The 55,062-nt window shown below is 73.9% G+C and carries 56 protein-coding genes and 1 pseudogene (1 of these 57 only partly in view); 33 read left to right on the top strand and 24 right to left on the bottom strand.

Translation table 11 applies throughout. The annotated features are described in order from the left end of the window. Positions 1-1,818 carry the 5' portion of an acyl-CoA dehydrogenase gene (locus tag ACZ60W_RS07915; RefSeq protein WP_469754501.1) on the bottom strand. The gene continues 378 nt to the left of window position 1, outside the view, so only the first 1,818 of its 2,196 coding nucleotides appear in the window; it begins with the start codon at positions 1,816-1,818; its stop codon lies beyond the left edge, outside the window. Positions 1,819-1,962: 144 nt separating this feature from the next. On the opposite strand from ACZ60W_RS07915, the gene ACZ60W_RS07910 reads away from it, so the two are divergent. The 3 genes from ACZ60W_RS07910 (at position 1,963) to ACZ60W_RS07900 (ending at position 3,860) form a co-directional block, all read left to right on the top strand. Next, entirely contained in the window at positions 1,963-2,844 is an 882-nt protein-coding gene (locus ACZ60W_RS07910; RefSeq protein ID WP_469754500.1) for an NmrA/HSCARG family protein, read from the top strand. Positions 2,845-2,926: 82 nt separating this feature from the next. Beyond that, a complete protein-coding gene (locus ACZ60W_RS07905; protein ID WP_469754499.1) occupies positions 2,927-3,352 on the top strand; it encodes a MarR family winged helix-turn-helix transcriptional regulator in 426 nt (141 codons plus the stop codon). Positions 3,353-3,449: 97 nt separating this feature from the next. Beyond that, the gene (locus tag ACZ60W_RS07900) at positions 3,450-3,860 is read left to right on the top strand and encodes a DUF4259 domain-containing protein (protein WP_469754498.1); all 411 of its coding nucleotides are present in this window, start codon (positions 3,450-3,452) and stop codon (positions 3,858-3,860) included. A 148-nt stretch (positions 3,861-4,008) separates the two neighbouring features. Here the strand turns inward: ACZ60W_RS07900 and ACZ60W_RS07895 are convergent, their stop codons facing one another. Continuing rightward, entirely contained in the window at positions 4,009-4,389 is a 381-nt protein-coding gene (locus ACZ60W_RS07895) for a hypothetical protein (protein ID WP_469754497.1), read from the bottom strand. Beyond that, a complete protein-coding gene (locus ACZ60W_RS07890; RefSeq protein ID WP_469754496.1) occupies positions 4,386-4,835 on the bottom strand; it encodes a hypothetical protein in 450 nt (149 codons plus the stop codon). The genes ACZ60W_RS07895 and ACZ60W_RS07890 overlap by 4 nt, the downstream gene beginning before the upstream one ends. A gap of 331 nt (positions 4,836-5,166) precedes the next feature. Here ACZ60W_RS07890 and ACZ60W_RS07885 point away from each other — a divergent pair, with 331 nt between their 5' ends. Next, positions 5,167-5,799, top strand: coding sequence for a class I SAM-dependent methyltransferase (locus tag ACZ60W_RS07885; protein ID WP_469754495.1), 633 nt, complete (start codon positions 5,167-5,169; stop codon positions 5,797-5,799). Positions 5,800-5,849: 50 nt separating this feature from the next. Here ACZ60W_RS07885 and ACZ60W_RS07880 read toward each other — a convergent pair whose 3' ends face one another. Beyond that, positions 5,850-7,691: a hypothetical protein gene (locus ACZ60W_RS07880; RefSeq protein WP_469754494.1), complete on the bottom strand. Its 1,842-nt coding sequence runs from the start codon at positions 7,689-7,691 to the stop codon at positions 5,850-5,852. Positions 7,692-7,919: 228 nt separating this feature from the next. On the opposite strand from ACZ60W_RS07880, the gene ACZ60W_RS07875 reads away from it, so the two are divergent. The 3 genes from ACZ60W_RS07875 to ACZ60W_RS07865 all read left to right on the top strand — a co-directional run bounded on the left by ACZ60W_RS07875 (position 7,920) and on the right by ACZ60W_RS07865 (position 10,897). Further along, positions 7,920-8,807 (top strand): N-acetylmuramoyl-L-alanine amidase, encoded by an 888-nt coding sequence (locus ACZ60W_RS07875; RefSeq protein WP_469754493.1) that lies wholly within the window; start codon positions 7,920-7,922, stop codon positions 8,805-8,807. Positions 8,808-8,915: 108 nt separating this feature from the next. Further along, complete coding sequence (locus ACZ60W_RS07870; protein ID WP_469754492.1) at positions 8,916-9,776, top strand: hypothetical protein; 861 nt, start codon at positions 8,916-8,918, stop codon at positions 9,774-9,776. Positions 9,777-9,886: 110 nt separating this feature from the next. Then, on the top strand, positions 9,887-10,897 hold the full coding sequence (locus ACZ60W_RS07865; protein WP_469754491.1) for an LLM class F420-dependent oxidoreductase: 1,011 nt from the start codon (positions 9,887-9,889) through the stop codon (positions 10,895-10,897). A 2-nt stretch (positions 10,898-10,899) separates the two neighbouring features. Here the strand turns inward: ACZ60W_RS07865 and ACZ60W_RS07860 are convergent, their stop codons facing one another. After that, positions 10,900-11,448, bottom strand: coding sequence for a hypothetical protein (locus ACZ60W_RS07860; RefSeq protein WP_469754490.1), 549 nt, complete (start codon positions 11,446-11,448; stop codon positions 10,900-10,902). Positions 11,449-11,710: 262 nt separating this feature from the next. On the opposite strand from ACZ60W_RS07860, the gene ACZ60W_RS07855 reads away from it, so the two are divergent. After that, a complete protein-coding gene (locus ACZ60W_RS07855) occupies positions 11,711-12,550 on the top strand; it encodes a helix-turn-helix domain-containing protein (RefSeq protein ID WP_469754489.1) in 840 nt (279 codons plus the stop codon). 247 nt (positions 12,551-12,797) lie between these two features. Here the strand turns inward: ACZ60W_RS07855 and ACZ60W_RS07850 are convergent, their stop codons facing one another. From ACZ60W_RS07850 to ACZ60W_RS07835, 4 genes are all read right to left on the bottom strand, one after another. Continuing rightward, entirely contained in the window at positions 12,798-13,649 is an 852-nt protein-coding gene (locus tag ACZ60W_RS07850; RefSeq protein ID WP_469754488.1) for a DUF2690 domain-containing protein, read from the bottom strand. A gap of 90 nt (positions 13,650-13,739) precedes the next feature. Then, positions 13,740-14,831, bottom strand: a complete 1,092-nt coding sequence (locus ACZ60W_RS07845) for a prenyltransferase (RefSeq protein WP_469754487.1) — start codon at positions 14,829-14,831, stop codon at positions 13,740-13,742. Next, positions 14,828-15,574, bottom strand: coding sequence for a class I SAM-dependent methyltransferase (locus tag ACZ60W_RS07840; RefSeq protein ID WP_469754486.1), 747 nt, complete (start codon positions 15,572-15,574; stop codon positions 14,828-14,830). The genes ACZ60W_RS07845 and ACZ60W_RS07840 overlap by 4 nt, the downstream gene beginning before the upstream one ends. Before the next feature lie 148 nt (positions 15,575-15,722). Next, positions 15,723-17,042 carry a glycosyltransferase family 4 protein gene (locus ACZ60W_RS07835; protein WP_469754485.1) on the bottom strand — a complete coding sequence of 440 codons (1,320 nt, stop codon included), beginning with the start codon at positions 17,040-17,042 and terminating at the stop codon, positions 15,723-15,725. A gap of 227 nt (positions 17,043-17,269) precedes the next feature. On the opposite strand from ACZ60W_RS07835, the gene ACZ60W_RS07830 reads away from it, so the two are divergent. After that, positions 17,270-17,896, top strand: coding sequence for a TetR family transcriptional regulator (locus ACZ60W_RS07830; RefSeq protein ID WP_469754484.1), 627 nt, complete (start codon positions 17,270-17,272; stop codon positions 17,894-17,896). A gap of 152 nt (positions 17,897-18,048) precedes the next feature. On the opposite strand, the gene ACZ60W_RS07825 is transcribed toward ACZ60W_RS07830, so the two are convergent. From ACZ60W_RS07825 to ACZ60W_RS07810, 4 genes are all read right to left on the bottom strand, one after another. Then, the gene (locus ACZ60W_RS07825) at positions 18,049-18,594 is read right to left on the bottom strand and encodes a hypothetical protein (protein ID WP_469754483.1); all 546 of its coding nucleotides are present in this window, start codon (positions 18,592-18,594) and stop codon (positions 18,049-18,051) included. Between the two features lie 99 nt (positions 18,595-18,693). Then, positions 18,694-19,293, bottom strand: coding sequence for a hypothetical protein (locus ACZ60W_RS07820; RefSeq protein ID WP_469754482.1), 600 nt, complete (start codon positions 19,291-19,293; stop codon positions 18,694-18,696). A gap of 69 nt (positions 19,294-19,362) precedes the next feature. Further along, positions 19,363-19,596, bottom strand: coding sequence for a ferredoxin (locus ACZ60W_RS07815; RefSeq protein ID WP_469754481.1), 234 nt, complete (start codon positions 19,594-19,596; stop codon positions 19,363-19,365). Next, positions 19,596-21,056, bottom strand: a complete 1,461-nt coding sequence (locus ACZ60W_RS07810) for an aldehyde dehydrogenase (RefSeq protein WP_469754480.1) — start codon at positions 21,054-21,056, stop codon at positions 19,596-19,598. The genes ACZ60W_RS07815 and ACZ60W_RS07810 overlap by 1 nt, the downstream gene beginning before the upstream one ends. A gap of 126 nt (positions 21,057-21,182) precedes the next feature. Here ACZ60W_RS07810 and ACZ60W_RS07805 point away from each other — a divergent pair, with 126 nt between their 5' ends. The 7 genes from ACZ60W_RS07805 (at position 21,183) to ACZ60W_RS07775 (ending at position 28,997) form a co-directional block, all read left to right on the top strand. After that, a complete protein-coding gene (locus ACZ60W_RS07805; protein ID WP_469754479.1) occupies positions 21,183-22,220 on the top strand; it encodes an MBL fold metallo-hydrolase in 1,038 nt (345 codons plus the stop codon). 280 nt (positions 22,221-22,500) lie between these two features. Continuing rightward, positions 22,501-23,748 carry a prenyltransferase/squalene oxidase repeat-containing protein gene (locus tag ACZ60W_RS07800; RefSeq protein WP_469754478.1) on the top strand — a complete coding sequence of 416 codons (1,248 nt, stop codon included), beginning with the start codon at positions 22,501-22,503 and terminating at the stop codon, positions 23,746-23,748. Continuing rightward, positions 23,745-24,425: an SCO2322 family protein gene (locus tag ACZ60W_RS07795; protein ID WP_469754477.1), complete on the top strand. Its 681-nt coding sequence runs from the start codon at positions 23,745-23,747 to the stop codon at positions 24,423-24,425. Before ACZ60W_RS07800 ends, ACZ60W_RS07795 begins: the two co-directional genes overlap by 4 nt. A gap of 116 nt (positions 24,426-24,541) precedes the next feature. Beyond that, positions 24,542-25,597 (top strand): energy-coupling factor transporter transmembrane component T, encoded by a 1,056-nt coding sequence (locus tag ACZ60W_RS07790; protein ID WP_469754614.1) that lies wholly within the window; start codon positions 24,542-24,544, stop codon positions 25,595-25,597. Further along, positions 25,594-27,381, top strand: a complete 1,788-nt coding sequence (locus tag ACZ60W_RS07785) for an ABC transporter ATP-binding protein (protein WP_469754476.1) — start codon at positions 25,594-25,596, stop codon at positions 27,379-27,381. The genes ACZ60W_RS07790 and ACZ60W_RS07785 overlap by 4 nt, the downstream gene beginning before the upstream one ends. Next, positions 27,378-28,307: an ECF transporter S component gene (locus ACZ60W_RS07780; RefSeq protein WP_469754475.1), complete on the top strand. Its 930-nt coding sequence runs from the start codon at positions 27,378-27,380 to the stop codon at positions 28,305-28,307. Before ACZ60W_RS07785 ends, ACZ60W_RS07780 begins: the two co-directional genes overlap by 4 nt. Before the next feature lie 288 nt (positions 28,308-28,595). Continuing rightward, the gene (locus tag ACZ60W_RS07775; RefSeq protein ID WP_469754474.1) at positions 28,596-28,997 is read left to right on the top strand and encodes an aggregation-promoting factor C-terminal-like domain-containing protein; all 402 of its coding nucleotides are present in this window, start codon (positions 28,596-28,598) and stop codon (positions 28,995-28,997) included. 119 nt (positions 28,998-29,116) lie between these two features. On the opposite strand, the gene ACZ60W_RS07770 is transcribed toward ACZ60W_RS07775, so the two are convergent. Continuing rightward, complete coding sequence (locus ACZ60W_RS07770) at positions 29,117-30,286, bottom strand: steroid 3-ketoacyl-CoA thiolase (RefSeq protein WP_469754473.1); 1,170 nt, start codon at positions 30,284-30,286, stop codon at positions 29,117-29,119. A 227-nt stretch (positions 30,287-30,513) separates the two neighbouring features. Here ACZ60W_RS07770 and ACZ60W_RS07765 point away from each other — a divergent pair, with 227 nt between their 5' ends. The 5 genes from ACZ60W_RS07765 to ACZ60W_RS07745 all read left to right on the top strand — a co-directional run bounded on the left by ACZ60W_RS07765 (position 30,514) and on the right by ACZ60W_RS07745 (position 34,688). Further along, a complete protein-coding gene (locus tag ACZ60W_RS07765) occupies positions 30,514-31,761 on the top strand; it encodes a cytochrome P450 (protein ID WP_469754472.1) in 1,248 nt (415 codons plus the stop codon). 43 nt (positions 31,762-31,804) lie between these two features. After that, positions 31,805-32,902: a DUF2330 domain-containing protein gene (locus ACZ60W_RS07760; protein ID WP_469754471.1), complete on the top strand. Its 1,098-nt coding sequence runs from the start codon at positions 31,805-31,807 to the stop codon at positions 32,900-32,902. Between the two features lie 40 nt (positions 32,903-32,942). Further along, the gene (locus ACZ60W_RS07755; protein ID WP_469754470.1) at positions 32,943-33,611 is read left to right on the top strand and encodes an O-methyltransferase; all 669 of its coding nucleotides are present in this window, start codon (positions 32,943-32,945) and stop codon (positions 33,609-33,611) included. A 199-nt stretch (positions 33,612-33,810) separates the two neighbouring features. After that, a complete protein-coding gene (locus tag ACZ60W_RS07750; protein WP_469754469.1) occupies positions 33,811-34,134 on the top strand; it encodes an antibiotic biosynthesis monooxygenase family protein in 324 nt (107 codons plus the stop codon). A 65-nt stretch (positions 34,135-34,199) separates the two neighbouring features. Continuing rightward, the gene (locus ACZ60W_RS07745) at positions 34,200-34,688 is read left to right on the top strand and encodes a GNAT family N-acetyltransferase (protein ID WP_469754468.1); all 489 of its coding nucleotides are present in this window, start codon (positions 34,200-34,202) and stop codon (positions 34,686-34,688) included. A 15-nt stretch (positions 34,689-34,703) separates the two neighbouring features. On the opposite strand, the gene ACZ60W_RS07740 is transcribed toward ACZ60W_RS07745, so the two are convergent. Next, positions 34,704-36,767 (bottom strand): MDR family MFS transporter, encoded by a 2,064-nt coding sequence (locus ACZ60W_RS07740; protein ID WP_469754613.1) that lies wholly within the window; start codon positions 36,765-36,767, stop codon positions 34,704-34,706. A 147-nt stretch (positions 36,768-36,914) separates the two neighbouring features. Here ACZ60W_RS07740 and ACZ60W_RS07735 point away from each other — a divergent pair, with 147 nt between their 5' ends. Together ACZ60W_RS07735 and ACZ60W_RS07730 are read left to right on the top strand one after the other, a co-directional pair. After that, positions 36,915-38,255 carry a peptidoglycan-binding domain-containing protein gene (locus ACZ60W_RS07735; protein WP_469754467.1) on the top strand — a complete coding sequence of 447 codons (1,341 nt, stop codon included), beginning with the start codon at positions 36,915-36,917 and terminating at the stop codon, positions 38,253-38,255. Positions 38,256-38,399: 144 nt separating this feature from the next. Next, on the top strand, positions 38,400-39,068 hold the full coding sequence (locus ACZ60W_RS07730) for an HAD-IA family hydrolase (protein WP_469754466.1): 669 nt from the start codon (positions 38,400-38,402) through the stop codon (positions 39,066-39,068). A gap of 404 nt (positions 39,069-39,472) precedes the next feature. On the opposite strand, the gene ACZ60W_RS07725 is transcribed toward ACZ60W_RS07730, so the two are convergent. Further along, positions 39,473-40,249 carry an ABC transporter permease gene (locus tag ACZ60W_RS07725; protein ID WP_469754465.1) on the bottom strand — a complete coding sequence of 259 codons (777 nt, stop codon included), beginning with the start codon at positions 40,247-40,249 and terminating at the stop codon, positions 39,473-39,475. Positions 40,250-40,448: 199 nt separating this feature from the next. On the opposite strand from ACZ60W_RS07725, the gene ACZ60W_RS07720 reads away from it, so the two are divergent. From ACZ60W_RS07720 to ACZ60W_RS07710, 3 genes are all read left to right on the top strand, one after another. Then, positions 40,449-41,099, top strand: a complete 651-nt coding sequence (locus ACZ60W_RS07720) for an HNH endonuclease family protein (RefSeq protein ID WP_469754464.1) — start codon at positions 40,449-40,451, stop codon at positions 41,097-41,099. 234 nt (positions 41,100-41,333) lie between these two features. After that, on the top strand, positions 41,334-41,822 hold the full coding sequence (locus tag ACZ60W_RS07715; protein ID WP_469754463.1) for a DoxX family protein: 489 nt from the start codon (positions 41,334-41,336) through the stop codon (positions 41,820-41,822). A gap of 435 nt (positions 41,823-42,257) precedes the next feature. After that, positions 42,258-42,881 (top strand): DedA family protein, encoded by a 624-nt coding sequence (locus ACZ60W_RS07710; RefSeq protein ID WP_469754612.1) that lies wholly within the window; start codon positions 42,258-42,260, stop codon positions 42,879-42,881. Here the strand turns inward: ACZ60W_RS07710 and ACZ60W_RS07705 are convergent. After that, positions 42,841-43,101 carry a DUF2277 domain-containing protein gene (locus ACZ60W_RS07705; protein ID WP_469754462.1) on the bottom strand — a complete coding sequence of 87 codons (261 nt, stop codon included), beginning with the start codon at positions 43,099-43,101 and terminating at the stop codon, positions 42,841-42,843. The two genes, ACZ60W_RS07710 and ACZ60W_RS07705, sit on opposite strands and share 41 nt — an antisense overlap. Positions 43,102-43,145: 44 nt before the next feature. After that, positions 43,146-43,370, bottom strand: a complete 225-nt coding sequence (locus ACZ60W_RS07700; protein ID WP_469754461.1) for a hypothetical protein — start codon at positions 43,368-43,370, stop codon at positions 43,146-43,148. Positions 43,371-43,558: 188 nt separating this feature from the next. Here ACZ60W_RS07700 and ACZ60W_RS07695 point away from each other — a divergent pair, with 188 nt between their 5' ends. Continuing rightward, positions 43,559-44,317: a GntR family transcriptional regulator gene (locus ACZ60W_RS07695; protein WP_469754460.1), complete on the top strand. Its 759-nt coding sequence runs from the start codon at positions 43,559-43,561 to the stop codon at positions 44,315-44,317. Positions 44,318-44,567: 250 nt separating this feature from the next. On the opposite strand, the gene ACZ60W_RS07690 is transcribed toward ACZ60W_RS07695, so the two are convergent. Further along, on the bottom strand, positions 44,568-45,413 hold the full coding sequence (locus ACZ60W_RS07690) for an MBL fold metallo-hydrolase (protein ID WP_469754459.1): 846 nt from the start codon (positions 45,411-45,413) through the stop codon (positions 44,568-44,570). Positions 45,414-45,518: 105 nt separating this feature from the next. On the opposite strand from ACZ60W_RS07690, the gene ACZ60W_RS07685 reads away from it, so the two are divergent. Then, on the top strand, positions 45,519-45,968 hold the full coding sequence (locus tag ACZ60W_RS07685; protein ID WP_469754458.1) for a lamin tail domain-containing protein: 450 nt from the start codon (positions 45,519-45,521) through the stop codon (positions 45,966-45,968). A gap of 178 nt (positions 45,969-46,146) precedes the next feature. Here ACZ60W_RS07685 and ACZ60W_RS07680 read toward each other — a convergent pair whose 3' ends face one another. Next, positions 46,147-46,719 (bottom strand): DUF4231 domain-containing protein, encoded by a 573-nt coding sequence (locus ACZ60W_RS07680; RefSeq protein WP_469754457.1) that lies wholly within the window; start codon positions 46,717-46,719, stop codon positions 46,147-46,149. Between the two features lie 619 nt (positions 46,720-47,338). Here ACZ60W_RS07680 and ACZ60W_RS07675 point away from each other — a divergent pair. Next, a complete protein-coding gene (locus ACZ60W_RS07675) occupies positions 47,339-49,993 on the top strand; it encodes an FAD/NAD(P)-binding protein (protein ID WP_469754611.1) in 2,655 nt (884 codons plus the stop codon). A gap of 214 nt (positions 49,994-50,207) precedes the next feature. Here ACZ60W_RS07675 and ACZ60W_RS07670 read toward each other — a convergent pair whose 3' ends face one another. The 4 genes from ACZ60W_RS07670 to ACZ60W_RS07655 all read right to left on the bottom strand — a co-directional run bounded on the left by ACZ60W_RS07670 (position 50,208) and on the right by ACZ60W_RS07655 (position 52,673). Then, a complete protein-coding gene (locus tag ACZ60W_RS07670; protein ID WP_469754456.1) occupies positions 50,208-50,846 on the bottom strand; it encodes a hypothetical protein in 639 nt (212 codons plus the stop codon). Positions 50,847-51,081: 235 nt separating this feature from the next. Further along, entirely contained in the window at positions 51,082-51,330 is a 249-nt protein-coding gene (locus ACZ60W_RS07665) for a hypothetical protein (protein ID WP_469754455.1), read from the bottom strand. A gap of 44 nt (positions 51,331-51,374) precedes the next feature. Further along, the gene (locus tag ACZ60W_RS07660; RefSeq protein WP_469754454.1) at positions 51,375-51,884 is read right to left on the bottom strand and encodes a hypothetical protein; all 510 of its coding nucleotides are present in this window, start codon (positions 51,882-51,884) and stop codon (positions 51,375-51,377) included. Between the two features lie 33 nt (positions 51,885-51,917). Further along, positions 51,918-52,673 (bottom strand): GntR family transcriptional regulator, encoded by a 756-nt coding sequence (locus ACZ60W_RS07655; RefSeq protein ID WP_469754453.1) that lies wholly within the window; start codon positions 52,671-52,673, stop codon positions 51,918-51,920. Between the two features lie 78 nt (positions 52,674-52,751). Between ACZ60W_RS07655 and ACZ60W_RS07650 the strand changes: the two are divergent. From ACZ60W_RS07650 to ACZ60W_RS07635, 4 genes and pseudogenes are all read left to right on the top strand, one after another. Then, a pseudogene (locus ACZ60W_RS07650) lies at positions 52,752-53,029 on the top strand (hypothetical protein). A gap of 472 nt (positions 53,030-53,501) precedes the next feature. Continuing rightward, positions 53,502-53,765 (top strand): hypothetical protein, encoded by a 264-nt coding sequence (locus ACZ60W_RS07645; RefSeq protein ID WP_469754452.1) that lies wholly within the window; start codon positions 53,502-53,504, stop codon positions 53,763-53,765. Next, positions 53,722-54,429, top strand: a complete 708-nt coding sequence (locus ACZ60W_RS07640) for a GntR family transcriptional regulator (protein WP_469754451.1) — start codon at positions 53,722-53,724, stop codon at positions 54,427-54,429. The genes ACZ60W_RS07645 and ACZ60W_RS07640 overlap by 44 nt, the downstream gene beginning before the upstream one ends. Then, the gene (locus ACZ60W_RS07635) at positions 54,426-54,773 is read left to right on the top strand and encodes a hypothetical protein (RefSeq protein WP_469754450.1); all 348 of its coding nucleotides are present in this window, start codon (positions 54,426-54,428) and stop codon (positions 54,771-54,773) included. Before ACZ60W_RS07640 ends, ACZ60W_RS07635 begins: the two co-directional genes overlap by 4 nt. Positions 54,774-55,062 lie beyond the last annotated feature (289 nt).

Below are 55,062 nucleotides of genomic sequence, written 5' to 3'. Positions count from 1 at the left end.
GACCTGGTCGGCCATGTGGACGCGCTCGTTGCCGAGGGTGTTGCGGGCGACGCGCCAGCCGTCGTCCACCGCGCCGACGACGGCGTCGGCGGGGAGGATCACGTCGTCGAACCACACCTCGTTGAAGAGGGAGTCCCCGGTGATCTCCTTCAGCGGCCGTACGTCGATCCCGGGCGTGTTCCGCATGTCGACGAGGAAGTAGGTGAGGCCCCGGTGCTTGGGGGCGGCCGGGTCGGTGCGCGCGAGCAGGATGCCGTGATGGGCCCACTGGGCGGCGCTCGTCCAGACCTTCTGGCCGTTGATCCGCCACCGGCCGTCCTCCGTGCGTTCGGCGCGGGTCCGCAGGGAGGCGAGGTCGGAACCGGCGCCGGGCTCGGAGAAGAGCTGGCACCAGAGGCGTTCGCCGCGCAGCGTCGGGCCGAGGTGCTCGGCCTGCTGCTCGGGGGTGCCGTGGGCGAGCAGCGAGGGCACGACCCAGGTGGCGATCCCCAGGCCGGCGACGGTGATCCCGGCCTCGTCCAGCTCCCGCTGCACGGCGAGCTGCTGGAGGGGTCCGGCGCCGAGCCCGTACGGCTCCGGGAGGTGCGGGGCGGCGTAACCGGTGGGCGCGAGAGCGCGCCGGGCCGCGGCCGGGTCGAGTCCGGCGGCGGGGGCGACGGCCTCGCGGGCGGACTTCCGGTAGGCGTCGGCCTCGGGCGGCAGGTCGAGGCGCAGCCCCCGCCGGACCCCGGCGGCGGCGTGCCGCAGGGCGGTGAGGCGGTGCCCGTCGGCGGTGCCGAGGAGCTGGCGGGCCACGAGGGCGCGCCGCAGCAGCAGGTGGGCGTCGTGCTCCCAGGTGAAGCCGGTGCCGCCGAGGATCTGGATGCAGTCCTTCGCGCAGGTGAAGGCGGCGTCCAGGGCGGTCGCGGCGGCGAGCGAGGCGGTGAGCGGGAGGGCCTCGTCGTGTCCGGCGGCGGCGCGGGCGGCGTCCCAGGTGAGCGCGCGGGCCTGTTCGAGCCGGACGAGCATGTCGGCGCAGAGGTGCTTGACGCCCTGGAACTGCCCGATGGGCCGCCCGAACTGTTCGCGGGTGCGGGCGTGTTCGGCGGCCGTCTCGACGGCGCGGGCGGCGGTGCCGCAGGCGTCGGCGGCGAAGAGGACCGCGGCGAGGTCGTGGACGAGGGCGGTGGCGGACGCGGCGCCGTCGGAGGCGCCGCCGAGGGAGAGTTCGCGCGCGGCGGGGACGTGGACGGCGCGGGCGGTGACCTCGGCGGTGGGCCGGGTCGGGTCGGCGCTCTCGTGGGGACGCACGGCGAGCCGGTCGGTGTCCACGGCCAGCCAGACGCCGCCGTCGGCGGTGGCCGCCCGCAGGAGGAGCAGGTCGGCCTGGGCGGCGCCGAGGACGGGCGGCGCGGTGCCGTCGAGGAGGTGGCCGCCCGCCGTGCGCACGGCGGTGAGGGTGCCGGTCCCGCCGAGGGCGACGGCCGCGACGCGTTCCCCGCGGGCGAGGTCTCCGGCCGGCTCCCCGTGGCCGGCGCGGTGCAGGATCTCGGCGGCGAGCACGCAGGGCAGGTACGGCCCGGGCAGCAGCGCCCGCGCCGCCTCCTCGACGACCACGGCCAGGTCCCCGAGCGAGCCGCCCCCTCCGCCGCGCTCCTCCGGGAGGTGCGGCCCGAGGAGTCCCTGCGCGGCGACGGCGTCCCAGTACGCGGGTCGGCCGGTGGCGGTGCCGGGGACGTCGAGGTGCTTGCGTACCGCCTCGGGCGGTACGGCGCGGGCGAGCAGGCCCCGGACCGATCGGGCGAGCTCCCGCTCTTCGTGCGTGATGGCGATGCCCATGCCGCGCAGACTAGAACACGTTCCAATCTGACGGAAGGTCAGAAACGAGACGAGAAAAATCTGCATGACGCAGGGGAATGGGCGGTAGAGTCTCCTGTGTGGCGCAGAGAGTGCGCTGCGCAGTCACCACGAACGGGGAATCCCATGCTCACCGTCGCCGTCACCGGGGCCACCGGAGCCCAGGGCGGGGCCACCGCCCGCAGCCTGCTCGCCGCGGGCCACCGCGTGCGCGCCCTCACCCGCCGCACCGGCTCCCCCGCCGCCGACGCCCTGCGCACCCTCGGCGCCGAGGTGCGGTACGCGGACTTCGACGACCGCCCCTCGCTGGACTCCGCCCTCGCGGGCGCCGACTCCCTCTTCGCCGTCACGGCCATCGAAGGCGGCGGCGAGGCCGAGGTCCGCCAGGGCACCGCGCTCGTCGACGCGGCGGCCGCCGCCCGCCTGGGCCACGTCGTCCTCACCTCCGTCGCCCACGCCGACCGCGACACCGGCATCCCGCACTACGACAGCAAGCGGGCCGTCGAGCACCACCTCCGCGCCTCGGGCACCCCCTGGACCGTGATCGGCCCCGCGGCCTTCATGGACAACTACACCGGCGGCTGGACCGCCGACGGCCTGCGCGAGGGCGTCTTCGCCTGGCCGATGCCGGCCGACCGGCCGCTCGCCCTCGTCTCCTCGCGGGACATAGGCGCCTTCGCCGCCCTCGCGCTCGGCCGCCGCGCCGACTTCACCGGCCGGCGCGTCGACATCGCCTCCGACGAACGCACCCCGGCGGGGATGACCGCCGTCCTCGCCGCCGCCCTCGGCCGCCCGGTCTCCTACCAGGAGGTGCCGCTCGCCCACGTGCGCACCCGGTCCACGGATCTGGCCGCGATGTTCGCGTACTTCACCACGACCGGACTCGACGTCGACGTCACCGGGCTGCGCCGCGAGTTCCCCGAGGTCGGCTGGCAGGATTTCGGAGCATGGGCACGGGCCCAGGACTGGCCGTCGATACTGGCTGCCGAGCCCGCGCCGGCGCACTGACCACCGGCCGGGCGCGGACCGGCGGCCGCGCAACGGCCACCGACGCCACCGACGCCACCGACGCCACCGAGGGGAATCCCGCATGGAGCCCGCGTCCACACCCATCGGCTATCTGCTCAACCGCACCGACGCGGCACTGACCCGGGTCATGGACGGCACGCTCGGGGAGTTCGGCCTCACCCGCGTCGCCTGGCAGGTCCTCAACGTCGTCCGCGACGGGGACGGGGCAACCGATGCCGAGGTCCTGTCGGCCCTCTCCGCCAACGCCGGCACCGCCGCCCTGACGGCCGCCGTCGACCGCGTGCTCGCCGACGGCTGGGCTTCCCGCCCGGCCCCGGGACGGCTCGCCCTCACCCCCGACGGCGCCCGCCGCCTGGACGAGGTCGGCACGCACGTCGCGGCCTTCCGCAGACGGTCCGTCGACGGCATCTCGACCGACGAGTACGGCACCGCCGTCCGCGTCCTGAAGCGGATGATCGAGAACCTCGAAGGCCCGGGCCGCCCCTGAGCGGCACGGGCGGCCGGAGACACCGGAAGTCCGTTGTCAGTGGCGGGTGTCACGCTGTCGGCACAGCAGAGCACGTGACCGAGAGAGCGAGTACGCCATGGGCACCTGGGACATCGGCCCCTTCGACAACGACACCGCAGCCGACTTCTCCTACCGGGTGGACGAGGCCCCCGAGGAGAAGCGGGCCGAGGTGCTGCTCGCGGCCTTCCGCGAGGTGACCTCGACGGGCGAGGAGTACCTCGACGCGGACCTCGCGGTGGAGGCGATCGCGTCGGCCGCCCTGGTCGCGGCCCAGTGCCCGGGCGGCGAGCCGGTCACCACCTCCTACGGACCGAAGAAGCCGCTTCCCGAACTCCCGCCGGAGTCCCGCCCCCTGGCCGCCCGGGCCCTGGACCGCATCCTGGTCCAGCCCTCCGAACTCCTGGAGCTCTGGGAGGAGTCGGACGGCGAGGAGTGGAAGGCCGGGGTACGCAAGCTCCGCGCGGTCCTGACAGGCGCGGCGGGCTGACACCGCCGGGCGCGCGTGTCCCGGGGCCCCGAAGACACAGCCTCGGGCCAGGTCCCGGCCGCCGTGCCCCACACCCTTCGCCCCTCTTGCCCGGGGCCCCTTGCACCGAGCACCGAGCACACGCCCCCGGCACCGGCCCCGCCCGCGCTCACTCCCGGCCGAGGGCCCGCCGCAGCCGGCCGCGGGCCGGCGGCTCCGCCGGGGGTGGCTCGTGGGTGTACTCCAGCTCGGCGACCGAGATGCGGACGTGCGCGGTGTGCGTCTCCTCGCTCCTCGTGGAGGAGTTCCACTCGGACGACGCGATCTCCACGAGCCAGCTGGTGTCGCCGACGCGGAACACCCGGCGACCGTAGGCGCCGGGGTGTACCGCGTCGGCACCGGCCATCGTGCAGGTGCGCGCCAGTTCGCCCGCGCGGGCGAGCGCCCGGTCCCGGCCCCCGTCGACCGGCTCCGTCCTGACCAACTCCCATTCCCGGTGCGTCCAGGTCGTCGTCTCGACCAGCACCCACCAGCCCCCGCCGCCGCTCATGTCCGCCTCCCGTCGGCCGGGCCCATCCGCCCGGCCCCTCGCTCCGGCCGCCGTCTCCCGCGCCACGCGAGCACCGCGGACGCGACGGTCGCCGTGATGGCGGTCACCGCCAGCACCAGCAGTCCCGGATTGACCCACCAGGGCACGATCTCGTAGCCGCGGCACACCAGACTGACCGGCAGCGCGCTGCTGGAGTCCGGGTACGTCTTCATCCCCGCCGCGAACCAGCAGGCGTCCTCGGGGAAGAGGAACGGCAGGTACGACAGGCCGTACACGTGCAGCGCGCCGCCCGCGAGGGTCGCCAGGCCCGCGAGGTAGGCCGTCTTCCTCGCCGCGGTGCGGCGCGGGCGGGGCGGGGGCGGCAGCGCGTCCCCCCGGCGGGCCCGGACCAGTCCCACGAAGGTGATGCCCGCCCACGCGGGCAGCACGAGGGCGAGGATCGCCATCCCGATGAGCGTCGCCACGGTCAACGGCCGGTACGGCCCGCGGTGCGGCCGTCTTCCGCGCCGGGGCAGCGGGACGGCTCGCGACGGCGCGCGCCGGCCGGGTCCACGTCGCCCCCCATGACGTTCCTCCCTCACCCGCGGGCTCTTCCGCCGCATCCTCCACGGACGGGGCGCGCGCCCGCAAGGCCGGGCGGGGAGGCGCGGGGCTTCCCCGGCGTCCCGGGACGCGCCGCGGTGTGCGGCGGCGAAGCGGTCTCCCGTGTGGTTCGCGTGCGACGGGTAGGGCACGATGGGCGCTCGATACCCGCGTACCCGCCAGTAGGAGTCAGCCATGTCCGTGCCCGAGCCCGAGATCCTTGCCGCCTTCGAGGCCGCGAAGGGCTTCATGCCCGTCGGGGAGGGACTGGCGCTGTACGCCGCCGCCGCCCGGGCGGCCGAGCTGGGGCTGCCGCTGCTGGAGGTCGGGACGTACTGCGGGCGGTCGACGATCCTGCTGGCCGACGTGGCGCGGCGGGCGGGGACGGTCGCGGTGACGGTGGACCACCACCGGGGCAGCGAGGAGCAGCAGCCGGGCTGGGAGTACCACGACCCGACGGTGGTCGACCCGGAGGTGGGTCTCATGGACACGCTGCCGACGTTCCGCCGGACGCTGCGCAAGGCGGGTCTCGAGGAGCACGTGGTGGCCGTGGTCGGCCGGTCGCCGCAGGTGGCGAAGGTGTGGGGCGGGCAGCTCGGTCTGGTGTTCATCGACGGCGGGCACACCGACGAGCACGCCTCGAACGACTACGAGGGCTGGGCGCCGAAGGTGGCGCCCGGCGGGGTGCTGGTCATCCACGACGTCTTCCCCGACCCGGAGGACGGCGGGCAGGCGCCGTACCGGATTTACCTGCGCGCCCTGGAGTCGGGCGCGTTCGAGGAGATCTCGGTGACCGACTCGCTGCGGGTGCTCCGCCGGGTGGGCTGAACGGGCCGGCGGCCGCCACCGTGAGGGTGGCGGGGACGCGTGGCGCCGGGTCAGAAACCGGAGGTCACGTAGAGGCAGTTGGTGTAGCTGTAGCCGGGTTCGATCTTGGCCTTGCTGGACTTGGTGTCCCCGGCCGACGACGTGCCGGTGGACGCCCGCTTCTGGAGGAAGTGGTAGTCGCCGGCGGGCAGCAGCAGGGTCGCCTTGGGGTACTTCGAGGACGGTCCGGTGCAGGCCTTGACCTTCTTGTCGTTGGAGAAGATCGGGCTCGGGTACTTGGTGCAGGTGCCGCAGGCCTTGAGGGTGACCTTGCCGGTCATCGGGCCGGTGTAGAGCAGCTCGACCTCGCCGGGGCCGTCGTTGCTGACCACCATGACCATCCGGCTGCCGCCGGGGACCTCCGCCGGGGGCAGGTTCTTGCCCGCGGCCGGCTCCTCGTCGGCGATCTCGGCGGCGATGGCGATCGAGCGGGCGTGCGCGGCCTGGGGGCTGGACGGGTACGCCTTGGCGTACTCGGTCATGGTCGTGATCGCGTCGGTGAAGTCCTTGTCCTTGAACTGGGAGGTCCCGCAGGCGAAGTGCCCCCGCTGCACCGCCGCGGCGGCCTCCTTCGCGGCGCCCTGGAGCGAGGGGTCCCTCATGTTGTCGAGGGAGGAGTCGAGCGCGCGCAGCTCCTCGGTGGTCTCGCAGGGTGCGGAGCCGCCGTCGAGGGCGGTCGTCCGGGTCTTGATCGCCGCGCGGACGGCCGGTTCGACCTGGGTGGCCTCGCGGGACTTCGGGAAGGTGTCGAGGAGGTCGTTGAGGCTCTCGCTCGCGGTCGGGTCGGCGGTCCGCACCCCGAGGGCCGCCGTGCCGCACGCGTAGAGGGACGCGGCGAGCGGCTCGTCGGTCTTGGCGGGCCGGGAGCCGAGGAGTTCCTTGTCGACCGTGCCGGACAGCCCCCGCAGGTGCTTCAGCGGCGGGACGGCCTCGCAGTACCGCTTCGCGGCGTACGGGGCGGAGACCGTCGCGTAGTAGGCGTCGAGCCGCTGGGGCACCAGCTTCCCGGCCCGGGAGCCCGCGTGCCGCGTCCCGAGGTCCTGGTAGGTGGCCAGGGCCTTGCGGAAGGTCGGCTCGGCCTTGTCGAAGGCGAGGCCGTCGGCGGACTTCACGAGGCCGTCCGCCGCGGCGAGCCGGTCGAGCAGCGCCTGCTCCCTCGCCTCGTCGCGGGCCGCCCCGTACGCGAGCGAGCCGCCCGCGGGGACGGCGAGGAGCACGACGGCGAGCGGGAGCGCGAGGCGCCGGAGGGAGTCGCCGACCCGGAGCGTGGCGCGCAGCCCGCGGCGGGCGCCGTCGGCGGCCGCCGCGAGCAGGAAGACGCCGTAGCCGATGAGGACGCCCGCGGGGACGCCGTCGACGTCGGCGGGGAGCGCGAGGACGAGCAGGGCGGCGGTGGCGAGCCAGCAGACGGCGGCGCCGGCCCAGTGGCGCAGCAGCACGTAGCCGAGGCCGAGGCAGGAGAGGTTGAGGAGGCCGATCATGGCGGCCTGCGCGCCGTTGGCCTCGCCGGGCGGCGGGGCGGGCGGCTGTGGGCCGAGTCCGGACGGCGGGCCGTAGCCGAAGGAGCCGTGTCCGGGCGGCGGGCCGAATCCCGGCGGCACCGCGGGCTGCGGCGGTACGGCGGCCCCTCCCGTCCAGCCGGGCGGGGGTCCGGAACCGGGCGGGGCCGCGGCGCCCGCGTCGGCTCCCGCGCCGCTGCCGGCGGCGGGCGGCGTGCCGAAGGCGAGCGTGGGCGTGGCCGGCGCCTCGGGAGCGGGCCCGGCCGGGGCCGGGGCCGTCCAGGGCGGTTCGGCGCCTCCGGGGGCCGCCGGCTGCTGCGGCACCTTGGGCGCCGCCTGGATGCGCGGGTCCAAGGGTCTGTCGTCCGGAACACGGTCGGACGGCTCGGGACGTGCGTCGTTCGGTTCTTCCCCCACCACGGTTCCCCCTCGTGGGCCATTGCGCGGTGACACCCCACCGTCGCCTCTTCTCACCTACCCTTCACGGTCCGCGCACACGCGTCCACCGTTCCGCGAAGCGGTGACCAAGCTGCGACGTACGGGCTGCGGGCATTCGCCGCGCGCAGGGCCTAGAGTCGCGGGGTGCCGTACGACCACCGGAACACCGCCCGCCGTACTCTCGCCGCCCTCGCCGCCGCGGGCTGCCTCGCCGCACTCGCCGGATGCGGGGCGTCCCAGGCCGCTCCGTCCGCCGGAAAGGCCCAGGACGCCCAGGAGGCCCTGCGGACCTCGCAGTCCCGGCCGCCGCTCCCCGTACCGACGCGGAGCCGCTCGCCGCTCCCCCTCTCCCAGAGCCGCTCGCTCGTCGGCCGTACCGTCGTGATCGACCCGGGGCACAACTCGGGCAATTTCCGCCACACCACGGAAATCAATAAAAAGGTGAACATCGGGACGACACGCAAGGAATGCGACACGACCGGGACCTCCACCGACGCGGGGTACACGGAGGCGTCGTTCACCCTGGACGTCTCCCACCGGCTGCGGGACCTGCTGACCGCGCGCGGCGCGAAGGTGGTCCTGACCCATGACGGCGACCGCCCCTGGGGTCCGTGCATCGACGAGCGGGCCCGCATCGGCAACGCCGCCCGCGCCGACGCCGTCGTCTCCGTCCACGCGGACGGCTCGGCCGTCGGCAACCGCGGCTTCCATGTGATCCTTCCCGCACGGGTGCGCGCCGGAGCGGCCGACACCGCCCCGATCGTCGGCCCCTCCCGCGCGCTGGGCGAGCGCATCGCCGGCGCGTTCGCCCGCGCGACCGGCACGTCCCCCGCCAACTACCTCGGCGGAGGTACCGGGTTGGACGTCCGGTCCGACCTCGGCGGCCTCAATCTCTCAACCGTGCCCAAGGTCTTCGTCGAATGCGGCAATATGCGTGATCCCAAGGACGCACGACTGCTCACGTCGTCGACGTGGCGACAGAAGGCGGCCCAGGGGATGGCCGACGGCATCGCGACCTACCTCAAGGGGTAGAACCGGCGGGCGATAGATTCGCTCCGTACGATGGGGCCGCCCCCGTGCCGTGAAGCCCCGAGTGCCACCCCCCGACGCGACGAACGACGACCGACGAAGGACTCTTACGTGAATATCCGCTCCCTCACCCGAGGCGATGGCGTGCTGATCGGCGCAGCGGTGGTGCTGTTCATCGCCTCGTTCCTCGGATACGCCGGCTGCGACGGCCCGGATGCCATCTGCGACCAGGTCGACCTGCCGTACTCGTGGGAGGCTTCGCCGCTCGGCTGGGGCTCCTTCTTCCTCGGCCTCGCCGGCATCGCCCTCGTCGTCGTCTCGCACGGCCTGCCGCAGCAGCGCAAGGTCGTCGGCCTCGAGCTCGGCCAGGTCGGCACCGCGTTCACCATCGCCTCGGCGTGGACGCTGCTGATGTGGGTCTTCGAGTCGACGAGCGCGGGCGCCGGCCTCATCCTCGGCCTCATCGCCGCGCTGGTCGCGGCCGGTGCCGCGGTGGCCGGTCCGCTGGTGCCCGCCCTGAAGGCCCCGCTGATGGGCGCGCCGCGCCCGCAGGCCCCGCAGCCGTACGGCATGCAGCCGGGCCAGCCCGGTCAGCCGGGCGTCCCCGGCGGCTACGGCTACCCGGGCGCGCAGCACCCGCAGTACGGCGGCCCGCAGGACCCGTCGCACGGCGCGGGCGCCCCGTTCGGCGCGCAGGCCGGCGCCCCGCAGCCGCACGCCCCGCAGCAGCCGGAGCCGCAGGCCCAGGCCCCGCAGCCGGCCGCGCCCGCCGCGGACTTCGCGCCGTTCTGGTTCGCGGTCCCGGTCGCCCGTCCGCTGTACGCGGAGGACGGCTCGCAGGCGCCGATCGCCGAGCTGGCGCCCGGCACCTGGTACCTGGCGGTCGAGCAGCGCGGCGCGGCCCTGGTGGCCCAGACGCAGGACGGCCGCCGCGGCGTGCTGCAGGACACCACCGGCATCCAGCGCGGCTAGGGCCGCACGCCCTCGCGCAACGGCCCCCCGCCCGGAATCCCTTCCGGGCGGGGGGCCGTTGCCGTACAGTGCCCGCACTACCTGACGGTTCGTCAGAAAGGTTGCGGGGCATGCGACTCGGACTCGCCCTCGGCTACTGGGGCCGCGGCCCCTCCGCCACCCACCTCGAACTCGCCCAGGAGGCCGAACGGCTCGGCTACGCCTCCGTGTGGACGGCGGAGGCCTGGGGCTCGGACGCCTTCACGGCACTGACCTGGATCGCCGCGCACACCAGCCGGATCGGGCTGGGCACGGCCGTCGCGCAGATGGCCGCGCGCGCGCCGACGACGACGGCCATGCACGCGCTCACCCTGGACCACCTCTCCGGAGGCCGGATGCTCCTGGGGCTCGGGCTGTCCGGACCGCAGGTCGTCGAGGGCTGGTACGGCCGGCCCTTCCCCCGCTCGCCGCTGACCGCGACCCGCGAGTACGTGGACGTGGTCCGGCAGGTCCTGCGCCGCGAGGGCCCCGTCCGGCTCGACGGACGACACCACTCCCACCCGTACTCCGGCGAGGACGGCACGGGACTCGGCAAGCCGCTCAAGCCGATCACCCATCCGCTGCGGGCCGACCTCCCCGTGCTGCTCGGGGCCGAGGGCCCCCGGAACATCGCGCAGACCCTGTCCATCGCCGACGGCTGGCTGCCGCTCTACTGGACGCCGGAGCGCTGGGCGCAGGTGTACGCGCTCCCCGAGCACCTCCCGGACGGCTTCCTCGTCGCCCCGATGGTCCGGGCGCAGCTGTGCGAGGACGTGACGGCCGGACTGCTGCCGGTCAAGGCGATGCTCGGCTTCTACATCGGCGGCATGGGGCACTCGGCCCGCAACTTCCACGCCGACCTGATGGGGCGGATGGGGTACGAGAAGGAGGCCCGGCGCATCCAGGAGCTGTTCGCGGCCGGCCGCCGCGAGGAGGCCGTGCTCGCCGTGCCGGACGCCTTCGCCGACGAGATCTCGCTCGTCGGCCCGCGCCGCAGGATCGCTGGACGGCTCGACGCGTGGCGGCGGGGTCCGGTGACCGACCTCCTCGTCACGTCACCGGACCCCGCCACGCTCCGCGTCCTGGCGGAGCTGAGCACCTGACGTCAGCCGCCCAGCTGCGAGGTGCTGGGCACCTGGTCGACGACCTCGGCGCCGGCGCTCTTCCCTGCGTCCTTGACGCTGTTGATGACGCTCTCGAAGGCGCCGACGTCCGCGTCACCCGCCTGGCCCTTGCGGAGCTTGGTCCCGAGGTCCTTCAGCGAGTCGATCCCGGCCGTCAGCGGCACGACCGCCTTCGACAGCAGCGGGTCTCCCTTGGCGTTGTTCACGGCCGCCTTGAGCCGGTTGTACGTGAACGCCCCCGCCAGGCCCGCCTTCACCAGGGCGACGGTCCGGCCGTCGGCCCCCTTCTTGAACTTGCCCGCGCGGTAGGGCTTCACGATCCACTGGTAGGCGGCACCGGCCGCCAGGCCCGCGTTGGCCACGAACCGCGTCTTGGCGAGCTTCTGCTGCTCGACGGTGCTCGTGCTCGACGGGGTCGCGGCGGCGTTCGTGCTCTGCGCCTCCCCGTCACCGCCGCAGGCGGCGGTGGTCAGCAGCAGAGTGCAGGACAACAGCAGCGCCACGACGCCACGGGACACGGTTCTGGGCACGGCGAAACCTCCCTGGGGACTGTGGCGCCAGCCTCGCCGCGCCCCCCGCGGCCCGCCACCGGGGTGGCTCCGAACGGGTTCCGCGCCCCTCGCCCCCGTCCCTGTTCGCGCACGTCGTCGCAGGTGGGAGGCGGGGGACGTCCCCCGGCATCCCTGGGACGCCGCCGCCTCTGGCCCGCCGTCCGGCCCGATCCGACAGTGGGGGGTGAAGGCCGGTCCGGGACGGCTCCGGACCCCAGGAGGTGTGACGGTGAGACGCCGCGTGTGCGCAGCGGGAAACTGCCAGTGGTTCTACGCGAGGCCCGACGCCCGGCTCCGGCCGGGCGTCGGGACCTACCGCGGGTTCCGGTCGGCGGCGGGGCCGCCGCAGGAGCGCCTGGTCGTGCCGAGCGGGCGGGTGTCGCTGCTCATCGGCTTCGGCGGCGAGGTGCGGCTGGGCCGGACGGGCCGCGGGGCGACGGGGACCCCGGCCCCGGCACACACCTCGGTGGTGTCCGGGCTGCACACCCGGGCCCGGGTGCTCGGGCACCGGGGAGATCTCCACGGCGTGGAGCTCACCCTCGCGCCCTGGGCCGCGTACCGCCTCCTCGGCACCCCCCTCGGGGAGCTCGCGGACACCATGACCGACCCGGCGGACCTCCTGGGCGGCCGGTTCCGCCGGCTCGGCACGGCGCTGGAGGCGGCCCCCGGCTGGCGCGAGCGGTTCGCCCTGGTCGACGAGGCGCTGCTGCGCTGGACGGCCGGCGCCGCGCCGTCCCGCGAGCCGTCCCCGGCCGTCCTGGAGGCCTGGCACCTCCTCGACCGTACGGCGGGTGCCGTCCCGGTCCGCGAGCTGGCCGCCCGCACCGGCCGGAGCCCCCGCCACCTGGAGAACCGCTTCCGCGAGCAGATCGGCCTCACCCCCAAGCGCCTCGCCCGCGTCCTGCGGCTGAACCGGGCGATCCGCCTGCTCACCCAGGGCGGCCGCGCCGCCGACGTCGCGGCCGCCTGCGGCTACTGCGACCAGTCCCATCTGAGCCGCGAGTTCACCGCCGTCACCGGCCTCCCACCCGGCCGCTTCCTCGCCGCCCGCACCGCGACGAGCACCTGGCTGGCCGGCTGAGACCCACCGGTCACGGACCCCTGCGTTTTTGTCCAATACACGTCCGCACGACGGATGCCAGCCTGTCTGCGCGCGCGACCCGCCGGGTCGCTCACGACACGAAGGCGGAGGTCCCGCACATGACCCGGGGCCCGGCGACACGGGGGTGTGCCGGGCCCCGAACTCCGGGAACGGACAGGACGGAGCGGTCAGGCCCGCGGGACCCTGACGCGCCGCCAGGAGCGGGCCGCGCGGGAGGTCCTGGGGGCTACGGCTGCTGTTCCTCGCTCGGGATGAAGCGACCGGTGCAGCTGCGGGCGCCGTCCTTCGGGAGGGCGGCGCAGACCCACACCGAGCCGTCGTCCGGGGCGGCGATCAGGGGGGTGTAGACGTCCCGGTCGTAGTGCACGACGTCGGCCTGCGCGGCGCCGTCGGAGTTGTTGACGACGACGGTGGCGCCGACCTGGGCGAAGGAGATCCGGCCCCAGGCCGCCTGGCACGCCTTGCTGTAACGGAGCTCGATCACCAGGTCCTTGGGGATGGAACCGGTACGGACCGTGACGGCGTCGGCCCCGCAGTTCATCTTCTTCGGATCCCGGCCCTCGCAGGGGGCGCCCTGGCAGCCGGTCGCCGGACCGGCGACCTTCACGGGCGGCTTCGCCTCGTCGGACGGCAGCAGGGCGTAGCCCAGGGCGGCTCCCGCGGCGAGGACGGCCGCGGCCACGGCCACGGCCGCGATCCACGCCGCGCGGCGGCGCCCGGGCCGTACGGACCCGGCCGGGTCCCGGTCCGGCCCGTCGGCGGGGTCTTCGGGGGCGCCGGCGGCCGGCTGCCCTTCCTCCGCGGAGGCCGGCTCCGGGTCGGCCGTGGCCCGTTCCCCGTCGGCCCGCTCCCAGAGGGCGAGCAGGGCCGCCGGGTCCTTGCCCCCGAGCCGGCCGATGCTCTCCACGGCGGCCCGGGGCGGGAACTGCTTCCCGTTGACCCACCGTTCCCACGACGACTTGGCGTAGTGGGTCTTCTCGCCGAGCTGGGCGAAGCTCAGCCCCGACGCCTTCTTCAGCGCGAGCAGTTCGCCCGCCAGCTCCCCGGCCGCAGTCGCGGCCGAGGATCTCTCACTCACAGACCCTCGACGGTCCACTTGACTCTGCTCTCCCGCACCGTGCGCGTGTCCATGCCACTCATGAACGCGCACATCCTAAAGCGCCGGAAATCAGACGCGGCAGCAGTCCGGTTCGAGGCCCTGCGGGAGGCGTTCGCCGCCGAAGACCGCGACGGTGGCCTCCTCGCCGCCGAGGGCGGCGACCGCGAGCAGCAGGGACCCGGCGGTCCAACTGGTCTGCTCCTCGGGCCAGAAGGCCTTGTCGGACTCCTGCTCGCCCTCGAAGACGTACCCCGTCCAGTACATGCCGTTCGCGGCCCGCAGGTGCGCGAGGTCCTGGAGGATCGCCAGGGCCCGGTCCGACTCGCCCATCGCCCAGAGCGTCAGGGCGAGTTCGCAGGACTCGCCGCCGGTGACCCACGGGTTGGGGACGACGCAGCGCACGCCGAGGCCGGGCACGACGAACGCGTCCCAGCCGGCCTCGATGCGGGCCTGCGCCTCGGGCCCGGTGACCGCCCCGCCGAGGACGGGGTAGTACCAGTCCATCGAGTAGCGGGACTTGTCGAGGAAGCGCTCGGGGTGCCTGCGGATCGCGTGGCCGAGGGCGCCGGCCGCCAGCTCCCAGTCCGGCTGCGGCTCCTCGCGCGCCTCGGCGATGGCGAGGGCGCAGCGGAGCGCCTGGTGGACGGACGAACTGCCGGTCAGCAGGGCGTCGCCGACCGCGGTGCCGTCGTCCTCGCGCTTCCAGCCGATCTGGCCGCCGGGCTGCTGGAGCCCGAGGACGAACTCCACGGCCGCGTAGACCACCGGCCACATGCGGTCGAGGAAGGCGTCGTCGCCGGTGCACAGGTAGTGGTGCCAGACGCCGACGGCCACGTACGCGACGAAGTTGGACTCGCGGTTCCGGTCGGTGACCCGGTCCGCCTCGCCGTCGTGGTAGGCCGCGTACCAGGAGCCGTCGCCGTTCTGGTGGCGGGCGAGCCACGCGTAGGCGCGGGCCGCGGCGTCGTGCTCGCCGGCGGCGTCCAGGGCCATGGCGGCCTCGGTGTGGTCCCACGGGTCGAGGTGGTGGCCCCGGAACCACGGGATGGCCCCGTCCTCGCGCTGCGTCCCCAGGATCCCGGCGACGGTCTCCGCGGCCTGTTCGGCGGTGAGCACCCCGGGCAGGACGAGGTGTTCGGCGATCCGCTCGGGGGACGTCACTTCGCCGCGTCCGCGGTGTCGGCCTTCGGGAGGTGGGGCTTGGTCGCGTACGCCACGAAGCTCTTGCCGACGACCGGGTTGAGCAGCTGCTCGGCGACCCGGGTCAGGGCGGGCTTCTTCATGATGTCCCAGACCAGGAGCTTGTGGTAGGCGCGGACCGGCAGCGCCTTGTCGTTGTCCACGCCGAAGGCGCACTTCAGCCACCAGTACGGCGAGTGCAGCGCGTGGGCGTGGTGGGTGCCGTACGGCCTGAGGCCGGCCTGCCGGATCTTGGCGAGGAGCTCGTCGGCCTTGTAGATGCGGATGTGGCCGCCCTCGACCTCGTGGTACGCGTCGGAGAGCGTCCAGCAGACCTTCTCGGGGCCGTAGCGGGGCACGGTGATCGCGATCCGGCCGCCCGGCCTGAGGACCCGGACCATCTCGGCGAGCACGCCCTTGTCGTCCGGGATGTGCTCCATGACCTCGGAGATGATGACGACGTCGAAGGACTCGTCGGGGAACGGCAGGTTGAGGGCGTCGCCCTCCATCGCGGTCGCGGTCGCCCCGGCGGGGGCCTCGCCGGCCTCCTTCATCGCCGCGAACCACTTGGCGACCTCGCGGATCTCCTCGCCGTTCTGGTCGAGGGCCACCACCTGCGCGCCGCGCCGGTAGCACTCGAACGCGTGCCGACCCGCACCGCAGCCCAGGTCGAGCACGCGGTCGCCGGGGGCGAGCGGGAAGCGGGTGAAGTCGACGGTCAGCACGAGGTCCTGCTTTCGGGGTGGGAAGGTGGAGGTGGGCAGGCGTTCCGCGGGGCGCTGGGGGTCCTCCCCGCTCCGCCGGTGCCGGGAGCGCCGGAGGGGGTGGGCACGACCCCGTCGCCGGGCACGGCCCGGCGACGACGGCCGGAGGTCACCGGCGGACTCCGGTCCCCTGCCGGGCGACCGCCTCGCGGTACAGCTCGGCGGTGCCCTGCGCGGCGCGCGCCCAGGTGAACCGGGACAGCACCCGCTCGCGGCCGGCGGCGCCGAGCCGTGCCCGGAGCTCCGCGTCCCCGAGCACCCGTCCCAGGGCGGCGGCCAGCGCGCCGGAGTCCCCCGGCGGCACCGCGAGACACGTCTCGCCGTCCGCGCCCGCGACCTCGGGGATCGCCCCGCCGGTGGTGGCGACCAGCGCGGTGCCGGTGGCCATCGCCTCGGCGGCGGGCAGCGAGAACCCCTCGTACAGGGAGGGCACGCAGGAGACCTGGGCGGAGCGGACCAGGTCCACGAGTTCGGCGTCGGTGATGCCCTTGACGAACTCGACGGCGTCTTCGAGGCCGTACCGCTCGATGGCCCGGGCGACGGGGCCGGCCTCGGCGCGCTTGCCGACGACGACGAGGTGGGCGTCGGGGTTCTCGGTGCGGAGTTTGGCGAGCGCCTCGATCAGGTGGATCAGGCCCTTGAGGGGGACGTCCGCGCTGGAGGTGGTCACGATCCGGCCGGGGACCTCGGCCACGGCCGGGTCCGGGGACCAGAGGTCGGTGTCGGCGCCGATGTGGACGACCCGGATGCGGTCCTCGCGGACGCCGAGGTGCTCGACGATCTCCTGGCGCGAGGTGCCGGAGACGGTCAGGACGGACTCGGTGCGCCGGGCGACCCGCTTCTGCATGCGGGTGAAGGCGTACCAGCGGCGGACGGAGGCCCGGCGCTTCCAGTCGGCGGCGGCGTCGAGCTCCAGCTGCCGGTCGACGGTGATGGGGTGGTGGATCGTGGTGACGAGCGGCGCGCCGAGGGCGCGGGGGCCGCCGAGGAGTCCGTACCCCAGGGTCTGGTTGTCGTGGATCACGTCGAAGTCGCCGCGCCGGGCGGCGAGCATGCGCCGGGCGCGCAGCGAGAAGGTCAGCGGCTCGGGGAAGCCGCCGGTCCACATGGTGGCGACCTCCAGCCCGTCGATCCAGTCGCGGTACTCCTCGCGCTTCGGCGTCCGGAACGGGTCCGGCGAGCGGTAGAGGTCGAGGCTGGCGATCTCGGTGAGCGGCACCCCCTCGTCGAGCGTGGGGTACGGCTGGGAGCCGATGACCTCGACCTGGTGGCCGAGGCGGGCGAGCTCGCGGGAGAGGTGCCGGACGTAGACGCCCTGGCCCCCGCAGAAGGGGTTCCCCTTGTACGTGAGGAGAGCGATCCGCAACGGTCCGTCACCGGCCGCGGTGACGCCCTGCCGGGGGCTTGCCTCTATGGCCTCAGCGGTCATGCGCGACCCCCTTCGAGCGTGCGTTTCGCCGGAGCGTAACCGCTCGCGCTAATCTAGAACAAGTTACAGACTTGATCGTTCTGGATCTTCTTGGCCGTCTTCTTGATCCTTCGAGGAGGACAGAATCTACCGGCAGGTAGCTCCGCCGTGAGAGCCGGAACAGGTGATTCGCGCCACGGCGGCCACGCCGCCATACTGTCGCTCCCCACCGCACGGAACGGGACCTCATGACCGCAGAGAACAGAGCGGACCACAGACCCGCGTCGCCGCCCCTCACGGAGCGCCAGGAGGCGCGGCGCCGCCGCATCCTGAACGCCAGCGCCCAGCTCGCCGCGCGGGGCGGCTTCGACGCCGTGCAGATGCGGGAGGTGGCCGAGGCGGCCGGCGTGGCCCTGGGCACCCTCTACCGCTACTTCCCGTCCAAGATCCACCTGCTGGTCGCGACGATGCAGGACCAGCTCCAGCACATGCACACCACGCTGCGGAAGCGGCCGCCCGCCGGCGCCGACCCGGCCGAGCGGGTCGCGGAGACCCTGATGCGGGCCTTCCGGGCGCTCCAGCGCGAACCGCAGCTGGCCGACGCGATGGTGCGGGCGCTGACCTTCGCCGACCGCAGCGTCAGCCCCGAGGTCGACACGGTCTCCCGGCTGACCACCGCGATCATCCTGGACGCCATGGGCACCGAGCACCCGACGCCGAGCCAGCTCTCGGCGGTCCGCGTGATCGAGCACACCTGGCACTCGGCGCTGATCACCTGGCTGTCGGGCCGCGCCTCGATCGCACAGGTGAAGATCGACATCGAGACGGTCTGCCGGCTGATCGACCTGACGGCCCCGGCGCCCGCCGGAGCCTGACGGCGCGCGGGAAGGCGACGGCCCGCACGGGGCCGACCGCGCCCGGCGGCCCGGCGACCGGCCGGGGACGGCCCCGCGGGCCGCGCCCTCCCGGCCGGACGCCCGCCCGCACCCCCGGCGGGCGGACCGCCGGGGGCACGGACGGGACGGGGTCAGGAGCCCTGCGCCTTGGCGTTGTTCTCCGCGATGACCGCGGCGCACTCCGGGCCGCTGTCGACGGCCACGAACATGACCAACTTCAGCGGGCCCGCCGAGTGGTTGCTGGCCTGGAGCTGCCAACTGCTCTTCTTCAGGGACTTGATGACCGAGCCGCCCGCTCCGGAGCTGCGCGCCTCGGTCCAGCCGCCCTTGGTCAGCGTCGCGACCGTGTCCGCGTACGACTTCGCCGGGTCGGCCGCCTTCGCGGCGTCGGCCGTCCAACTGACCATGCAGTCCTTGGCCTCGGCGGGGATCTGCTCGCCCGAGGCGTCCTGCGTGAAGCCGGCCGCCGTCGCCGCGTCCGTCAACTCCTTGGTGACGGCGGCCCCGTCCAGGCGCTCGCCCCCCGAACCGCCCGAGCCGCCCGTCGAGGACGAACCGGCCGAGGACGAACCCCCGGACGCCGAACCGCCCTTGTCCGCGCCGCCCTCGCTCCCGCAGCCCGCGACCAGCAGAACCGCACAGGCGGCCGCGGCGGCCGCCCCCATCGCCTTGCGCACAGCACTCCCGACTACGTACGCACGAAGGCCTCTTGCCCCCGCAATCAGGGGCACAGTTTTGCACGTGGGAACGACGGCGCGGCGCACTCGCGGCCCGTGTCAGTTCCCGGAGTCCCCGTCCCCCTCCAGGAGGTCCCCCTCCCGGCGGCTGAAACCCTTCATGCATGCGTCCTCCGTCGCGAGGAAGGAGAGGAGGTCCATCCCCGCCGAGTTCGAGGCGTGGTGGCGGGCGTAGAGCGTCCAGCCGCCCTTCTCGAGCGAGACGCCGACCGAGGTCCCGCCCTTGTCGTCGAGCTTCTCCTCGAGCCGCTCGCCGGACGCCTTCCAGCCCTTCGCCGTGAGCGCGGTGACCGTCCGGTCGAACTTCCCCCGAGCCCCTTCCACCACGGCCCCGGCGTACTGCCACCCCGCCGCGCAGGCCGCCATCCGGGCCGCGACCCGCTCGCGCTCCGCGTCGGCCGAAGCCCCCGTGCCGGCCGAGGCCGAAGCCGCCGCAGAGGCCGCGAGCTTCTCCGGCTCCACGGACCGGCCCTCCGGCAGCGCCTGCGCGGCCACGGCCGTACCGATCTCCTCCTGTACGGCCTCCCGGTCGAAGGCCCCGTCGCCCCCGGCCTTCCCCCCGCCGCCGGGCCCGCACCCGGCGGCCCCGAGCAGCATCGCCCCCACCGCGGCGCCCACGGCCCACGTCTTCCCGTTCACGCTCGTCCCCTCCCGGGTCACGGGGGTGATGCCCCGTGACCGAGGGAGCAGTGTGCCATGGGCGGACGACTACTCCTCCGGGGGATAGACCGGCTCGCCCCCGTCCGCGAGGGTGATCAGGATGGCCTCCACCGGACAGCCCTCGGCGGCCGCGAGGAGCCGTTCGCCGGCGTCCGCCTCGGTGTCCACCGGATGCGACTGGCGGGCCGTGTCGAGCCGGAACCCGGCCGGGGCGTGGTTGACGCACATGCCGGAGCCGATGCAGACGCCGCGGTCGACCTCGACGTGCCAGCGGTCCCCCATCACGCGTCCCCGTAGCCGGCCGGGAGGTGGATCATCTTGTGCTCCAGGTACTCGCCGAAGCCCTCGGGACCGAACTCGCGGCCCAGACCGGAGTTCTTGTAGCCGCCGAACGGGCCGAGCATGTCGAGGCTGAAGGTGTTCACGTTGAAGGTGCCGGTGCGCACGCCCCGGGCGAAGTCGATGCCGTGCTCCACGTCCGCGGTCCAGACGCTGCCACTGAGCCCGAAGTCCGAGTCGTCGGCGATCCGCAGGGCCTCGGCCTCGTCCCCGTACGGCAGCAGGCAGATGACCGGCCCGAAGATCTCCTCGCGGGCGATCCGCATGGAGTTGTCGACGCCGCCGAAGAGCGTCGGCTCGACGTACCAGCCGCGGTCGAGGCCGGCCGGACGGCCGCCGCCGGCCAGGATCTTGGCGCCCTCCTGCTGGCCGATGCCGATGTAGTCGAGGGAGCGCTGCTGCTGGCGGCGGGCGACCAGCGGGCCGACCTGGGTGGCCGGGTCGAGCGGGTCGCCGACGACGAGCGCGCCGGCCGCCGCCGCGAGGGCCTCGGCGACCTCCTCGTACCGCGAGCGGGGGGCGAGGATGCGCGTCTGGGCGACGCACGCCTGGCCGTTGTTCATCCACGCGGCCGGGACGATCCCCGCGACGGCCGTCTCCAGGTCGGCGTCCGGCAGGATCACGGCGGCCGACTTCCCGCCGAGTTCGAGGGTGACCCGGGTGAGGTTGCGGGAGGCGACCTCCATGACCCGGCGCCCGGCGGCGACCGAGCCGGTGAACGACACCTTGTCGACGCCCGGGTGCCCGACGAGGTACTCGCTGACCTCGCGGTCGGCGGGCAGGATGCTGAGGACCCCCTCGGGCAGCCCCGCCTCGGTGGCGATCTCCCCGAGGATGTACGAGTCGAGCGGCGACTCCGGCGAGGGCTTCAGGACGACCGTGCAGCCGGCGAGCAGCGCGGGCGCCAGTTTCGCCGCGGCCGTGAACTGCGGCACGTTCCACGGGATGACGGCCGCGACCACCCCGACCGGCTCGCGCCGGACCAGCAGCGGACCGAGCACACCGCCGCGCCGCTCCTCGTACACGAAGTCCCGGGCCACCGTGATCGCCGCGTCCCACACCATCATCGCGCCCAGGGCCTGCGCGAGCACCGACCACGAGTACGGCGAACCGTTCTGCGCGCTGATGGACCGGCCGATCTCCTCGTACCGCACCGCGATCGCGTCCTTGATCCGGCTCACGACGGCGATCCGCTCCTCGACCGCCATCCGCGGCCACGGCCCCTCGTCGAACGCCCGCCGCGCCACCGCCACCGCCCGGTCCACGTCCGCCTCCGAGGCGTGCGGCACCCGCCCGATGACCTCCTCCGTGTGCGGCGAGATCACCTCGATCGTCCCGGACCCGAGCGGATCGGCCAACTCCCCGCCGATGAACAGCTTTCCGTGCTCCACAAGCTCGGTCATGACCGGCCGCCTCCCGAGGAGATGGTTTCCCTGGACTTCCTGACGATGCCTCAGAACTGATACCAGTTCTAGTTATAGTGGGCAATGGTCAAGCAGGCTCCGTACCTCCGTGAGAGACGAGGACCCATGACGCAGGTGACCGAGCACGGCGGAGGGGTCTGGTCGCTGAGGGTGCCGATTCCGGACAATCCGCTGGGACACACGCTGGTGCACGTGCTGGAGACGGACCGGGGGCCGGTGCTCGTGGACACGGGGTGGGACGACCCGGCGAGCTGGGCGGAGCTGACGGCGGGGCTGGGGGCGCTGGGGATCGGGGCGCGGGACGTGCACGGGGTGGTCATCACGCACCACCACCCGGACCACCACGGACTGTCCGGCCGGGTCCGGGAGGAGTCGGGGGCGTGGATCGCGATGCACGCCGCGGACACCGCGGTGGTGCGCCGGACACGGGAGGCGGAGCCGGGGACGTGGCTGGACTACCTGGCCCGCAAGCTCGCGGCCGTGGGGGCGCCCGAGGAGCACCTCGCGCCGCTGAGGGCGGCCCGGGCGTCGGGGCGGATGCGGACGCTGCCGGGGCTGCGGTCCGCGCTGCCCGACCGCGAGATCGTCCCCGGCGAGCTGCTGGACCTGGCGGGCCGGCGGCTGCGCGCCGTCTGGACGCCCGGCCACACCCCCGGCCACGTCTGCCTCCACCTGGAGGAGGAGCACCCGGCGCGGCTGCCGGGGCACGGCCGGCTGTTCTCGGGCGACCACCTGCTGCCGGGGATCTCCCCGCACATCGGGCTGTACGAGGACCCGGACGACGCGACCGGGGCCGATCCGCTCGGCGACTACCTCGACTCCCTCGAACGCATCGGGCGGCTCGGCGTCGCCGAGGTCCTCCCGGCCCACCAGTACGCCTTCCCCGACGCCGCCGGCCGGGTGCGGGAACTCCTCGACCACCACGAGGAGCGGCTGACCGGTCTCCTCGCCCTCCTCTCCACCCCCCTCACCCCCTGGCAGCTCGCCGAGCGGATGGAGTGGAACCGGCCCTGGGGCCAGATCCCGCACGGCTCCCGCAACATCGCCGTCAGCGAGGCCGAGGCCCATGTCCGCCGCCTGGTGAAGCTGGGCCGCGCGGAGGCCGTGACCGGCACGGACCCGGTCACCTACGTCGCGGTCTAGTCGGGGAGGCCGGGCGGGCCGCCCCACGGGGGGCGGTGTGAGGCGCCTCGCACCGCCGGGGCGGAGGGCGTACGGGCCGGTAGAGTGAGCGGGTCGTCATCATGCCCGTACGGGGGGAAGCCGGTGCGAATCCGGCACTGACCCGCAACCGTGTGCCGCCCCGAGGGGGCGGTGAGTCGGAATGCCCCGCCCGGGACGTGACCGCCGGCACCGTCGAGGAATACGGAGCCGAGCCTGGTGCCCTGAGGCGTGCCGGTGCCCGGCCGCAGGAGAGGGCCCCATGAACACCGTCCGCCGCGGCGCCGCCGCGCTCGCAGCCGCCGCCGTCGCACTCGGCGCCGCAGCCGCCGTCCCGGCCGCCGCCGCGCCCTCTCCGACCCCCGCGACGGGCGCCCTCCCGGCCGGTCTGTACGGCACGAAGGACCCGACGTACGACGGTGTCTGGCGCCAGTCGCTGGCCTTCATCGCCCAGCGGAGCACCGGCTACCAGCCCGCCGACCAGGCCGTGGACTGGCTCCTCGGCCAGCAGTGCGCCGACGGCTCCTTCGCCTCCTACCGCGCGGACGCGGCGGCGCCGTGCGACGCCAAGACGATGCGGGACACCAACGCCACCGCCGTCGCCGTCCAGGCGCTCGGCTCCGTCCGCCGCCAGGCCGCCGCGCCGGAGAAGGTCGACCAGGCCGTCACGGCGGGCACCGCCTGGCTGCGGACCGTGCAGAACAAGGACGGCGGCTGGGGTTACGGCGCCGGCGGTCCCAGCGACGCGAACTCCACCTCGATCGTCGTCGGCGCGCTCGCCGCGAACGGCCTGAAGCCCGGCTCGTACACCTCCGCCGACGGCCGCACCCCGTACGACGCGCTCCTCTCCTTCGCGCTCCCCTGCTCGGACAAGGAGGGCGCCGGGGCCTTCGCGTACCAGCCGGACAAGGACGGCAAGCTGTTCGCCAACGCCGACGCGACCGCCGCGGCCACCCTCGCGGGGCTCGGCAAGAGCGTCGCCGCCACCAAGGCGTCCCCCGAGCAGCCGCCGGTCTGCACCGACCTGACGAAGCCGACCGCCGAGCGGGCCGCCCTCAACGGCGCCTCCTACCTGGCGAATGCCCTCGCGAAGACCGGTCACCTCACCACCCCGCCGATGCCCGGCGCCACCGACACCGCCGAGAAGCCGGACTTCGGCAACACCGCGGACGCCGTCGTGGCCCTGGCCGCGGCCGGTGCGGCCAAGGAGGCGGAGCCCGCCCTCGCGTGGCTGGAGAAGAACTCCGCCGCCTGGGCGAAGGAGAGCGGACCGGCCGCGTACGCGCAGCTGATCCTGGCCGCCCGCGCCACGGAGACCGACCCGCGCGAGTTCGGCGCGTCGGACCTGGTCGAGCAGCTCAACGCCGCCGGACCCGCCCCCAAGACCCCGGACACCTCGGAGTCCTCCACCAGCGAGGACGAGTCCGGCTTCGACGTGTGGTGGATCATCGGCATCGGCATGGTCGTGGGCGTCGGCATCGGCTTCCTCGTGAGCGGCCGCAAGAAGTGAGACTCACCCGCAGGTCGGGCGCCCGGGCCGCGGGCGCCGCGGCCGGGGCCCTGCTGACCCTGACCGCCGTCGCGGCCGCCCCGGCGCAGGCCGCCGGCTACCGCTACTGGTCGTTCTGGGAGAGCGACGGCGGCAGGCCCTGGACGTACGCCACCCAGGGCCCGGCGACCGCCCGGCCCGGCGACGGCGACGCGATCGGCTTCCGTTTCGCGGTCAGCCAGGACACGAGCGACGCCTCCCGCCCGTCCCCGGCCCCCGATTTCGCGAAGATCTGCGGCGGCACGGAGAAGAAGGCCGGCGGCAAGCGGATCGCGGTCGTCGTCGACTTCGGCGGCCCGGCGGACGCCCCGCCCGGCGAGCACCCGCCGCGGGAGGCGGTCGAGGTCGGCTGCGCGCAGGTGCGCGAGGACGCCACGGCCGCCGAGGCGCTGGCCGCGGTGGCGAAGCCGCTGCGGTACGACAGCGCGGCGATGCTGTGCGGGATCGCCGGGTATCCGGCGCGGGGCTGCGGTGAGCAGGTCGCGGAGAACGCCCCCTCGTCCGCCACCCCCACCGCTCCCGCGACCGCCGCCCCCGGCGGCAGCGGCGGCGGCCCGTCCTTCGGCGTGCTCGCCGGCGGCGCGGCGGTCCTGGCCCTCGGCGGCGCCGCGATCTGGAAGGCCCGCCGCCGCGGATGAGCCCCGCCCCCAGCCGTCGCACCCCCACGGATCCGCTCCCGGCCCGGCCCGCGCCGGAGGCACGGCCCCCGCTGCTCTCCCGGCTCGCGGCCCCGGCGGCGACCCGGTCCAACGCGATGCACGCGGGGGCGTGGTGGCTGTGGGCCCTCGGGCTGGCCGTCGCCGCCTCCCGGACCACCAATCCCCTGCTGCTCGGCCTGCTCGTGGGGGTCGCCGGGTACGTGGTGGCGGCCCGCCGCACGGACGCGCCCTGGGCCCGCTCGTACGGCGCGTTCGTGAAGCTCGGGCTGTTCGTCGTCGCCCTGCGGGTGGTCTTCTCGCTGCTGCTGGGCTCCCCGATCCCGGGCACGCACCTGCTGTTCACGCTGCCGGAGGTGCCGCTGCCGGAGTGGGCGCAGGGCGTGCGGATCGGCGGCCGGGTGACGGCCGAGCAGCTGGTGTTCGCGCTGTACGACGGCGCCAAGCTGGCGACCCTGCTGATCTGCGTCGGCGCCGCGAACGCGCTGGCCAACCCGGCGCGGCTGCTGAAGTCGCTGCCGGGGGCGCTGTACGAGGCGGGGGTCGCCGTCGTCGTGGCGATGACCTTCGCGCCGAACATGGTCGCCGACGTCGTCCGGCTGCGGACCGCCCGCCGTCTCCGGGGCCGCCCCACCGGCGGGGTGCGGGCCGTCCTCCAGATCGGCCTGCCGGTCCTCGAAGGGGCCCTGGAGCGGTCGATCGCCGTGGCGGCGTCGATGGACGCGCGCGGCTACGGGCGGACGGCGCGGGTCCCGGCCCGGGTGCGGCGCACCACGAACGTCCTGACCCTCGGCGGTCTGCTCGGCATCTGCGCCGGCTCGTACGGGCTCCTCGCCGCCGAGGGCGCGGGCTACGGGCTGCCGCTCCTCGGCGCGGGGCTGCTCGCCGCCCTCGGCGGTCTCCGGCTCGGCGGCCGCAGGACGCTCCGCACCCGCTACCGGCCCGACCGCTGGGGGGTGCGGGCCTGGCTGGTGGCCGGCTCGGGGGTGGCGGTCGCCGTCCTGATGATCCGGGCGAACGCCGTCGCGCCCGACGCCCTGCACCCCGGCGTCGTCCCGCTGGAGGCGCCCGAGCTGCCGCTCTGGCCGGCCGCATCGGTCCTCGTCGGCCTGCTGCCGGCCTTCGTCGCGCCCGTCCCGAAGGAGAGCTCGTGATCCGCTTCGAGAACGTCTCGGTGACGTACGAGGACGCCGCCGCGCCCACCCTCCGCGACGTGCGGCTCACCGTCCCCGAGGGGGAGCTCGTGCTGCTCGTGGGGCCTTCCGGCGTCGGCAAGTCCACGCTCCTGGGCGCCGTCTCCGGCCTGGTCCCGCATTTCACCGGCGGCACGCTCACCGGCCGGGTCACCGTCGACGGCCGCGACACCCGCACCCACCCGCCGCGCGAGCTGGCGGACCTGGTGGGCACGGTCGGCCAGGACCCGTCGGCCCACTTCGTGACCGACACGGTGGAGGACGAGCTCGCCTACGGCATGGAGTCGCTCGGTCTCGCCCCGGCCGTCATGCGCCGCCGGGTGGAGGAGACCCTCGACCTCCTCGGCCTCGCCGAGCTGCGCGACCGGCCCCTCGCCACCCTCTCCGGCGGTCAGCGCCAGCGGGTCGCGATCGGCTCCGTCCTCACCCCCCATCCCAAGGTCCTCGTCCTCGACGAGCCGACCTCGGCGCTCGACCCTTCCGCCGCCGAGGACGTCCTCGCGGTCCTCCAGCGCCTCGTCCACGACCTCGGCACGACCGTGCTCCTCGCGGAGCACCGCCTGGAACGGGTCGTCCAGTACGCCGACCAGGTCCTCCTCCTCCCGGACGGCGTCATGGGTCCGCCGGCCGAGATCATGGCCGTCTCCCCGGTGCACCCGCCGGTGGTGGCGCTCGGCCGGCTCGCCGGATGGGAGCCGCTGCCGCTCACGGTGCGGGACGCCCGCCGCCGGTCGGCGCCGCTGAAGGCCCGGCTGGAGGGCCGCGGGCCCGCGGGGCCTCCCTCCGGGCTCGCCCGCACGGCGATGCCCCCGCACCGTCCCGACGCGGACGCCTACGCCGACACCGACGCCAAGGCCGACACCAGCACCGGCGCCGGCACCCGGGCCCCCGGGAAGGCGCGGCTCCGAGGGCTCTCCCTCTTCCGTCGGCACCGGAACCGCTCCGGCCTCCCGGCGGAGGGCACGGACCCCGCGGACTCCCCGCGCCGCACCGCGTCCCCCCTCGTCCTCACCGACGCCCTCGGCGTGCGGCGGGGCCGGGTGGAGGCCCTGCGCCGGGTCGACCTGCGGGTCGACGCCGGCGAGACCGTCGCGCTCATGGGCCGCAACGGCGCCGGGAAGTCCACCCTGCTCTCCACGCTGGTGGGGATGATCGAGCCGACCGCCGGCACGGTACGGATCGCGGGCCGCGCCCCGCACACGACGGCTCCGCGCGAGCTGATCCGCCGGGTGGGCCTGGTCCCGCAGGAGCCGCGCGACCTCCTGTACGCCGACACCGTCGCCGACGAGTGCGCGGCGGCGGACGCGGACGCCGACGCGGCGCCGGGCACCTGCCGGGCGCTGGTGGAGGAGCTGCTGCCGGGGGTGGCGGACGGGACGCACCCCCGGGACCTGTCCGAGGGGCAGCGGCTGGCGCTGGCGCTCGCCGTGGTGCTCACGGGCCGGCCGCCGCTCCTGCTCCTCGACGAACCGACACGGGGTCTGGACTACGCGGCCAAGGCCCGGCTCGTCGCGCACCTGCGCGGGCTCGCGGCGGCCGGCCACGCGATCGTGCTGGCCACGCACGACGTGGAGCTGGCGTCGGAGCTGGCGCACCGGGTGGTGATCGTCGCGGACGGCGAGGTGGTGGCGGACGGGCCGACGGCCGAGGTCGTCGTCTCGTCGCCGGCGTTCTCCCCGCAGGTCGCGAAGATCCTCGCCCCGCAGCCCTGGCTCACGGTCGAGCAGGTGGAGGCGGTGCTGTGAGCGGCGGCCCCGCGCGGGGCAGCGCCCGGGGCGCCCGGCCGGCGCGCATCCGCCCGGTCCGGTTCGGCCCTCGTTCGGTGACGGCGCTGGTCCTGGTCTCCGTGGTCGGTCTCTTCGGCATCTGCTGGCCGCTCTTCGCCGACGCGGGCTCGGCGGTGACCACGCACGCGGCGGACGCGCCCTGGCTCTTCGCGGCGCTGCTGCCGCTGCTGATCGCGGTGGTGGTCGCCACGATCGCCGACTCGGGGATGGACGCCAAGGCGGTCGCGATGCTGGGGGTGCTCGCCGCGGTGGGGGCCGCCCTGCGGCCGCTCGGGGCGGGGACGGCGGGCCTGGAGCCCATGTTCTTCCTGATGGTGCTGAGCGGCCGGGTCCTCGGCCCGGGGTTCGGTTTCGTCCTGGGCGCGGTGACGATGTTCGCGTCGGCCCTGCTCACGGGCGGCGTGGGGCCGTGGATGCCGACGCAGATGCTCGCGATGGGCTGGTTCACGATGGGCGCCGGGCTGCTGCCGGGCGCGACGGCGCTGCGGGGGCGGGCCGAGCTGGCGATGCTCTCGGCGTACGGCTTCGTGGCGGCGTTCGCGTACGGGACGGTCACCAACCTCTACGGCTGGGTGACGCTCGGCGGGGGCGGGGGGACGGAAGGGGACGGGAGCGGCGGGATCTTCTTCGTGCCGGGCGCGCCGGCGCACGAGAACCTCGTCCGGTTCCTGGCCTTCCTGGTGGCGACGTCCCTGGGGTGGGACCTGGGCCGCGCCGCTCTGACCGTCGTCCTCACCCTGACGGTCGGCGGCACCCTGCTGCGGGCGCTCCGCCGGGCCACGCGACGGGCGAACTTCGAGGCCCAGGTCACATTCGGGGGGCCGGATGGGGCCTCTCCGGGTGAGGCGCCCCACAGGACCTACGTCACGTACGAGCCGGAATAGTAGACCGCCGGTACCCGCCCAAAGTACCCCACACCAGGTGATGACCTGCGGAAACGGTGCGTACCCCTACCCCGGGCCGTTCCTCCCGAGTCCGAACCCGCCTCGTACAAGGGGTCCTTGCCCGACCCCCGGGGGCCCTGCTTGTCTGGTGGACGTCGCCAGGCAGCCGGTGCTCACCGCAGCGCCTCGGACGGCCGGTTCCCCCCAGTTCCCGGGTCTCCCGGGCTCTGGTTCCGGCTTGCCGAAATCGCCTGGCGCGGCCCTTGTACCCGACGTTAGGTAGATACGTTGATCCGCTCGCTCGCCACTCGTGTCGTCGCCCGCAAGAAGACCTTCGCCGCCTCCGCAGCCGTGCTGCTCGGCGCCTCGGGTGCGGTGCTCGGCACGACGGGCTCGGCCTCGGCCGCCAGCCCGCAGGAGCTCGCCCGTGAGATCGTCCCCGCCTCGCAGTACGCGTCCTTCAGCAAGATCGTCGAGCACGAGTCGCACTGGAACCACAAGGCGACCAACTCCTCCAGCGGCGCCTACGGCCTGGTCCAGGCCCTGCCCGCCTCGAAGATGTCGTCCGCCGGTTCCGACTGGAAGACGAACCCGGCCACCCAGATCAAGTGGGGCCTGAACTACATGAACGAGCGCTACGGCTCCCCGAACGCCGCCTGGGCGTTCTGGCAGGCCAACGGCTGGTACTGAGAGTCCCCGCCGCCGCACAGCGCACCCGCAAGGCCCCGCCCTCCGTCCGGAGGGGCGGGGCCTGCGGCGTTCTCGGGGCCGGGCGTCCCGCACCCGGCGGAGAGGCGGCGCCGGCCGGGTCAGAGGCGCTGGATGATCGTCCCCGTGGCGAGCCCCCCGCCGGCACACATGGTGACGAGCGCGAACTCCTTGTCGGTCCGTTCCAGCTCGTGCAGGGCGGTGGTGATGAGCCGGGCCCCGGTGGCGCCGACGGGGTGGCCGAGGGCGATGGCGCCGCCGTTGACGTTGACCTTCTCGAAGTCCTGGTCGAAGACCTGCGCCCAGCTGAGCACCACGGACGCGAAGGCCTCGTTGATCTCGACGAGGTCGATGTCCCGCAGGCTCATGCCGGCCTTGCCGAGGACCGCGCGGGTGGCGTCGACCGGGCCGTCGAGGTGGAAGTGCGGGTCGGCGCCGACGAGCGCCTGGGCGACGATCCGGGCGCGGGGGCGGAGCTTGAGGGCGCGGGCCATGCGCTTGGAGGCCCAGAGGATCGCGGAGGCGCCGTCGGAGATCTGGGAGGAGTTCCCGGCGGTGTGGACGGCGGTCGGCATGACGGGCTTGAGCCGGGCCAGGCCCTCCATGGTGGTGTCGCGCAGGCCCTCGTCGCGGTCCACCAGCCGCCACATGCCCTGGCCGGCGGCCTGCTCGGCCTCGGTGGTGGGGACCTGGACGGCGAAGGTCTCTCGCTTGAAGCGCTCCTCGGACCAGGCGATCGCGGCGCGTTCCTGGGAGAGCAGGCCGAGGGAGTCGACGCGCTCCCGGCTGAGGCCGCGGTGGCGGGCGATGCGCTCGGCGGCCTCGAACTGGTTGGGCAGGTCGACGTTCCACTCGTCGGGGAACGGCTTGCCGGGGCCGTGCTTGGAGCCGGAGCCGAGCGGGACGCGGGACATGGCCTCGACGCCGCAGCTGATGCCGATGTCGATGACGCCGGCCGCGACCATGTTGGCGACCATGTGACTGGCCTGCTGGGAGGAGCCGCACTGGCAGTCGACGGTGGTGGCGGCCGTCTCGTACGGCAGCCCCATGGCGAGCCAGGCGGTGCGCGCGGGGTTCATGGACTGTTCGCCGGCGTGGGTGACCGTACCGCCGACGATCTGCTCGACGCAGTCGGCGGGGATGCCGGTGCGGCCGAGGATCTCTCGGTAGGTCTCGCCCAGCAGGTAGGCGGGGTGGAGGTTGGCGAGCGCACCTCCGCGCTTGCCGATGGGGGTGCGTACGGCTTCGACGATGACGGGTTCCGCGGCCATGGGCTCGTCCTCTCCTCGACCGGACGGGGCGTCCCGGCACCCCGGTCGGTCGGCGTCACAGGGGAACTAGTACGCGTTCTAGTTCTGAGTGCAGTCTTATGACTGCTACCGCCGGTACGCAAGGGTCCGGGACACAACAGTTCCCGCCCCGCCCCTTGCTACTTGTAGAACTCGTTACTAACTTTCCCGACAACTTCTGATGGTCCATCAGATATGGAGAGTTGCCGATGCCCTGCCCCCATATCCCCGAAGGGTTCGACGCCACCGACCCCGACCTCCTCCAGGACCGCATCCCCTTCCCGGAGTTCGCCCGGCTGCGCCGGACCGCCCCCGTGTGGTGGTGCGCCCAGCCGGCCGGCGTCACCGGCTTCGGCGACGAGGGGTACTGGGCCGTCACCCGCCACGCGGACGTCAAATACGTCTCCACCCACCCCGAGCTGTTCTCCTCCCACGAGAACACCGCGGTGATCCGCTTCAACGAGCACATCACCCGGGACCAGATCGAGGTCCAGAAGCTGATCATGCTCAACATGGACCCGCCCGAGCACACCCGGGTCCGCCAGATCGTCCAGCGCGGCTTCACCCCCCGGGCCATCCGGAACCTGGAGACCGCGCTGCGCGACCGCGCCCGCGCCATCGTCGAGGAGGCCGGGCGGGGCGCGGACGCCGACGGCACCTTCGACTTCGTGACCCGCGTCGCCGTCGAACTCCCCCTCCAGGCCATCGCCGAACTCATCGGCGTCCCCCAGGAGGACCGATCCCGCATCTTCGACTGGTCGAACAAGATGGTCGCGTACGACGACCCCGAGTACGCCATCACCGAGGAGATCGGTGCCGAGGCCGCGATGGAACTCATCGGCTACGCGATGAACATGGCCGCCGCCCGCAAGGAGTGTCCCGCCGCCGACATCGTCAGCCAGCTGGTCGCCGCCGAAGGACAGGGCAACCTCTCGTCCGACGAGTTCGGCTTCTTCGTCCTGCTGCTCGCCGTCGCCGGCAACGAGACCACCCGCAACGCCATCAGCCACGGCATGCACGCCTTCCTCACCCACCCCGACGAATGGGAGCGCTTCAAGCGCGAACGGCCCGCGACCGCCGCCGAGGAGATCGTCCGCTGGGCCACCCCCGTCGTCTCCTTCCAGCGGACCGCGACCCAGGACACCGAGATCGGCGGCCAGAAGATCCGCAAGGGCGACCGGGTCGGCCTCTTCTACTCCTCCGCCAACAACGACCCCGAGGTCTTCACCGACCCCGAACGCTTCGACATCACCCGCGACCCCAACCCCCACCTCGGCTTCGGCGGCGGCGGACCCCACTTCTGCCTGGGCAAATCCCTCGCCGTCAAGGAGATCGAGCTGATCTTCAACGCCCTCGCCGACACCCTCCCCGACCTCACGCTCGCCGGCGAACCGCGCCGGCTCCGGGCCGCCTGGCTCAACGGGGTCAAGGAGCTCCGCGTCCGCACCTCGGCCTGATCCCGCGCGGAACCGGATCTTCCCCCGGCACGTCCCAGCTGCCATGCGGGGGACACACGGAAGAATCCTGACCACGATCGTCGCGCTGCTCGCGCTCCAGCTCGGCTCGCTCGTCGCGCCGGCGTACGCCTGCGGCTGCGGCGCGATGATCCCGTCCAGGACGGAACGGATCGGCGTCGACCGGGAGGAGTCGGCCGTCCGCTGGGACGGCCGCACCGAGACCGTCGTCATGCGCTTCAGCGTCCACGGGAACGCCCGGCAGGCCGCCTGGATCATGCCCGTGCCCCGCCGGGCCGACGTGACCCTCGGCGACCCGGCGCTCTTCGACGCGCTCGACCGCCTCACCGCCCCCGAACAGCGCGACCGCTTCCACTTCTGGCCGCGCGAGGGCGACTGGCCCTTCGACCACGGCGACGTGGACGGCGCCGGCGCGGCCCCGCCCGGCGCGGGCGGGGTCGGCGTCGTCGGACGCGAACGGCTCGGCCCCTTCGACGTCGCCCGGCTCACCGCCACCGACCCCGGGGCCCTCGGCGACTGGCTGCGCGCCCACGGCTTCGAACTGCCCGACCGGCTCACCGACGCCCTCCGGCCCTACGTGGAGCGGAAGTGGGAGTACGTCGCCGTCCGCCTCGCCCCGCAGGAGACCGGCGCGACGCTGTACGGCGAACTCACCCCGCTGCGGATCACCTTCGCCTCCACCGATCTCGTCTACCCCATGCGACTCTCCCGCCTCGCCCGCACCCCGCAGACCCTCGGGCTGTACGTGCTGGCCGACCACCGGATGGAACCCCGCTCCCCCATCGGCGGCGACCGGCCCGAGGTCACCTTCGCCGGCCGGGTCGACCGGCCCGACGGGGCCGTCGCCGGACTCGCCGGCGACCGGCCGGTCCATCTGACCGTCCTGGAACAGAGGTTCCCCCACCCGGAGCGCATCGACGACGACCACCACCTGGCGGCCGTCGCCGACGTCCCGTACCGCGAAGTCGTGCACACCGAACGGCTGTTGACCGTGGGCGGCATCCCCGCCTGGCTGCTCGCCGTCGCCGGCGGCGCGCTGCTCACGGCGGTCGCGGCGCTCCTCGCCGTACGGGCGGCCCGGCGCCGCGCACCCGACGACGCGGACCCGCTCCCGGCCCCGTGACCACCGCGCGGGGCGCGGGCGGCGGTGTACGTTCGGCGCCATGACGAACCCTCAGTGGGACGCTGTCGACCACTACTTCACCGATCTGCTCGCCCCCGCCGACGAGGCGCTCTCCGCCGCGCTCGCCGACTCCGCCGCGGCCGGCCTGCCCGAGATCGCCGTCGCCCCCAACCAGGGGAAGCTCCTGCACCTGCTCGCGTCCGTCCAGGGCGCCCGCACCATCCTGGAGATCGGCACCCTCGGCGGCTACAGCACCATCTGGCTCGCCCGCGCGCTGCCCGCCGACGGCCGGCTGATCACCCTCGAATACGACCCCGCCCACGCGGACGTCGCCCGCGCCAACCTCGCCCGCGCCGGCCTCGACAAGATCGTCGAGGTCCGCACGGGCGCCGCCCTCGACACCCTGCCGCTCCTGGAGGAGGAGGGCGCCGGCCCCTTCGACCTCGTCTTCGTCGACGCCGACAAGGCCAACAACCCGCACTACGTGACCTGGGCCCTCAAGCTCTCCCGCCCCGGCACGGTCATCATCGTCGACAACGTGGTGCGGGGCGGCCGCGTCGCCACCGCCCACCCCGACGACCCCGCCCTCACCGGCATTCGCGAGATGGTCGACCTCGTCGCCCGCGAACCCCGCCTCGACGCCACCGCCTTCCAGACCGTCGGCACGAAGGGCCACGACGGCCTCCTCATCGCCCGCGTCCTCGGCTAGCCCGCCTCCTGCCTCCCGACTCTCCCCCCGCACGGAACACGGCGGCCCCGCGCACCATCGTCGGATGGGCGGCGGAGGCCGCCTCCATCGGCCGGGGCCGTGGCGTCCTCACGCCGTCTTGACCGGCGGGTGTAAGAGACTGGCGCAGGTGATCAGGGCGCGGGTCGGCGCCCGGCCCGTGTCTTCGGAGAGGTGTCCTGTGCCCAGCGTCGTAAAGATCAACGTTCTGACCGTTCCCGCCGAGCAGCGTGAGGTCCTGGAGCAGCGGTTCGCCGCCCGGGCGGGGGCCGTGGAGGACTCCGACGGGTTCGAGTGGTTCGAGCTGCTGCGCCCGCTGGAGGGCACCGACCAGTACCTGGTGTACACGCGGTGGCGCAGCGAGGAGGACTTCCAGGCGTGGATGAGCGGCTCCATGAAGGGGGCGCACCAGGGCGGCGGCGAGGGCGGCGGGCGTCCGAAGCCGGCCGCCTCCGGGTCCACCCTGTGGTCGTTCGAGGTCGTGCAGCAGGCGTCGCCGAAGTAGGCGCGGGGCCGGGGCCCGCCGCCCCCGGGAAAAGGAGCGGCGGGCGGGGTCGTGCGGGCCGCAGAATGGGCCGCATGACCTGGATCTTCTCCCCTGAACCCGTCGGCGCCCCGGAAGCGGTCGCGCTGCGGCGGGACTACTACGGCGATGTCGCCGGCAGCTACTGGAAGCGGCTCGCGACCGAGGCGGAGATAGACGAGGGGCTGACGGACGACGGGGCCGAGCGGCTGGTGCCGCCGACGGGGCAGTTCCTGGTGGGCCGTCACGACGGGGAGCCGGCCGGCTGCGGCGGGGTGCTGCTGCTGGAGGACGGCGAGCGGGCCGAGCTGACCCGGGTGTTCGTCCGCCCCTCCTTCCGCGGCAAGGGCGGCGCCGACCTGCTGATGTCGGGCCTGGAGGACGCGGCGCGCGCGCTCGGCGCGCGCCGGATGGTCCTGAACACGCGGCTGGACCTGGTGGAGGCCCGCGCCCTGTACGCGCGGCACGGGTACGGGGAGATCCCGGCGTACTGCACCGGCCCGTACATGCAGATCTGGTACGGCAAGGAGCTCTGAGGGCGGGGCGCGCGGTCAGGGGTGGTGGTCGCCGGGCGGTTCGGGCGTGTGGGGCCGTTCCCCGTCCGAGCCGCAGAGCTCGGCGGTGAGCTCCTCGACGAGCTGCACGAGGTCGGTGGGCCGGTCGGGCCCCCACCAGTCGCCGAGCAGTTCGGCGAGGGACTCCTCGCGGGCCCGGGCGAGGGCCACGGCCGCCCGGACGCCGTCCTCGGTGAGGGTCAGCTGGACCCCCTCGCGGCTGACCAGACGCCGCTCCTCCACCTGACGGGACGCCTCGGTGATCACCCGCAGCGGCACCGGGGTGGTCTCGGCGAGCCGGGCGGGCTCGACGGTGCCGTGGCGGCGGACACGCAGCAGCAGCCAGCTCGCGGCGGGCAGCAGGTCGAGCCCGGCGCGGTCGGTGATCTTCACGTAGATCGCCTTGCGCCCCTCGCGGCTGCCGAGGACGGAGAGGGCGCGGGCGCACTCGTCGTGCGAGGAGCGCTCGACGGGGTTGGAGGCAAGGGTCTCGCTGGTGTCGGGCGCGGTGACCGAACCCCGAAGCTTGTCCTCCTTGAGGAACCAGGCGACGACGAAGGCGACCAGGACGACCGGGGCGGCGTACAGGAAGACGTCGGTGATGGACTCGGCGTACGCGTGCAGCACCTCCGGCCGGACGTCGGGCGGGAGGCCGGCGATGGCCCGGGGGTCGGCGGCGACCTGCTCGGGGCCGACGCCGGGCGGGATGCCCGGCCCCGCCGCGGCGAAGACGTCGTCGAGCTTGCCGGTGAGGCGGCTGGTGAAGATCGTGCCGAAGACGGCGACGCCGAACGAGGCGCCGATGGAGCGGAAGAAGGTGGCTCCGGAGGTGGCGACGCCGAGGTCCTCGTAGGACACGGCGTTCTGCACGACGAGGACGAGGACCTGCATGACGAGGCCGAGTCCGGCGCCGAAGACGAAGAAGCAGACGCTCATCTCCGCGTCCGAGCTGTTCTCGTCGAGCTGGTGGAGCAGGAGCAGGCCGACGCAGGTGATCGCGGTCCCCGCGAGGGGGAAGACCTTCCAGCGGCCGGTGCGCGAGACGATCTGGCCGGACGCGGTCGAGGTGCTCAGCAGGCCGAGGACCATGGGCAGCATGTGGACGCCGGACATGGTCGGGGTGACGCCCTGCACGACCTGGAGGAAGGTCGGCAGGTAGGTCATCGCGCCGAACATGGCGAAGCCGATGACGAAGCTGATGACGGCGACGAGGCTGAAGGTCCGGATCCTGAAGAGCTTGAGCGGCAGGACCGGTTCGACGGCCCGCCGCTCGACGCGCACGAACCACACGAGGAGCACGGCCCCGAGGACGGCGAGGCCGATGATCTGCGGCGAGCCCCACGCCCATGTGGTGCCGCCCAGCGAGGCCACCAGGACCAGACAGGTGGCGACCGAGGCGATGAGGAGGGTGCCGAGGTAGTCGATGGTGTGGCGGGTGGAGCGCGCCGGGATGTGCAGGACGGCGGCGATCACGAAGAGGGCGACGACGCCGATCGGCAGGTTGACGTAGAAGACCCAGCGCCAGGAGAGGTGCTGGGTGAACAGGCCGCCGAGGAGGGGGCCGAGGACGCTGGTGGTGCCGAAGACGGCCCCGAAGAGGCCCTGGTACTTGCCCCGCTCGCGTGGCGGGACGAGGTCGCCGACGATCGCCATCGACAGGACCATGAGCCCGCCGCCGCCGAGGCCCTGGAGCGCGCGGAAGGCGATGAGCTGCGGCATGTTCTGGGCGAGGCCGCAGAGGGCGGAGCCGATCAGGAAGAGGACGATCGCGCCCTGGAAGAGCTTCTTGCGCCCGTACTGGTCCCCCAGTTTCCCCCAGAGGGGTGTCCCGGCGGTGGACGCGAGCATGTAGGCGGTGACCACCCAGGAGAGGTGCTCCATGCCGCCGAGCTCGCTGACGATCGTCGGCAGCGCCGTGGAGACGATGGTCTGGTCGAGGGCGGCGAGCAGCATGCCCAGCAGCAGCGCGCCGATCGCGACGAGGACCGTGCGGCGGCTCTGGCCCTCCCCCGGGCCGGGCGGCTCGCCGCCGAGGCGCGGCGGGCGGATCTCCTGGGCCATGGGGGTCTCCGTCTCCGTCGCCGGCTGCAGCTTCTCCATCCTGGTCCGAATGTCCCGTTATGGCCTGCGGAAGGGCACGCCTGTTCACCCACCGGGAGGGGGGTGGCTGCATAATCGCTCGCAGTTGTCTCGGGGAGGGGACCCATCATGACCGGACACGTCTGTCCTGAATGCGGTGTACACAGACCTGGCTGCGCCTGCCTCCGTGCGGAGATCGCCGCGGCCGAGGACTTCGATCCCCTGCGGATCAGGCCGTACGTGACGCTCGACGCGTCCGCCGGCCCGCAGGGGGCGCCGGAGGCGGACGAGCGGTACACGGCGGGCTCCACCGACGCCGCGGGGCCCGTACCCGGCGACCCGGGCGTCACCGGCGCCGGCGCGCCCGCGGCCTCCGCGGCGGACGCGACCGCCCACCTGCCCGCCTCCACCACGGACGACCCGCCGACCACCCAGCTGGCGGCGATCCGGCCGGAAACCACCCCTGCCGGGAGGCCGGCCCGGGGGACGGCCGGAGCTCCGTCGCCGCAGGGAGCCACCGGTACGCCGGGGGGCGCGTACGGGAACGGTGGGAACGGCACGTACGGCACGTACGGGACGGGCGGGGCAGGCGCGACCGGGGCGTACGGCCGACCGGGGAACGACCCGTACGGCAAGGGCGACGGCCCGGGGGCGTACGAGGCCGGCGGCGGCCCGGGGCCGTACGGGAACGACGGCGGCCCGGCGGACCGTCAGGGGGGCGGCGGCGCCGGGACGCACCCCGGGGTGCACCCGGCGGGGGCGCACCCCGGCGCCGTGGGCGACCCCTCCGAGACGATGCCGCTGCTCCTGCGGGGCGTCGGCGACGTGCCGCCGTCCCGCGGCGAACGGCGGGGCCGGCGGCGCGGCGCGGTGGTCGCGGTCGTGGCCGCCGCCGCCGTGGCGGGGACGGCGGCCCTGGCGGCGGCCGTCCTCGGGGGCGGCGACGCGAGCGACGACCGCGCGGCGGTGCCCGAGGTCACCACGAACGCGTCGCTGAACGCCGTCGTGTCCGAGGCTCCGTCCCCCTCCTCCGAGAGCCCCGAGCCGTCCTCCTCCTCGCCGACGCCGCACCGGACGTCCGCCTCGCCCTCCCCGACCCCCTCCGCGACCCGCACCACCGCGAGCCCCGACCCGTCGGCGTCGGGCAGCGCGGCCGCCGCCCCGTCCACCACCACCCCCAGCGCCCCGACGACGGCGCCGACGACGGACGCCCCCTCCGCGCAGCCGCCCGCGACGGACGGGGCCGTGGTGACGCTGAGCTTCGGCTCCACCGGGTCCGAGGTGCGGGAGCTCCAGCGGCGCCTGAAGGCCCTGTGGATCTACCAGGGACGGATCGACGGGAAGTTCGACGAGGAGGTCGAGGACGCGGTCGCCACGTACCAGCAGTGGATCTATCCGCGGAAGGACCCTGAGGGCGTCTACGGGCCGTACACGCGCAGCAGTCTGGAGCAGGCCACCCCCGACGTCTGAGCCGCTCCGCGGTCCGCCAGGCGGACGGGTTGGCCAAGACGGCCCCCGGTTTTGTATCGTGGAAGAACAAAGTGGCCCCGCCCGCACTCCCTGACCGGTGGGCGGGACCGCTTCGTTCTCCGCACCACCCCTTCTGGAGACCCGATGCCCGCCGTCACCCCGGCAACGCTCACCGCCCGCGCCCTCCTCCTCGACATGGACGGCACCCTCGTCAACTCGGACGCCGTCGTCGAACGGTGCTGGCGACGCTGGGCCGACCGGCAGGGCCTCGACGCGGACGCGGTGCTCAAGGTGGTGCACGGACGCCAGGGGTACGCGACGATGGCCGTCCTCCTCCCGGACCGTCCCATGGCGGAGAACCACGCCGACAACCGGCTGATGCTCGCCGAGGAGACGGCCGACGTCGACGGCGTCGTCCCCGTCCCCGGCGCCCCCGCCTTCCTGGACACCATCGCCGGCCTTCCGCACGCCCTGGTGACCTCCGCCGACGAGGCCCTCGCCCAGGCCCGGATGGGCGCGGCCGCGCTGCCCATGCCCGCCACCCGCGTCACGGCCGAGCTCGTCGGCGCCAGCAAGCCCGACCCCGAGGGCTTCCTCAAGGGCGCCGCCGCGCTCGGCATCGACCCCGCGGACTGCGTGGTCTTCGAGGACTCCGAGGCCGGCATCCAGGCCGGCCGCGCCGCCGGCATGCCGATCGTGGGCGTCGGCCCGCGCGCCGCCGCCTTCGCCCCCGACCTCCACGTCCCCGACCTCACCCACCTGCGGGTCGAGACCTCGGCCGACGGCACGATCACGCTGACCGTCCTGGCCTAGGGCCGGCGGCACCCTCCGCCACGACCGTCCCGGCGGAGGGCCGACGGCACGATCACGCCGACCGTCCCGGCGAGGGCGGACGGCACCGCCCCTCGCTCCCGCCTTCCGGGCGCCCCGGGCACCCCGGGCACCCCGGGCGAGCTTCTCGGTCCAGGCAAGCGCCCGGCGGGCCGGTCCGACCAGGCAGGCCCCGGGCGGGCTCCTCCGGCCCGACAGACACGACGGGCTGCCCCTCCGGCAGGGCAGGCTCGAGGGGCCGACCCTCCGGCCCGGCGGACCCAGGGCGTACTCCCACCCGGCAGACACCAAGGCTGACCCTCCGGCCCGGCAGACCCCCGGGCGTACTCCCACCCGGCAGCCCCCGGTCGGGCCCCTGGCCACGGCGGACATCCGCCCGGCGGCTCTCAGGGCCGCCGGGCGGCCCCGCTCCCCTCCCCCGCGCGCGGCCGGACGATCCGGCCGCGCGCCACCAGTTCGAGGGTGGTCGCGGCGGCCACGGCCTGCACCGCGAGCAGCGCGATGAGGACGAAGAGCTGGACGGCGCCCGCGTGCAGCGGTGACGCTCCGCCGAGCAGCATGCCCACGAAGGCGCCGGGCAGGGTGACGAGGCCGACCGTGCGGGTCTGGTCCATGCCGGGGAGCAGGGCGTCCGCCGCGGCCGGGCGCGCCACTTCGAGCCGCGCCTCCCGTTCGAGCAGCCCGATGGCCAGGCCCGCCTCCACCTCCCCCCACCGCGTCGCCAGTTCGTCGAGCGCGCGCCGCCCCGCGAGGACGGTGGCGGTGAGCGCGCCGCCGACGAGGATGCCGGTCACGGGGACGAGCGTGACGCCCTTGACCGGTACGAGCCCGGTGACCACGAGCGCGAGGACGACCGGGGCCACGGCGGCGGCGATCGGCACACCCGCCCACCACCAGCCGGTCCCCGGCGCGGGGACGACCCGGCGCCCGGCCGTCCGCACGGCGACCGCGTACATCAGCAGCAGGAAGCAGAGCAGCAGCGGCACCGAGCGCACCACCCACCCGATGACGAGCGAGACAGCGACGAGCTGGACGGCGGCGCGGGCGCCGGCGAGGAGGGTGTCCCGCGCCCGGCCGAGGTGGGTGACGGCGACGACGGCCGCGGCGAGCGCGAGCAGAACGGCCAGAACCGCCCCGAAGGTGACGTTCACGTCCAGAAGCACAGGTCAACCCTAGGGGCCGGGACGGAATCTGGCGCTCCATCAGACACGTCACACCCCTTGATGTGACGTGCCCATGTCGCCACGCTGTTACCTGGCGCACCCCACGACGAAACCTCGCGCCGCCACGATGACCGGGCCGCCGCCCGGCACCCGCCGGGGACGGCACACGCCAAGGTCCCCACACCTCAAGGGAGTTCCCATGCCCGTCGGCAAGATCTACGCGCGTCGACTCGCCGTTCTCGCCACCTCGGCCGCCGTCACGGTCACCGGCCTGCTCGCGACCGCCCCGTCCGCGCAGGCGGCCATGCCGACCCCGGTCAGCGCCTCGACGGCCCGCTCCTACCTGGCCTCGCTCACCGTGAAGGCCGAGGGCACGACCTCGGGCTACAGCCGCGACCTGTTCCCGCACTGGATCACCCAGTCCGGCGCCTGCAACACGCGCGAGACCGTACTCAAGCGCGACGGCGTGAACGTCGTCACCGACTCCAGCTGTGCCGCCACCAGCGGCAGCTGGTTCTCCGAGTACGACGGCGCCACCTGGACGGCCGCCTCCGACCTCGACATCGACCACATGGTCCCGCTCGCCGAGGCATGGCGCTCGGGCGCCAACTCCTGGACGACCGCCCAGCGCCAGGCCTTCGCGAACGACCTGACCCGGCCGCAGCTCATAGCCGTGACGGACAACGTCAACCAGGCCAAGGGCGACCTCGACCCGGCGAAGTGGCTCCCCTCGCGGACCTCGTACCGCTGCACGTACACCCGCGCCTGGGTGCAGGTGAAGTACTACTACAACCTCAGCGTCGACTCCGCCGAGAAGAGCGCCCTCCAGTCCGTCCTCAACGGCTGCTGACGCGGTGACCCCTGAGGTCCCGTCACGGGCCGACCGCGCACGGGACCGAGGGGCGGCCTGAGCGGAGCGCGACATGACAGCCACCGGGGAGTGAGCCTTCCCACACGCTCCCCGGTGGCTGAATGTTGAACTTGCAAGCACAAGTGAGGGATGCCTAACCTGACGGCCTCATCGGTTTCCGTCCCCCACGCCCCGTCCTCCCCACGGACGGGGTCAGGCCGAAGGAGTTCCCCCATGCCTCCCTCCCCCACCCCTGCCCCGCTCACGGGCCGCCTGAACCAGGCCCAGCCGTACGCGGTCGGCCTCTTCCGCATCGTCGTCGGCCTCCTCTTCGCCTGCCACGGCGCCGCCTCGCTCTTCGGCGTCCTCGGCGGCGGCATGGGCGGCGGCACCGTCCCGGCCGGCACCTGGCCCGGCTGGTACGCCGCCGTCATCCAGCTCGGCGCCGGTGTCCTGGTCCTCGCCGGTCTCGGCACCCGCAGCGCCGCGTTCCTGGCCTCCGGATCGATGGCCTACGCCTACTTCAAGGTCCACCAGCCCGAGGCCCTCTTCCCCCTCCAGAACGGTGGCGAGACCGCCGCCCTCTTCTGCTGGGCCTTCGCGCTCCTCGTCTTCACCGGCCCCGGCGCCCTCGCCCTCGACCGCCTCTTCGGCGCCCGCGTCGCCCCCCGCACCTCCGCCGACGACCAGCAGGAGCCCCACACCACACCCGTCGCCGCCTGACCCCCGGCGGACCCGTCGGCACCGTCCGGCCCCACCGGGCGGCCCCCGCCGGCCCGCTACCGCGACAGGCCGGAAACCGCAGCACGGTTTCCGGCCTTTCCGCCAGGAGGCCCGGATCCGGGGCTCACGGCTTCTCCACCAGGAGGCCCGGATCCGGGGCTCACGGCTTCTCCGCCGGGAGGCCCGGATCCAGGGCTTACGGATTCTCCACCGGAAGGCCCGGATCCAGGGCGTCCTGCTTCTCCGGCGGTCTCGGAGGGCCCCTCCCCTCGGGGCCCACGACGGACCCGCACCCCAGCCGCGGACGGCCCCGTCCCCGGGCACCCCGCCCCCGCCGCTCGGGTCCCCCTCGGGTGCGGCTCGGGGGTCACTCGGGGCGGCGGCACCCGCGCGGGGCCGGGGTGACGGGCCCGCGTAGGCTCTTGGCCTGTGAATCTGCTCGACAGCCTCGGCTCGCTCCGGTCGTTGACCGCGGGCCCGTGGATCTACCCGGTGGTGGCGGCGTCGATCCTGCTCGACGTGTTCCTGCCCGTACTGCCGAGCGGTTTCCTGGTCATCACCGCCGCCACGGCGGCGGCGACGGCCACGGCGGCCTCGCCGGACGTGCCGTCCCTGCTGCCGCTGCTGCTGTGCGCGGCCTCGGCGTCGGTGCTCGGGGACTTCCTCGCCTACCGCCTGGCGCGGCGGGGCAGCGGAAGGCTGCACCGGACGCTGGCGCGCTCCCGACGGCTCTCCCTCGCGCAGGAACGTCTCGGCACGGCCCTGGCACGGGGCGGCGGCCTGCTGGTGGTCCTCGCGCGGTTCGCGCCGGCCGGCCGCTCGGTGGTGTCCCTGGGCGCGGGCGCGGCGAAGCGGCGCGTCGAGGAGTTCCTGCCGTGGTCGGCGCTGGCGGGGGTGACCTGGGCGTCGTACAGCGTGGGGCTGGGCTGGCTGGGCGGTCAGTGGCTGGGCGCCACCTGGTTCAGCGCGGGGGTCTCGGCCCTGGCGCTGTTCCTCGCGGGCGGCCTCGCCGCGTACGTCATACGGCGTCCGGCTGCGGCTGCCGCTCCGGCCTCCTGACGGGCGGGTGCGACCCGCGCACCTCCAGACCGTCGAGGAGTCTCGCGGTGGCGTCCGCGATCTCGTCCACGGCCCGCTCGAACACCTCGCGGTTGTGGGCGGCCGGGGCACGGAAGCCCGAGACCTTGCGGACGTACTGCAGGGCGGCGGCCCGGATGTCGTCCTCGGTCGCCTCCTCGGGCAGAACGGGCGGGCGGAGCGTCTTGATGCTGCGGCACATGCCTCCAGTGTGGCGCGCCCCACTGACAACCGCCCCCGCCGCGGTCACCCGCCGAAACCGCGCCTGCTCCGTGCGTTGATCTCGGCGGCGCGGGCCCGTAGCTCGCGCAGGGGGGTGGCGGGCTGGACGTCGAAGGGCTCCGCCTCCCACTCGGCTCCGCCGTGGACGGCGCGGATGAGGAAGCGCCCGGAGACGCTCTCCACGTAGAAACCGACCCGCCCGGTGGCGGTGTCGCGGACGAGGTCACCGACCTCGGGCAGTGGCTGCACGCATCCCCTCCGTCCCGAATCCTGAATTCCGGGGAGAACCAGAGAAGCCCCCCGGCCCCTCCCTGTCAACGTATCTCTAGAGATGTCCCCCGATGGATGGATCGCACGAGTGGGACGGCGTACGCCTGTGGACCCCGGGCCGGGGGTGCGCCGTAGGGTGTCCCGCAGATGAAGGGAGTGGTCCACCCGTGACTGACCAGGACGGCGCCCGTCGGCCCAAGTACCAGCGCATCGCGGACGAGTTGAGGTCCGCGATCCAGTCGGGCGCCTTCGCGCCGGGAGACCGCCTCCCCGGCGAGAACGACCTCATGACCACGTACGAGGTGGCCCGGATGACGGCCCGGCAGGCCCTGGCCGTCCTGCGCGGCGAGGGGCTGACCGAGGCCCGCAGGGGCGCCGGGGTCTTCGTCCGCGCCTTCCGCCCGCTGCGCCGCCGCGGCATCCCCCGCCTCGCCGGCGACCGCTGGGGCAACGGCCGTTCCGTCTGGTCCGCGGACGTCGAGGACCGCGACCTCGTCGTCGACCAGATCGAGGTGGGCGAGACGGAGGCGGGCGGCCGGGTCGCCGACGCCCTCAACCTGTCGCCGGGCGCCCCCGTCTGCGTCCGCAGCCGCCGCTTCGTCCTCGACACGAAACCGGTGCTGCTCTCGGTCTCGTACCTCTCCGCCGAACTCGTCCGCGGTACGCCGATCACGGAGCCGGACACGGGCCCCGGCGGCACCTACGCCCGGCTGACCGAACTCGGGCACCGCCCCGTCCGCTTCCGCGAGGAGATCCGCTGCCGCATGCCGACGGCGGACGAGACCGACCGCCTCTCCCTGGAGTTCGGCACCCCGGTGGTCCTCATCGGCCGCACGGCCTTCACCGGCCCCGGCGTCGCCGTGGAGCTCAACGAGATGACCCTGGACTCGTCCTCGTATGTCCTGGAGTACGACTTCGACGCGTGACGCCCCGGCCGGACCCCCGCCCCCGCCGACCGGCGAGACGGACACCGCGCGCCCACCGGCCCGCCCGCGGCAGCCGGAGCTCCCTCCGCCCGCCACCGCCCCACGGGGACGACTCCGCCTCCGGCCTCACGCCCCTTCCCGCGGCCCGCAGGCCCCTCCCGCGACCTCAGCCCTCAGCTCTCAGCCCTCAGCTCTCAGCTCTCAGCTCTCAGCTCTCAGCAACGGGCCTCCCCCAGGTGCGCGCGCCCTCTCACGCCCCCCGCCCTACTCCACGCCCGCGCTGCCCCACGCCCGCGCGCCCCACTTCCGCGCGCCCCGCGCCCCTCTCCGCCCCCCGGCCGACGACCTCGAAGCACGCCCCGGGATCGGCGTGGACGACGTCCCCGGCGAACGCGGCGGCGGCGAGGGCGACGGCCTCGTCCGGTGCGGTCCCGGGTCCGACGTGGGTCACGACGAGACGGCCGACGCGGGCCTCGGCCGCGCTCCGCCCGGCCTGGCCGGCCGAGTGGTGACCCGGCACGTCACCGTCGGCCTCACAGACGAACAGGTCGCAGTCGAGGGCGAGTTCGATGAGCGAGGGGCAGGGCTCGCAGTCCCCCGAGTAGACGAGCGAACGCCCCCTCTCGTCCTCGACGCGCAGGGCGAAGGCGTCGGGCCCGTCATGGTCGACGGCGCGGGACCGGAGGGTGAGGCCGCCGATCCGGACGGTGTGGCCGTCGTACAACTCCGTGACGGCGAAGGCTTTTTCGACGGGGCTGCGCGCCGGGCCGTTGGTGAGGAAGCCGGCGAGCCGGTCGGCGGTCCCGGGTGGCGCGAGGAGGGGGACGGGCAGCTCGACGTCGAGTCCGGCGTACAGCAGCCCGTAGAAGGCGGTCAGCAGGTCGGCGCTGTGGTCGGCGTGCAGATGGGAGATCCACACGGCGTCGACGTCACCGAGGCCGACGTGACGCTGGAGCTCCGCGAGCGTGCCCGTGCCGGCGTCCACCCAGATCCGGACGCCGCCGCCCTCGACGAGGTGGCCGGAGCAGGGATTGTCCGGCCGGGGGAAGGGCGTGGCGGACCCCAGGACCGTGATCCGCAGCGTGTCGTCGACCATGTCACGAGTCTAGTGAGACATGTGCGGACGCGGTGAAGAACGTGCGTATTGTGTGTGCCCTCCGGGCCCCATCGGCGGGCGCCCGGAAGGAACTGAGGGACATTCATGCTTCGCACTCGTACGTTCGCGGCCGTCGCCGCGGCCGCCGCCTCCGGCGTGCTGCTGCTGCCTTCCCAGGCGCAGGCCGCCGGTTCGGTCCACCTGTACAAGATCTACTACGACAGCCCGGGCACGGACAACCGCTCCACCGCCAGCCTCAACGCCGAGTACGTGCAGATACGCAACACCACGGGCGCCGGGGTCAACCTCCGCGGCTGGACCGTGACCGACGCGGCCAACCACAAGTACACCTTCGGGAACTTCGTGCTCGGCAAGGGCAAGATCGTGACGGTCCACACGGGCCGCGGCACGAACACCGCCGCGCACGTCTACCAGAACCGCGGGGCGTACGTCTGGAACAACGACCGCGACACGGCGACCCTGCGCAAGGCCAACGGCACGCGCGTCGGCGCCTGCTCGTACAACTCGACGCGCTACGACTACAAGTGGTGCTGATCCCGACCACCGCCGTCACTCCGGTCCGCCCGGGCGTCTGACCACCGGACGACCCGCCCACCGGCCCGCAGGGAGGCAACGGGCCCCGGACCGCGCCGACTCCGGGGCCCGCACCCCTCTGCCCCCTCATGACCCCCTCGCGGTCGACCCGCGCGTCACGACGGCCGACCCGACCACCTCAGGAACCCGCGGCCTCCTGGCGCGCCGCGGGCACCCCGGACTGCTGCTGCACATCGGCGTTGACCTGTCCGCCGAGCGTCATCACGTTCAGCGTCGCGGAGTTCTCGTTCGCGATCGCCTTCTCGACCCGCGCGACCAGGATGGAGAACGCCTCCCGCTTCGCCAGGTTCTGGTACGGACCCACCTTGGTCTCGAAGTACACCCGTTCATGGCCGAGGAGTTGCTCGGTCGACCGGTAGTTCTTCCACTGCTCCCGGTACCGGTACACGCTCTCCAGCGACACCGCCGCGACGACCACCACGCTCAGCACCGTCGCCGTGACCCGGGCGAACGCCATGTCCAGGTTCACGAACACCGGTACCAGCGCCGCCCCGACGACGGAGACGGTCCGCATCCGCAGATGCATCGTCTTCATGCGGGTCGCCTTGGCGTCGTACCACTCCTGGTACTGCGCCAGCCGGGTCTCCAGGTACCGCTGCGCGGTCATCTCGCCGTTCTGCGTGCCCGTCCCGACACCCGTGCCGACACCCGCCTCGACGCCCGTCTCGGGCGCGTCCCCCGCTTCTGCCATGCCCGGAGTACATCCGCCCCGCCGGTCGCCCGTCAACTCCAGTCCGGGCACGTCCCCTTGCCCGGGAGCCCGCCGCACCCGCCCCCCACTCCGAGCCCACGGGGCCCCCTCCTCGCCCTGCGCCCACCCGCCCCCGGCGGCCGTCCGCGGAAAGACTCCGCGCACCCCGCGGGGACCGCCCGCACGGCCCACGGAGACGTCCCGCGCGCCCCCGCGTACGCCGGACTCGCGCGCCCCGCTCACGCCCTGCCGGCGCGGCGCGCGCGCTCTCCCCGAACCCCCGGCCGACCCCGTACCGTCACCGCGCGACCACCCTTCGCGACCGAAACCCCACCGTCCCTCGACCGCGCGGTGAGATCCCTGTCCCGGCACGACTTCCCCACTGATCCCGTCGGAAAGTGCGGAAGGACCCGAAGGCGGAGCCATGCCCGGTCGGCTCCGCCGCCGATCGATGCCGGAGGATTACGTGAGTCCAGTCAGCGAGCCGAACACGCCGCACGTGCCGAACCCGCCCCGCGCCCGCGTCACTCCCCGCACGGCGGACGCGCCGGGTGCGGCGAACACCCCCGGCGTGGCGAACACCCCCGGCGCGTCCCACGCCGCCGCCTCCCCGCCGGACATGCCGTACACGGTGGCCGTGGTCGGCGTGGGAGCGGCCGGCACACTGACCGCCGTCCACCTCTGTGAGACGGCGGCGCGCCGCCGCACACCCCTCGACCTCGTCCTGATCGACCCGGCGCCGGAAGCGGGCCGGGGCGTCGCGTACGCCACGCCCGATCCCGGGCACCGGCTCAACGTGCCCACAGGGGGCATGAGTTGCTATCCCGACGACCCGGGGCACTTCACGCGCTGGCTGTGCCGTCACGGTGAACCGACCGTCACGGCGGCCGACTTCGCCACCCGCTACCGGTACGGCGCCTACCTCGCCGACACCCTCGCCCAGGCCATCGTGCGGGCGCACGGCGTGGTGTCCGTCCGACGGCTGCGCACGCGCGCCGAGCGGTGCGACGGGACGCCGGAGGGGCGGGTGGAGCTCGGGCTGGCCGACGGGACACGGCTCGCCGCGGACGCGGCCGTCCTGGCCACGGGCCCCGCGGGACCGACCGGCGCGTGGGCTCCCCAGGAGCTGCGCGCGGCGCCCCGCTTCGTGGGGTCACCGTGGACGGGCGGCGCGCTCGACGGGCCGCGGGGCGACACCGACGACATCCTGCTCGTCGGCACGGGGCTGACCGCCGTCGACCTCGCCCTCAGCCTCGAACGCCCCGGCCGGACGGTGCACGCCGTGTCCCGCAACGGTCTGCTCCCCCAGCCGCACGCCCTCACCCCGGCCGGGCCGATGCCCGCGCCGAACGGACTGTACGGCGCCTCGCTCGACCAGCTGCGTCGCACCGTGCGCCACCACGTCGCCCGCTCCGTGCGCCTGCACGGCGACTGGCGTCCGGCGCTGGACAGCCTGCGGCCGCACACCACCCGCCTGTGGCAGGGCCTCGTACCCGAGGAGCGCGCCGAACTCCTGGAGCGGGACGGGGCGTTGTGGAACACCCACCGCCACCGGATGGCCCCCGCGACCGCCGAGTCCGTGGAGCGCGCCCGTACGGCGAAACGACTGGTCCTGCACGCCGGCACGGTCACGCGGGCGACCACCCTCGACGACGGGTCGCTGACGGTCGGCCTGTCCGGCGACCGTGAGCTGAACGTGGGCTGGGTGATCGACTGCACAGGCCCCGGCCGGCGGCCGGACGGCCCGCTGTGGCACTCGCTGCTCGCCTCCGGCAGGGCCGTGCCCGGCCCGCTCGACATGGGGGTCGCGACCCTCGACGGCCGGCTCCTGGCCGCCCCGGGACACATGGCCCTGCCGCTGTACACACTGGGCGCACCCCGCCGCGGCGAGCTGTGGGAGACGACGGCGGTCCCCGAGATCCGCGTCCAGGCGGCCACGCTCGCCCAGACGCTCCTCGCGCCGCTCGCGCCCAGACGCCGCAGCACGCGCCGCCCCCTCGACGGCCACGGCCTCGCGCTGTCGACCCACGCCGAGGCCGCGGCCGCGTACCGTTCCGGCCTCGACCGCATCCTCAAGGTCCGCTCGGGCGCCGAAGCCGCCCTCCACCGGGCCGTCGGCCTCGACCCCGGCTTCGCCCTCGGGCACGCGGCCCTCGCCCTCCTCGGCCACGAGTGCGGCGCCGCCGTCGACGTACCCCGCGCGCTGGCGGAGGCGCAGCGGTGCGTGCGCGAGCGGGCCGACGAGCGGGAGCGTTCGTTCGTCGAGGTCGTCACCCGGCGGGTGCACGGCGAGGACGGCGACGGCGCCCTGATGAAACACCTCGACGCACACCCCGCCGACGCGCTGGCGCTCGCGGCGGCCGTGCCGACCATCGCGTTCTCCGGGGTCGACGACCTCGACGACGACTACGCGCTCCGCCTCGTCGAGCGCACCTCACCGGCCTACGACGGCCACTGGTTCCACACGTCCCTGCTGGCCTTCCTCCGCCAGGAGCAGGGCCGCCTCCACGAGGCCGGCGAACTCGCCCACCGCGCGCTGGCCGCCGAGCCCGCCTCCGGGCACGCCGTCCACGCCCTCACCCACGTCCACTACGAGTCGGGCACCCACCAGGCGGGCCGCGACTGGCTCGAACGCTGGGTCGCCGGCCGGGGCCGCGGCGCGGTCCACCGGGCCCACTTCTCCTGGCACATCGCGCTGCACGAACTGGCCCTGGACGACCCGGCCGCCGTCCGCCGCCGCTGGTTCACCCAGCTCGCCCCGGGCCGCGTCACCGGCGTCCGGGCCCTCGTCGACTCCGGCTCCCTGCTCTGGCGGGCCCGCCTCAGCGACAGCTGGCGCGGCGAACTGCCCACCGCCGACGTCCTGGACTCCGTGGAGGCCGAGGTCCTCGAACGCCCCGCCACCGCCTTCACCGCCCTCCACTCCGCCGTCACCCTCACCGCCGCCGGCGACCTCGCCGCCCTCCGCCGCCTCCGCGACCACGCCGCCGGCGCCGACGAGGTCCAGCGCGAGGTCATCGCCCCCCTCTGCGACGCCTTCACCGCCCTCATCGAAGAGCGCTTCCGCGAGGCCGCCCTCGGCCTCGACGCCCTCCTCCCCGTCCTCCGCCGCGTCGGCGGCAGCGCCGCCCAACGCGAGGTCGTCGAGGAGACCCTCCTCTACGCCCTCACCGCCGACGGCCGCTGCGACGCCGCCCGCCGCCTCCTCGACGCCCGCCTCTCCCGCACCCAAGCCCCCCGCGACCGCCGCCTCCTCTCCCAACTCCCCGCCTGACCCACCCCACCCAGGGCCCCTCGCCCCCACCGGCGAGGGGCCCGCACCCCCCGGGGGGCTGCCCTCGCGCGAGCCAAGGAGCAGCGGACGGAAACCGCACACGCGTCGTGAGGAATCCTCCTCGACCCAACCAAGATCACCGCGGCGATCAACGCCTCCGACCACCTCGCCCAGAACACCCAACGGGACGCCACAAGCCCCATGGGCCGACTGCTCAGGAGTCGTCCCCAGGCTCGGGCCACTCAAGTGCGGTGCGCCACGTCGGCTGCTCGGCAACCCAGCCGAGGACCGCCTCACGGACTGCGGCCCGGGAAGCCGACCGCGTCCCCTCGCGCTCAGCGGCCGTGCCCGCCCGGTGAACCACCTCGTAGGTGTCGTCCTCATCGAGCAGGACTTGGAGGTACCAGTCGCCCTCATCGTGGTCCGTCAGCCGCTGGAGAAGCAGGTGCTCCCTGCGCCGCAGCTCGGCAAGCATCGCCTCGACGGTGGAGGCGTCGGGGTCACGGACCAGCCGTCCGCTGGCGGCCAGCGCGACAAGCTTGAGCGGACCGAGTCCCTCCTTCTGATGCCTGTCCCGGAGCCACCCCTTCTCCTGGCCAGTCAGGAGAGGCGGCGGCACGGGGGGTCCGTCAGGGTGGTAGACGGCTATGAGGTCATCCGGATCGGACCACGAGCCCACCGTCCACAGACGGTACGTATGGACACCGCCCTCGACCAGCGGCACCGCGAGCGTCTCCGGCGCGACAGGGCCCGGGACGCAGCGGCCCACATCCTCCCCGTACGGGCCGCCATGGAAGAGGGCGTGCATCCAGCCTTCCGGCGGTCTCCCGGTCGTGTCGAAAACGTCCTCCACCGTTCCCCCTTCGACGGCACCGCAGCCCACGCTCCCCAGGAAGCCGAGCCCCGGTGGCCATGGACGTTGATGTAGATGCCAAAGGCCCCCAGCCATGATCGGCTGGGGGCCTTTGCACTGGTGGGCGCGGACGGTTTCGAACCGCCGACATCTGCTTTGTAAGCTCGTGCGGATCACGGTCGGCGAGGGCCGACCCCAGCTCGCGGACGCCACGAAGGGCCGTGTAGGGCTGCTGTCATCCACCGTCGTTGATGTCAGATTTGGATGTCACCTGGCGCCGGTCCGCGAACGGCCGCCGATAGTCCGCGGCATCCCCGATCGGGGGGTAATCCCTACCGAGCACCACGTAGACGGGGTACTCAGGGTCTCCGACTTCCAGATTCAGGAAGATGTCCACGTCGTGGTTGGCGAACCTGTGCAGGTACTGGACGAACAACTCCAGCTCGTCATCAGACAGCCTCTCGTCAAGCCGCTCCTGGTGCATATCCCTACGTCTCCCTTCCCACTCGTAAATGTCACTGGCCCACGTCAGCGCTCACGGCTGTCCCAGCACTGCTCGTGCTGGCAGTCGTCCCGCTGATGGAGTCGTCGAAGGTCTTGCAGCGCGGCGACGGGGAACGGGTGCTGGACCCACTTCTTCAGATAGCCAGCCTCGCCGTGAAGACTGAGGACTGCCTGGGCAGCGTCCATGACTACGTGGCTCAAGACCTGGCGGGGTTGAGTGGAACTCCAGCAGAGCGTGCCGTCCTCGTCGGGCGCATCCAAGCTCCCGGACATGTCCGGGAAGTAGTAGATGGCGATGTCCACGTCGGCTCCTCGACGCCGAAGCCGCCACCTCACCTCGGCCGGTTCGAGGTCGAAGGAGACCCGCTGGACGGATGAATCCCCGTACAAACCCGCCACCCCGTACAACAGGTCGGCCAGTGCGTTCGTGCAGTAGCTGACGAAGTTCTTCTGCTCCCCGGCAGTGTCGGCGATTCGGCACGTGGCCCACCCAGAGCCGCTCAGTTCCCAGCTGAACTGGAGATCACCCGCCATGTCTGCCCCTCCCGTGTCGACCGGCACGGCTTGTCAACGGCTGACCGGAACCTCATAGACAATCTCGCACAGAGCAGCAGGGACGACGATGTCCGCCGTCTCCACCGGCCGCCCCTGGTCGCTGTAGTACGTGCGCCGGATGTGCGTGACGAGCGCGGCCTTCTGGACCCCGAGAAGCGAGGCTTCCTCGGCGGTGGCCTGTCGCGGCTCGGGTTGCTCGACGGCATGGCTCACGGTGACGCCGATCTCGGCCATCCGGTTCACGACGCCGGCCCCGGCGTGCGGCCCACCCTCGGGAAGAACGACTAGGGTCCCGCCGGTGAGGTCGTACGGCTCCCAACTCGTCGACAACTGCACCGGCAGCCCGTCAGCGAGGAACTCGTACACGGTCCGGACGCACAGCTCGCCCTCACCGATCCCAAGCCGCGCAGCGATCTCCGCCGGCGCGGGCACCTTCGCATCGGTCCGGCTCTCCCAACCGCCGTTCCGCCCGACTGCCTTCATGTCGGCCCGGAACGGCGACCCGTCAGGCTGCTCGCGCGCCGCGGACCGCACCATCCGCACCCGCTGCCGGGGCTCGGCCACATAAGTTCCAGACCCGGCCCGCCCCTCCAGCACACCCTGGGAGATCAACAACTCCTGGGCCCGGCGTACGACGTTCTCGCCCACCCCGCACTCCTGGCCGATCTGGGCTCGCGAGGGCAGCCGGTCTCCAGGAGTCCACTCGTGCTCCGCGATCCGTCGCCGTAGTTCGTCAGCGATGCGGAGGTATGGCGGCTGCTCAGGCATATGGAAAATCTAGTCCACTAGCTCTAATCTAGTTAACTAGCTTCACCCAAAGTGATCGCCGGTGACGGAGGCTGCCCTGTGCCTGCTCCAGAAGTAAGCGCGGAGGCCCTCGCCGCCCAGCTGTCCGCCATCGGACTCACCACACGCGTGCAGGAACACACCAAACACACATCGATCGAAGCGGAGGTACCGGAAACCCTCCCCACCGAGACATGGCGGGAGGTCCTGGAAGTCCTGGCCCAGGCAGACCACTTCGGTCTCCTCGCCACCAGCTTGGGCGGCCGAACCCTCTGGGCCGCCGTGAACAAACGGTCCCCGCGACAGGCGACGTCCGGGGACCTGGCCATCAGCGATAGGAGCTGATCAGCATGCTCAACCGTATCCGCCGCGCCCTCACACGTACCAGAGCGCGACACCTCCCGTCGCGCCGGCACTGCCGCCTCTTAGCGCCCGTCCGACCGCCGATCGTTCATCACGGCCTCTGCAACTGGCCGACGGCGCTCAAGACTCCGCGTGGAATCCGTACCGACGTGCTCGCAGGCGAGGACAACGCGCTCGTCCGCCCGTACGTACTGGCCAGCGAGGAGCACGAGTTGCAGCGCTCGGCGTCCGCACCGGCGGAGGCCCTCTAATGGCGGGCCCCCCTCAGCCGCGCGTGACACGCTCCGCCGCCTCCTACCGATCGAGCGCCTGCCACATCGGCACCCATCACGACTGCGCCCACTCCTCCCCCGCCGCGGCACCGGTCGGGATCCCGGTGGTCTACGAAGCGTGCGAGTGCACCTGCCACCCGACCGACGACGGAAGCACGCGGCGGGAGGTAACCCAGTGAGGGGATGGGCACCCAGCGGTGCCCTTGCCTCCAACGTCGAGATCACCTCGGCCCCCGTGCAGCTCGGAGACGTCATTCAGATCGGCGGTCAGCCGTGCCGGGTGGCCGACCTTTTCCAACTCCCCGGCGGCGCCAAACGCCTCCTCTTCGAATCGGGCGAGCTTCTGACGATGCACTCCCGGACTCGACTCATCGCCCTGCGAATGCTGAAGGGCGGTGACTCCCGCCGTGCCTTCGCGCCGCCACGCCATCGCCGCTGAACTGCGAGCCCAGATCTCGACGGGCAACCTCAAGGCCGGCGAACGCCTCCCCTCGGAAACCCAGCTCGCCACCCACTACAAGGTCAGCACGCCGACGCTGCGAAACGCGCTCGCGCTCCTCCAAGCCGAGGGAGTCATCGAAAAGGTCCATGGCAAGGGGAACTTCATCCGTCCCCCACTCCGGCGCATCACGTACGCCGGCGGCGGCCGCACGCCCTTCGATCCCGCACTGCAGGTCAGCATCCGCACGACCAACCTCCGGGCGCGCGGACACCTCAGAGCCCTGCTGAGGGTCTCGTCGAACAGCCCTCTGACCGAGTTCCTCTGCATCACCCACGAGGGAAAGTCACCTCACAGCCTGGCCCGCATCTACGTCCCCCGCGACCTGGCGCCGACCGCCCAACTCGGTTTGACGCCATGGCCCCAGGGAGTGGAGCCGACATCGGCCGAGATCCGAGAGACGGTCACCGCCCGGCTCCCCACGCCAGAAGAAGCGACGACCCTCCGAATCAGTTCCACACTGGCCGTCCTCGCGATCACCAGCGTGGTAACCAACGCCACCGGCCGCGTAGTGGAAGCCGCGCTCCTGGTCCTTCCCGGCGACCCCGCAGACGCGGTCTTCACCACCCACCCCACGATCAAAGAAAGGGAGACGGAAGGATGACGCCCCGCAACGAACTGCGGCTCCTACCCTGGTCAGGCCCCGACGGCAAGCCCTGCTTCCTGAGCACCGACGACGCCAACGGCCACCTGTCCCGCCTGGCGGACAACACCGAAGCGCTCCAGCTCGACCTGGCCGCCGAGCTACTGGACCACGCGTCCGCGATGCTGGATGGCTCAGAGGCTGCCCCGGAAGAGGTGCGAACCCTGGCGACAAACCTCACGGAAGCCTTGCGGGACACTTTGCGCGTCGCGGAAAGCCGCGGTCACCGCTTGCTGCCTCCCTGTCCGGACATTCACGCCAGCGGCACCGACGGCCCCACGCTGCCAGCGGCGGCCTTCGGCTAGCGATCAACACGTGCCCGCCCACGACGAGAAGCCCCGGACTCAGTACGGGGCTTCTCTGCGCAAGGCTCCGGAGGGCGTTTGAGACCCAAGCGATGCGGCAGGTCACGGGCCTCCACGTGGCAGGTCAGGCGTAACCAATCCACTGGTAGTCCACGGGTGACCGGCACCGATGTCGCGCCCTGGTCCGAGATCATCTAGGACTTGTCCGGTCGATCATGTGACTACTCCGTGCCCGAGTCGTTCCTACGAGCATGGGGCGGGGTGATCTGAGTGATGCCGAGTGGGAACG

This window comes from Streptomyces sp. NPDC104202, assembly GCF_055584185.1.
Note: the sequence above shows the minus strand (reverse complement) of the source record. Positions and strands in the feature narration are given on the sequence as shown.

What these genes read in the sequence shown, in the direction of transcription:
- ACZ60W_RS07910 (WP_469754500.1), top strand. Translation starts at nt 1,963, where the DNA reads ATGCTCACCGTCGCCGTCACCGGGGCCACCGGAGCCCAGGGCGGGGCC.
- ACZ60W_RS07905 (WP_469754499.1), top strand. Translation starts at nt 2,927, where the DNA reads ATGGAGCCCGCGTCCACACCCATCGGCTATCTGCTCAACCGCACCGAC.
- ACZ60W_RS07900 (WP_469754498.1), top strand. Translation starts at nt 3,450, where the DNA reads ATGGGCACCTGGGACATCGGCCCCTTCGACAACGACACCGCAGCCGAC.
- ACZ60W_RS07895 (WP_469754497.1), bottom strand. Translation starts at nt 4,389, where the DNA reads ATGAGCGGCGGCGGGGGCTGGTGGGTGCTGGTCGAGACGACGACCTGG.
- ACZ60W_RS07890 (WP_469754496.1), bottom strand. Translation starts at nt 4,835, where the DNA reads ATGGCGATCCTCGCCCTCGTGCTGCCCGCGTGGGCGGGCATCACCTTC.
- ACZ60W_RS07885 (WP_469754495.1), top strand. Translation starts at nt 5,167, where the DNA reads ATGTCCGTGCCCGAGCCCGAGATCCTTGCCGCCTTCGAGGCCGCGAAG.
- ACZ60W_RS07865 (WP_469754491.1), top strand. Translation starts at nt 9,887, where the DNA reads ATGCGACTCGGACTCGCCCTCGGCTACTGGGGCCGCGGCCCCTCCGCC.
- ACZ60W_RS07835 (WP_469754485.1), bottom strand. Translation starts at nt 17,042, where the DNA reads ATGACCGCTGAGGCCATAGAGGCAAGCCCCCGGCAGGGCGTCACCGCG.
- ACZ60W_RS07830 (WP_469754484.1), top strand. Translation starts at nt 17,270, where the DNA reads ATGACCGCAGAGAACAGAGCGGACCACAGACCCGCGTCGCCGCCCCTC.
- ACZ60W_RS07815 (WP_469754481.1), bottom strand. Translation starts at nt 19,596, where the DNA reads ATGGGGGACCGCTGGCACGTCGAGGTCGACCGCGGCGTCTGCATCGGC.
- ACZ60W_RS07810 (WP_469754480.1), bottom strand. Translation starts at nt 21,056, where the DNA reads ATGACCGAGCTTGTGGAGCACGGAAAGCTGTTCATCGGCGGGGAGTTG.
- ACZ60W_RS07805 (WP_469754479.1), top strand. Translation starts at nt 21,183, where the DNA reads ATGACGCAGGTGACCGAGCACGGCGGAGGGGTCTGGTCGCTGAGGGTG.
- ACZ60W_RS07800 (WP_469754478.1), top strand. Translation starts at nt 22,501, where the DNA reads ATGAACACCGTCCGCCGCGGCGCCGCCGCGCTCGCAGCCGCCGCCGTC.
- ACZ60W_RS07790 (WP_469754614.1), top strand. Translation starts at nt 24,542, where the DNA reads ATGCACGCGGGGGCGTGGTGGCTGTGGGCCCTCGGGCTGGCCGTCGCC.
- ACZ60W_RS07770 (WP_469754473.1), bottom strand. Translation starts at nt 30,286, where the DNA reads ATGGCCGCGGAACCCGTCATCGTCGAAGCCGTACGCACCCCCATCGGC.
- ACZ60W_RS07765 (WP_469754472.1), top strand. Translation starts at nt 30,514, where the DNA reads ATGCCCTGCCCCCATATCCCCGAAGGGTTCGACGCCACCGACCCCGAC.
- ACZ60W_RS07760 (WP_469754471.1), top strand. Translation starts at nt 31,805, where the DNA reads ATGCGGGGGACACACGGAAGAATCCTGACCACGATCGTCGCGCTGCTC.
- ACZ60W_RS07755 (WP_469754470.1), top strand. Translation starts at nt 32,943, where the DNA reads ATGACGAACCCTCAGTGGGACGCTGTCGACCACTACTTCACCGATCTG.
- ACZ60W_RS07745 (WP_469754468.1), top strand. Translation starts at nt 34,200, where the DNA reads ATGGGCCGCATGACCTGGATCTTCTCCCCTGAACCCGTCGGCGCCCCG.
- ACZ60W_RS07740 (WP_469754613.1), bottom strand. Translation starts at nt 36,767, where the DNA reads ATGGCCCAGGAGATCCGCCCGCCGCGCCTCGGCGGCGAGCCGCCCGGC.
- ACZ60W_RS07735 (WP_469754467.1), top strand. Translation starts at nt 36,915, where the DNA reads ATGACCGGACACGTCTGTCCTGAATGCGGTGTACACAGACCTGGCTGC.
- ACZ60W_RS07730 (WP_469754466.1), top strand. Translation starts at nt 38,400, where the DNA reads ATGCCCGCCGTCACCCCGGCAACGCTCACCGCCCGCGCCCTCCTCCTC.
- ACZ60W_RS07720 (WP_469754464.1), top strand. Translation starts at nt 40,449, where the DNA reads ATGCCCGTCGGCAAGATCTACGCGCGTCGACTCGCCGTTCTCGCCACC.
- ACZ60W_RS07715 (WP_469754463.1), top strand. Translation starts at nt 41,334, where the DNA reads ATGCCTCCCTCCCCCACCCCTGCCCCGCTCACGGGCCGCCTGAACCAG.
- ACZ60W_RS07705 (WP_469754462.1), bottom strand. Translation starts at nt 43,101, where the DNA reads ATGTGCCGCAGCATCAAGACGCTCCGCCCGCCCGTTCTGCCCGAGGAG.
- ACZ60W_RS07690 (WP_469754459.1), bottom strand. Translation starts at nt 45,413, where the DNA reads ATGGTCGACGACACGCTGCGGATCACGGTCCTGGGGTCCGCCACGCCC.
- ACZ60W_RS07685 (WP_469754458.1), top strand. Translation starts at nt 45,519, where the DNA reads ATGCTTCGCACTCGTACGTTCGCGGCCGTCGCCGCGGCCGCCGCCTCC.
- ACZ60W_RS07680 (WP_469754457.1), bottom strand. Translation starts at nt 46,719, where the DNA reads ATGGCAGAAGCGGGGGACGCGCCCGAGACGGGCGTCGAGGCGGGTGTC.
- ACZ60W_RS07675 (WP_469754611.1), top strand. Translation starts at nt 47,339, where the DNA reads ATGCCGTACACGGTGGCCGTGGTCGGCGTGGGAGCGGCCGGCACACTG.
- ACZ60W_RS07665 (WP_469754455.1), bottom strand. Translation starts at nt 51,330, where the DNA reads ATGCACCAGGAGCGGCTTGACGAGAGGCTGTCTGATGACGAGCTGGAG.
- ACZ60W_RS07660 (WP_469754454.1), bottom strand. Translation starts at nt 51,884, where the DNA reads ATGGCGGGTGATCTCCAGTTCAGCTGGGAACTGAGCGGCTCTGGGTGG.
- ACZ60W_RS07655 (WP_469754453.1), bottom strand. Translation starts at nt 52,673, where the DNA reads ATGCCTGAGCAGCCGCCATACCTCCGCATCGCTGACGAACTACGGCGA.
- ACZ60W_RS07635 (WP_469754450.1), top strand. Translation starts at nt 54,426, where the DNA reads ATGACGCCCCGCAACGAACTGCGGCTCCTACCCTGGTCAGGCCCCGAC.